This window comes from Arsenicibacter rosenii (assembly GCF_001870735.1).
Taxonomy (GTDB): domain Bacteria; phylum Bacteroidota; class Bacteroidia; order Cytophagales; family Spirosomataceae; genus Arsenicibacter; species Arsenicibacter rosenii.
Genome location: NZ_MORL01000009.1, coordinates 115,344 through 173,014 on the forward strand (window position 1 = coordinate 115,344; position 57,671 = coordinate 173,014).

A 57,671-nucleotide genomic window follows, 5' to 3' on the forward strand; every position below is an offset into this window, starting at 1 on the left:
AAATACTGCCCTACGTAATCTTCCGATACGTTAGCCACGTTGGCCAGCACTTTATTGGAAAGGTCTCCGCCCAGGTTATCCTTGATGTACGCAAAGATGTCGATCAGACGAGGATCTTTGAAATACGTACTGTTAGTCACCAGCTGCTCAACAAACAACCGGTGTTTCAGGATGTAGCGGATGACCTCAATAACGATCTCTTCCGTTTTGATTTTGATAATCCGTCCCTTACCGGCCGTATCCAGCATGTCTTCAGCCAGAATCTGGTTGATGGTACGGGCCAGCGACTCATCATGTTTGATGATAAACGGCGGAATATCCAGTGAGTTGAAAAAGTTAACCGAGTCAAACACTTTTGCCTCAAACGAAATGTAGGCAAATGAGTTTGGCAGGTTGCCAATCCGCTCAGGGTGCCGGTTCGCTTCGAAATAAAGCTCCCGATGAGTCATGAACTCCTCGTTCGTCACGGTTTTCACCGATGTGCCTTCGCCATAGGTTACCGTTAAGTGCTTCCCCCCCGGGATAAAGAGCATATCACCAACCTCAACCTTCTGTTTTTCTTCCCCAAACGATACCTCACCGTTGTACAGAATAGTCAGGGTATTTTCAACATCATAGTAGTTGACGATTGTAATCGGCTGCAAAATCCGGATGTTTCGCGATTTGATGTACTTTACACCCAGCGATTCAATTATTTTATTGTAGTCTTCCATAGCCCGAAAGTTTTGCCCCCTTAGTTTGGTGCTTCAAATTTGCACAAAACTAATAATTTGTACAAAACTAATACAAGTATAATTATTTCCGAATAATAAAAAAAAATAGCGCGTATTTAAGAAAAATACGCGCTTAGCATTAAAATAGTTTAATTTCCCGTAGAAAGCCTTTATCGAATAAGCTCCCGGGCAATCACTAATTTTTGTATTTCAGATGTACCCTCATAGATCTGCGTGATTTTTGCATCGCGCATGAGGCGCTCTACGTGGAACTCTTTTACGTATCCGTAACCGCCGTGGACCTGGACGGCCTCGGTCGTTACCCACATGGCTACCTCGGAGGCATACAGCTTGGCCATCGCCGCTGCCTGTACATAATCCTTGTGCTCATCCTTCAGCCGGGCCGCTTTGAAAACCAGCAGCCGGGCCGCCTCAATTTTCGTCGCCATTTCGGCCAGTTTGAACTGAATTGCCTGATGATCAAAAATTTGACGGCCAAAGGCTTTGCGTTCCTGTGCGTATTTCAGCGCCAGTTCGTAGGCTCCCGACGCAATGCCCAGCGCCTGCGCGGCAATACCGATCCGGCCGCCGTTGAGCGTTGACATCGCGAATTTGAAGCCGAAACCATCGTCACCGATGCGGTTTTCTTTCGGCACCTTCACATCAGAGAACATCAGGGAGTGCGTATCAGAGGACCGGATACCCATCTTATCTTCCTTTTTACCGACCGTAAAGCCCGGCGTTCCTTTCTCCACAATCAGGCAGTTGATGCCCCGGTGCTTCTTCGCAACATCGGTTTGCGCAATGACCAGACACGTGCCCGACGAGTTGCCGTTGGTGATCCAGTTCTTTGTACCGTTCAATAAATAATAATCTCCCTTGTCCTCAGCCGTGGTGTGTTGTGAGGTCGCATCCGAACCGGCTTCGGGCTCCGACAGGCAGAATGCGCCGATCCGTTCGCCGGTAGCCAGCGGAACCAGGTACTTCTGTTTCTGCTCTTCCGTACCGAACGCTTCGAGGCCCCAGCACACCAGCGAGTTGTTGACCGACATAATCACCGACGCCGACGCATCAACTTTGGAAATCTCTTCCATGGCCAGCACATACGAAACGGTATCCATGCCGCCCCCGCCGTATTCGGGCGAGACCATCATGCCCAGGAAGCCTAATTCTCCCATTTTCCGGACCTGCTCCGCCGGAAACTTCGCTTCGTTGTCCCGCTCGATCACACCCGGCAACAGTTCGGTCTGCGCAAAATCGCGGGCGGCCTCCTGCACCGCCAGATGCTCTTCGGTTAAGTTAAAGTTCAATCCCTGCAGTTCGAGTGTTCCCGATGCCATAAGCACGTCTTTTGGTTTTTAATTGATATGAAGTGTCGTAAAAATAAGAAAAAACCGTATGCATGCATACGGTTTTAATTAAAATTAACTGGCTTGTCCGCCGTTGACCCCCAGCACCTGTCCGTTGACAAACGACGCCTCGTCGGAGGCCAGAAAAAGATAGGCCCAGGCAATGTCGTTCGGCTCGCCCATGCGCTTCACCGGAATGGTCTGGATTACCCCCTGCCGCGCCTCTTCGGGCATGGCATCGGTCATGTCGGTCCGGATAAAGCCGGGTGCAACGGCATTGGCCGTGATGCCTTTCGGGCCCAATTCCTTCGCCCATGTACGGCACATTGCCACAACACCGGCCTTGGTCGCCGAATAGTTGGTTTGCCCGAAATTGCCGTGAATCCCGACCACCGAAGAGGTGCAGATAATCCGGCCATAGCCGCGCTCGACCATGTACGGCACAATGGCCTTTGTACAGTTGAAAACGCCGGTCAGGTTCACATCAATAACCTGCTGCCACTCCAGATGCGACATTTTCAGCAGCGTCCGGTCACGCGTAATACCCGCATTGTTGATCAGGATATCAATCCGGCCATACTGCTCCACCACGTCGCGGGCGGCGGCTTCCAGGGCAGGCACATCCGTAACGCTGATTTTCACAAACTCCGCCTGAAAACCAGCTTCCCGAAGCGTTGCGGCCGTTTGTTCGCCCTCGTCGAGCATATCCCAGATAATGACCGTTGCCCCTTCGCGGGTAAATACTTCGGCAGCGGCCTTGCCGATTCCACGGGCCCCGCCCGTAATAATCGCTACTTTATTTTCAAGACGCATGTTATAATTTTCGTATTAGTTATTTCCTCGTAAACCACGGAGTCCGGCACGGAGTGGCACGATAGAATAACTCCGTGTTCTCTGTGCTATTCCTCTGTGTCCTCTGTGGTAAATCATTACTCAAAAAGCAACGTAATCCACTCGGCAACGCAGGCCGGTTTATCAACCCCTTCGAGCTGAAAGGCAATGTCGGTGATCACCCGAAGCCCGGTACTGCCGGCTCCGGCGGGTTGCGGCTCTACCTGCTGCAGCACCGCCGACAAGCGTAACCGGCTGCCAACAGGCACCGCCCCGGTAAATCGCACTTTGTTGGTCCCGTAATTAATACCCATTTTTACGGAGTCAACACGGTAGATGGTTTCCATGAGTTTTGGGGCGAGCGAAAGCGTCAGAAAGCCATGGGCAATGGTGGTCCGGTAAGGCGATTCGCGGGCCGCACGCGCCGTGTCGGTGTGAATCCACTGGTGATCGCCGGTTGCATCGGCAAACTGATTGACCATCTCCTGGGTAACGGTCAGGTAATCGGACTCGCCGAGCGGTTTGCCAACATGGGCCGCGAATTCCGTTAAAGTTGAAAAAGTTAGCATAGGCATTGGGGTTTAGTATGACCGACGTACACACATTCACCGATCAGGGCAGCCGGCTCACCTACCAGCGGTTGGGTACGGGGCCACGGGCATTGCTGGCGTTCCACGGCATGGGACAGCGCAGCACCTGCTTTGCCCCGCTCGACCGTGTGCTGCATGATGAGTTTACGATCTACAGCTTCGATTTATTTTATCACGGTGATAGTTCGTGTTTGTCTGGCGACGAATATACGGAGGGAGAAGTCCTGACCAAAGCGCGCTGGCAAGAACTGATCATGACGTTTATCAACCAGCAGGGCATCGACCGGTTTTCGGTAGCGGGGTTCAGCCTGGGCGGCCGTTTCGCGCTGACGACCGCCGAACTGTTTGCCGGCCGCATCGACGAGCTGTGGCTGTTTTCGCCCGACGGCATCACCATTTCGCCCTGGTACTGGATTGCCATTCATTCGCGGGCGGGGCGGTGGCTGTTCCGGTATTTTCTGGCCCACCTGACCACGCTGCACCGCGCCGGGCTGCTGCTGACCCGGCTTGGCCTGCTCGACCGCAGCCTCCTGCGCTTCGCCGAAAGCACCTTGGCAACACCCATCCAGCGGCAGCGCGTCTACCGGTCGTGGCTGGGCTTCCGCGAGATGCAGGTGCGGCTGAAGCCGCTGGCGGAGCGCCTCAACAAAGCCAACATACGGGTCCGGTTTTTCATGGGCCACTTCGACCGCGTGTTGCCGCCGTCGGCCATGCGCCCGCTTACCCGCTATCTACAGGCCTACGATGTCCGCGTCATCAAGGCAGGGCATAACAGGTTAGTGGAGCGGATTGCGGAGAGCTGGGGAAGGTGATAATCTGAAACACACAGTTTATTATGTATGTACAAAAAGTCTCACTGGAAATTAAGTCGGATGCAGCTATAGACGAGGTGGTTGATGCATTTATCGTATTGCTGAATTTTTATCGTGGCAGCGGCCAAAAGCAAGGTAAAATTGAATCACAATACGTTTCAGGCAACACAGTGACCGCCTATCCGTTTACGCTGGAGTGCGACTCACTTGATAAGAGCCACAATAACTTCTACGTTAACAGGCAAATCGAAAAACTGGAAACTATCTGTCAGTCAGATGTACAGATCACAACAATTGGTAAGTCACATGATGACTATACCGGTCCGTGTACATGTCATAAACCAGAGTTCTATATTCTGAAAACGGATTACATTAGTATCGATTCGCCTGTCACATGCGGTAGCTGTAATCATCGGGTTCCCTTATACCGGCTTCCTGTTTATGAGGATCATGGTTATATGCCAATTTTGAGCTGGGAAACTAATTACGTTTCCTGCGATAGTCTCCAGATGAACTGCGAAGTTGGAGAACAATGGGCTACCAGGCAAATGCAGGATGTTCGCTCTCAGCTTTCGAAGCAAGGCATTACCATCTGCCATACAATTGAACAATTGACAGCTATCCCAACATATTACTACCTCTACAATTACAGAAGGCGTCCCAATAAAGTCACTCAGAATCATTGCCCTAATTGTAAGCAGCCCTGGAGCCTCAAAAAAAGACTACACCGGTTTTACGATTTCAAATGTGATTTTTGTCGGCTCATCTCAACGGTTTCGCTTAACACATAAGTATTTGGGTCTTGAGATCCATCAGAGAACAATAACAGATTTCTTAAAAGACATTACAACATGAGAGTAGAAAAATTAGACAGCCTGACCGCCTACCAGAATGCCTCACTGTACACAAACCTCTTTAGCAAAGCAGTGAAGCGGGCCAAGGAAATTAATCGTAAAAATGGATTACCGAACGACTTTGTGAGACAAGGTAAACGTTACTATGAGCTTCCCAATGGCGAAATCGTTACCCAAAATCCGTTGACAGACGGCGAGACGAAGTAAACCTTCCTACTCCCGCATCACCTTTACATTCCCGATATATACCCCGACCGCCTTACTGTCGTTGGTGACGTTGTTCCAGAGGAGGTTGCTGAACGACTGCGCCGGATCGACGCCGCATAGCTTGCAGGCCCCTCCGTAGGTCATCTTAAAATCCGAGGGCTTGATTACTACATTGTTGTTCACCAGCACCGACACCGCTCCGTCTTTCACCTGAACGCTGATGTGAACGCTGGTTTTCCGGTTAGTGAACGCCTTGAGCGGGTATTCGGCCGTGATACCCTTCACAAAATTCTCCTCGTTTACTTCCGGCGTGTTGCTGATCTTGACCCGCAGCAAACCGCGATAGTTGCTGGCATCATCGGCCTCGTTACCCGCCTCAACCCGCACGGTGATCGATGCATCTTTCAGCAGATTACTTTTCGTTTCCGAATTGTTGGCCGACAGCGGGCGGCTGGTGATCATCAGCTCTACGGCTCCCCCCGTCCGGCCCGAAAACCCGTTATCGGTCGCCACGTCATATTCCAGCGTAAAGTTCTTCGGCAACGGCGCTTTCAGGTACATCGGTTTGATGCTGCGGCCAACGCCCATTTTCAACCAGTTGCCGCTGGTGCCGGGCAGGTTGGTCACCGCAAACGGGGTGCTACCTGTCCGGTAATAATACCAGTCGGCGGGTTCGCTGCCCACGGCGTCCTTGCTAAATGTTTCCTGAAAATGTACGTTGGCCGGCAAATTCGCCGGGGTGGGCGGGGCGCTGCCGGTGTAGGCATTCCGCTTGCCGTAGGCCTCCAGTCGTGCCTTGAGTTCAGCTTCGTTGGCGGGGGAATAGGACTTGCCTTTTACCTGGTCGGGTGCAAAAAAGTAGTTATAGATGTACTCGTAATTGATGTTACGGGTCATGGCAGCATACATCTCGTAATTTTTGTTGCCGTCGTTTTTGGTATGGTAGGGAAAAATGGCGGCAATCCAGACCGGTTCCGCACCCCGCATCTTTGTGATCGTCTCTGCCCCAATCTTATACACCGGATAATACGATGAATTCGGCGCATTCGTAAACACATCCCAGCTACCGGTCGTAATCTGCCGCCAGTCAAACTGCGCATTGGTTACCCTGGCCGGTTCGTTCAGGCGGCTGCGGTATTTGTCTTGCAGGCTCCGGATATTGGCCCGGATCTTATCGACTTCTTCCGTTTTCAGCTTCATCACCGAAGGCACGTTTTCGGGCCGGTCGCGCCAGCGTTCGGTTTCGTCTTTCCGTATTTTTTCCAGCACCCCATCCATCGACGCCAGCGCCCGGTCCAGAAACTCGCCTTTCGTCACCGGAATCAGGGGCAGTTTATTGCCGGGCGTCAGGTAAACGGCGCAGGTATTTTCGTTGTACCACGTCAGGTAGCGGGACACGTTCGGATCAATATCCGGGTTCCGGTCCTTCATGGCATCCTGCCTGCCAAACGGGGCAAACCCTTTGGACTCCATCGTAAAATACCACGCTTCCGGCGACGACATAAACGCGATATCCGAGGTGCCGGCCAGCAGATTCGCCCCGACATTAAACCGCGGAAAGCCCGTTTCACCGATTGGCTTAAAATTCTTCTGCGCATTCAGGTAGTTGTAATCGACATCCCAGACGCTGAACAGCACATGGTAGTTGTATTCCCTGACATAGCGCTGGTATTCGCCCAGACCCGCCACGGGGGTGTAGCTTTTTTTCACCCACTCGGCGAATTTATTCACATACCCTTCCCGCTGTTTATCAACCGGCGACGTTTTGGGTTTGTAATTACGGTCGTAGTAGTTAGCCGGATCCCAGCCGATAACGGTTGTTTCCAGCCGTTGTTCACGGGTAAGCTGCGCGCGGGTGAGGACCGGAAGCAGAAAGGCTGTAGCAAGAAATACGAGTTTTTTCATGAGGGATATGTGCACGAAACCGGTCTTAAAAATAACGTCAGCCTTTCCGGCTCAGCCGGATGATTTAGAATACGGTATTAATTTCTACTACCACTCCCCTCCTCCCGAAACTTTTGCATCTTTGGCAGCAGATGGATACGACAAAGCAGCCAGTAAAATCACTACGCCCGTTTGTGGGCGCGAAAGACTATGCCGTCTCGCGGGCTTTCTACCACGACCTGGGGTTTGACGAGCATATGATCTCGGAAAAAATGTCGCTCTTTACACGCAACGACGTTAGCTTCTACCTGCAGGACTATTACGTTAAAGAATGGGTGGAAAACACCATGATTCTCCTTGAAGTTGACAACGCGGAGACCTACTGGAGCTATCTGCAACAGCTTGACCTTGAAAAGAAATACGAAAACATCCACCTCGTCCCGACCCAATACAACAACTGGGGGAATGAATGCCTCCTGATTGACCCCGCCGGTGTACTCTGGCACTTCGCCCAGTTTTTCCGGTAACATTTTCCGCTGTACGCTGTTTTAGAAAAAACACATACATTTGTATCGTGTACGACATAATCGCAAAAGATAAAAACATGCAGACAAACCAAACCACTACAATACAGAACATCTTCCGGGTTATTCTCGGATTACTGATGCTGATGGCCGGTATCGGTCATTTAACGTTTCAACGGGCAGAGTTTCAGGCACAGGTACCGAACTGGGTGCCGCTCAGTAAAGATGTGGTTGTCATTTTGTCGGGTGTCGCGGAGATAGTGCTGGGGGCCAGTGTGGCCTTTTGGGCTAAACAACGGATAAACGCCGGTTTAGCACTGGCGGCTTTTTATGTCCTGATTTTTCCGGGCAACATTGCCCAGTACCTCAACCACACCGACGCATTCGGCCTTGATACCGACCAGAAACGCCTGATCCGGTTATTTTTTCAGCCAGTACTGGTTCTGTGGGCGCTCTGGTCGACGGGCGCGTTGCGGCACCTCATGGCGATGTTTAGCGGCAGAGTAACCGTGGCAAAGCATTTTTACGATTTACAGGCAGAAGACATCAAAGGCCGTACTACGTCGATGGACACCTATCGCGGTAATGTGGTGATGGTGGTCAACACCGCCAGCAAATGCGGCCTGACGCCTCAGTTCGAAGGGCTGGAAGCGTTGTATAAGCAATACCGCAGCGAAGGGCTGGTGATTCTGGGCTTTCCGTGCAACCAGTTTGCCGGTCAGGAGCCAGGCTCAGCAGAGGATATTCAGGAATTTTGTCAGTTGAATTACGGGGTCAGTTTTCCGATGTTTGCCAAAGTCGATGTCAACGGGGCGAATACGCATCCGGTCTTTGCCTACCTGAAGGCGAAACTGGGCGGAGCTTTGGGCAGTACCATCAAATGGAATTTTACGAAATTTGTCCTCGACCAAAACGGCAATCCGGTAAAACGCTTCGGCCCGACTACCAAACCGGAAGACATGGAAGCTACCATCAAATCGCTTTTACAGCATGACAACCGCTGAAAAACTACATCTGGAAAACCAGCTTTGTTTTCCGCTTTATGTAGCGTCGAGGCTGACGACCCGTATGTATGGCCCGCTGCTGGAGGAGCTGGACGTTACTTATCCGCAGTATCTGGTCCTGCTGGCTCTGTGGCAAACCGATAGTCAGACAGTAGGTGAACTGACAAAGCGTTTATATCTGGAAACTAATACGCTGACCCCGTTGCTGAAGCGGCTGGAACAAAAGCAATACATCAGCCGGAAGCGGTCGGTAACAGATGAACGGAGCGTGCAGATAAGCCTGACCGAAAGCGGCCAGGCACTGAAAGAGCAGGCATTATGTATTCCGGAGAAAATTGCGGAACTCGTCCGGGATTCGACCATTGATATGCAGGAACTTACCAGCTTCTACCAGACGCTGCAAAAAATAATCCAGAACGCCGGCTGATCTCAGGCATGAGGCACTTCTTCGGGTTTGTAGCGGCCCAGAACCAGCCAGAACCCGATAATCGACGCCACGAACAGGCCAATGGTAGCCAGTTGCATGCCACTGGCCTGATTCGGGTGTTCCAGCAGCTGACGCAGCTCCTGCGCCTGTAACCCGGCCCCCACTGCCAGGATGGTTCGCGGAATCATCCCCATAAAGCCGCCCAGCAGAATGTTCCGCAAACGGGCCCCGGATAAAGCAAAAACCAGATTCGTCAGCGCAAACGGCAGTACCGGCGACAGCTTGGCGAAGAAAATAAACCAAAGCTCCCGCTGATGAATGCGGGCCAGCACCTGACGGGCCTTTTTATTGTTTTCGAGGTAGGTCAGCAGTTTGGGCTGGTTCAGGAAGCGCACCAGCAGATTGACCAGTGCGATGGCCGCCATGTTGAGAAAAAACACCGGCAGCAGGGCCGGCCACCCTAAAAAGTAACCGAATACCAAAGCCAGAAAGGTGGGTGGCGTCAGGGCAAAGGTGGAGGTCACACAGCACACCAGCGTTGCGATCAGCCATTCGGGGCCGGTCCATGCCGCAAACATCGCTTCGCGGGTGATTACTTCATACGTGATCAACGAACTGGTCAGCACGGGCATTACCGTGAGCAGCACGCCCACCACGGCCGGTATTACCGGCTTTTTTGTTGGGGTCATTCAGCCAATAATTTGTCGATCAGCCGGTTGTATTCTCCGATGTACTGATCGTAATATTTACCCGTTCCCGGACCGGAAAAGCCCGTATGGATATGCCGCACCTTGCCTTTCTTATCGATGAAAATCGTTGTCGGAAAAGCCACCACCCGATTCAGGGCAGGTAACGCTTTGGATGCCTGGGCCTTGTCGCTTGTACCAGCCAGCAACACCGGATACTCAACGCCGAAGCGCTCTTTCATCCGCTGTATTTTCGGGCCTGACTCGGCCAGATCGGCTGTTTTTTCAAACGCCAGCCCAACAATTTCGACGCCGCGTTTCTGGTTACGTTTGTACCAGGGGGCCAGAAAACGGGTTTCATCCATACAGTTCGGGCACCATGTACCCAAAATCTGCACAACCGTCACTTTACCGTTAAAACGTTCATCATTTAGTGATAATTGCTTCCCGTCGGGTTGCGGAAACGAAAAAGCGAAGGATTGTCCCTCTTTGATATATGTCAGTTTAGCCGGATCGGGCAAGGCCGCTTTCGGGTCGGGCTTTGCGGTCCAGATTTCATGGCCGGCCACGCCCGCCCAGAAATCGCCTTTCAGCGTCCGGTCAGCGTTTTGTTTTGCTTTGAACGTGAAGAGGTGGGAGCCGTCGAAACAAGACAGCAGCAGGCTGTCGCCGTACACGTTACCGGCCAGGTAGCGGTAATCACCGGTTTCGGTCAGGAACGTGCCGGTCACCTGATTGCCGGTTTGTTTGAAAATGCCCACGGCCGGATAGGCACCGCTGCCATCCGGTTCGCTGAACGTGACGGCCCATGTGCCTCCGAAACTGGCTTTCGCCTGATCGGTTGTGGTTGGCTTAAACCGTGCTGCCGTGCCATACTGTGCCTCAAACGGCAGCGTCTGGTATTGCTGTGCTACCCGGCGGCGCTTCCAGTAGCCTTTCATGGTATTTCCGGAAACATGCGCCACAATTTCTGAATCAAACAACGCCATCGGAATCCGGAGCGTATCGCCCTGCATGCTGGCTGCATCCATCGGCAGGCGTTCGGCGCCGTTCACGGCATAGACGGTATATGTGTGTACACCCTTAGCCGGATCGGCCGTCGGCTGAACATCGAGGCCAAACGGCAGCTCTCCGCCCGCGTTTTTGATTACGGCGCGCCAGGCACCGGATTTAACCGAAGCCGTCGATTGTGCGGATACCAGAACCGGCATTCCCGCAAACGCCAGCAGACAGATGGTCAGGATTTTCTTCATACCACAAAAAAATAACGCCGGTCAGGATTGCCGTATACTACCGCACAATCGGGCGCGATTTGCTAAGTTTGTAACTGACAAAAGTTTCGGATTGGTTCCTTACCGGCCCGGGCTTTGTCTGAAAACAACGACCCATACATGTCTTTATGACTGAAAATAGCACTTACCATACCCCGGTCATGCTTCAGGAATGCCTTGACGGCCTGAATCTGACCCCGGGCGGCATTTACGTTGATGTTACCTTCGGCGGAGGCGGGCACAGCCGGGCCATCCTCCAGCGGCTGGAAGGTGGCCGGCTGGTTGCGTTTGACCAGGACCCCGATGCCCGGCTTCAGGCGCAGCACATAGGCGACCCGCGACTGACGTTCATTGCCGCTAACTTCCGGTACCTGCAACGGTATCTCCGGCTGTACGGCATCCGGAAAGTCGACGGTATTCTGGCAGACCTCGGCATTTCGTCGCATCAGATCGACACCCCGGAACGGGGCTTTTCCACGCGCTACGACGCGCCGCTCGACATGCGTATGAACCAGCAGGGCGAGCAGACTGCCGCCGATGTAGTGAACAATTACCCCGAAGACCAGCTGCATCGTATTCTGGGCATGTACGGCGAAATCACCAATGCCCGCACAGCAGCCGGTGCGATTGCTGCCAGCCGGCTGAACAGCCCGATCAAAACCGTTAACGACCTGAAAGCCGCCCTGCAACGGTATGCGCCGCGGGGTAAGGAAAATAAGTATTTCGCGCAGGTTTTTCAGGCTCTCCGCATTGAAGTGAACGAAGAGTTAAAGGTGCTCGAAGAATTTTTGCTGCAAGTGCCCGACGTACTCAATCCCGAGGGCCGGCTGGTCGTTATGTCGTATCATTCGCTGGAAGACCGGCTGGTGAAAAACTTCATCAACAAAGGCAAATTTCACGGCGAGGTAGAAAAAGACCTGTTTGGCAATGACCTCAAACCCCTTCAGTCGGTAACCCGAAAACCGGTAGAAGCCAGCGACGAAGAAATCAGCCGTAATCCCCGCGCCCGCAGCGCCAAGTTACGCATCGCCGAAAAATAACGTAGGGGCGACCCCACGTGGTCGCCCAAAACCATCCATGTGGGCGAACAAAAACCGTACGGGCGACCCCACGTGGTCGCCCAAAACCATCCATGTGGGCGAACAAAAACCGTACGGTCGACCCCACGTGGCCGCCCAAAACCATCCACGTGGGCGAACATGCATCAATCGCATATTCGCCCAAAAATCATCCACGGGGCGACCACACGGGGTCGCCCGTACGACATGCAACGTATGGCAAAGAATACATACCGTACCCCCAAAGTCAAAGCCGAAATCCGTCAGAAGCGGAAAAGCCGGCTGCGTATGTTCATTGACAATGTCATTGGCTTCGATCACTTGTTTGGCGAGGGCGATAACGCATGGCCTATCCGCAACATCGAACGTATTTTGTGGATTACTGTTCTGATGACGGTTTACGTCGGGCTCAATCACAACGCCGAGCGGCTCGTCCGGCAGATTCAGCAAACGAAGACCAGTGTCGATGAGCTTCGGGCGAAGTACACCACACTGGAAGCTGATTTCATGAAAAGCGGCAAACAATCTGAACTGAGTAAACGGGTGGCCCCGCTGGGTTTAACTGACGGACAGACCCCACCCCGCAAAATAATTGTCAAATCCGATGAGTGAGAAGCCATCCAACATTAAGCAGGAATTTCTATTGCGGGCAACGCTGGCCTTCATTGCCATCGCCCTGTTTGCGGTGGCGGTGGTGGTCAGGCTCGTCTATGTACAGTTTTTTGAGGTGTACGAAGGCAAACGCTGGATTGAACGGCTTGAGGGCGTTAAAATCCGGCGGGATACCCTCCGGGCCATGCGGGGTAATATTTATGCGGCCGACGGGCGCAGCCTGCTGGCCACCTCGCTGCCTTCCTACGATGTCGGCCTTGACCCAACCGTCGCCGATTCCTTGTTTTTTGCCCGAAAGAAAGATTCGCTGGGCACGGTGCTGCACAATGTTTTCCGCGACCGGACCAAAGAAGAATATATCCGGCTGGCGGAGGATGCGCGGGAAGAAGGCCTGCAATATGTCTCGCTTCCGCGGCGGGTCAGTTTTTCGGAGCGGGAGTACATGCGCAAATGGCCGTTTTTCCGGAAGCGCGACCGTATCGTTACCCATCCCGATAAGAAGAACCTTAAACGTACCAAAATTTACCGGGGTGGCGGCGGTGTGTTCCGGGCGTATTATGAACGGTATCATCCGTTCGGGACCATGGCCGAACGCACGCTGGGTATGCTGAACCCCGAAAACGGCAAAGGCCTCCGCGGACTCGAAGAAAGCTACCAGTCAGAACTGGCCGGTAAAAACGCGGTTGGGCTCATTGAGGTATTGTCGGGCGGTGTAAAAAAACCGGTCGAAGACGGCCCCGACATGCGCCCCGAACCCGGCATGGACCTCTATACGACGATTGATGTTAATTATCAGGACATTGCCGAGTCATCGCTGCGCAAATACATGGAGAAGTTTCAGGCCGACAAAGGCTGTGTACTGATCATGGAGGTTGCTACCGGCGAAATTAAAGCCATTGCGAACCTGACTCGTTCGGGTGACCGGTATTTCGAAAATTTCAACCACGCCCTGGCTGGCCGCACCGATCCGGGCTCCACATTTAAGCTGGCGACCATGATCGCCTTGCTGGAAGAAAAGGCCATCACCCCGAAAACGCTTGTGCCAACCGGTAATGGCCGGACTACTTACCGGGGCGTTGAGATTAAAGACTCAGGGCATAAAGGATATGGTACGATCACGGCTCAGCAGGTGTTCGAAAAATCGTCAAACGTGGGTATCCACCTGATGATGAAAAACTATTTCTACAGCCGGCCGGACCTGTATTGCCAATACCTGCGGAAATTTAAGCTGACACAGCCCACCGGCATTCACATGAAGGGCGAGGCCAAACCTTTTATCCGGAACCCCGACATGAAAGGCTGGAGCAGAACCTCGCTGACGTTTATGTCGTATGGTTATGAAATGCTCATTACGCCGCTTCAGATGGCCACGTTCTACAATGCCGTTGCCAACGACGGCAAATGGGTTCGCCCTATGCTTGTGAAGCAGGTACGGCTGGCCGACGAAGTAATCATCGATAACAAACCATATGTTGCTCCTGAACCAATCTGCTCGGAGCGCACCGTGAAACTGGTGAAAAACATGCTGGAAGGCGTGGTCCTGCACGGTACCGCCAGTAAAATCGGGACAAAATTCTACCGGATCGCGGGCAAAACCGGAACGGCTCAGAAAAAAATGGGGCAGTCGGGCAGCTACTACTCGTCATTTATCGGTTACTTCCCCGCCAACCGACCCAAATACACCGTATTGGCGGCGATTGACAATCCGCGCTTCAGCAACAACGACTCACTCTATGGCGGGAAGGTAGCGGCGCCGGTTTTCAAGGAGGTGGCCGACCGTATTCATGCCTTTGATATTCACATGCATCCCCCACTCGTTAAGCGGGCGACCAAACATTTACCGGACCTGAAAGCCGGTCTGGCCGAAGACCTGCATACCATCGGCACTGAACTGGCCCTGGCAGGTGAGCCGGATACCGACGGGTGGGTACAGAAAACAAAAAGCGGCGGCTGGAAAAGCCAGTCATCCAATCAGAAACGCGTTCCTGACGTACGGGGGCTGACCCTCCGCGATGCGCTGTATCTCCTTGAAAACAGAGGCATCCGTGTCAGCATAACCGGACAGGGACGGGTAAAAGAACAATCCATTGAACCCGGCACGGCGATAAAAGGCCCGCAGGCCATTGCGCTGGTACTGGAGTAACTGAATAACGTATATGCAACTCAAAGACATTGCCTATAAGGTGTCGCTGCTCGCTACGTCGGGAAGCATGGATACCGACATCACCAGCATGACCATGGACTCGCGCAAGGCGGGTACCGGCAGCCTGTTTATCGCGGTACGGGGAACGGTCACTGACGGACACCATTTTATCGATAAAGCCATTGAGCAGGGTGCGTCGGCCATCCTGTGCGAGGCGTTGCCGCAGAATCTTCGGCCGGAGGTAGCCTATGTCCAGGTGCAGGACTCCGCCAAAGCCATGGGCCTTATGGCCGCCAATTTTTATAACCACCCGGCAAAAAAGCTGAAGCTGGTGGGTGTCACAGGCACGAACGGCAAAACCTCAACGGCTACCCTGCTCTTCCGCCTGTTCCGGGCCCTGGGTTATCGCTGTGGATTGCTGTCGACGGTCCAGAACCAGATCGACGATGAGGTAATCCCGTCGACACACACCACACCCGATTCGATTACGATCAATGTGCTGCTGAGCGATATGCTGCGTCACGGCTGTACGCACGTATTTATGGAAGTCAGCTCACACGCCGTTGTGCAGGAGCGGATCGCGGGCCTGACCTTTGCCGGTGGTATTTTTACCAACATTACACACGATCACCTCGATTTCCACAAAACGTTTGATAACTACATTAAGGCCAAAAAAGGCTTTTTCGACCAGTTGCCCGCCTCAGCCTTTGCGCTGGTAAACGTGGATGACAAACGCGGTATGGTGATGTTGCAGAACACAGCCGCCCGCAAGGAAAGCTATTCGCTCCAGACCCTGGGCACGTTCAAAGGCCGGATCATTGCCGACGGACTGTTCGGGCTGGAAATGGACATTGAAGGCCGCCACGTCTGGTTCAAACTGATCGGTAAGTTCAACGCCTATAACCTGCTGGCTGTGTATGGCGCAGCCGTGCTGCTGGGCGAAGACCGCGATGAGGTCCTGACCCAGTTATCGGGTCTGATGCCCCCGCCAGGCCGCTTTGAACAGGTAATTTCCGGCAACCAGATCGTGGGTATTGTCGACTATGCCCATACGCCGGATGCCTTGCAGAACGTACTGGAAACGATTGCCAGCCTGCGCAACGAAAATGAACAGGTTATTACGGTTGTCGGTTGCGGCGGAAACCGGGATGCCGCCAAACGGCCGATCATGGCCGAAATCGCCTGTAAATTCAGCAATAAGGTGATTCTGACCTCCGACAACCCGCGCAACGAAGACCCGATGGCCATCCTGGAGCAGATGCAGGCCGGGGTGCCGCCCATCGATTTTAAGAAAACCATCACCATCGAAGACCGGAAAGAAGCCATTCTGAAAGCCGTGTCGATGGCCCAACCCCGCGATATTATTCTGGTAGCCGGCAAAGGGCACGAAACCTATCAGGAAATCAAGGGTGTAAAATACGATTTCGACGATCGGCAGGTACTTCGCGACGCCTTTGCCGCTAAAAATTAATCGGAGTTTTCTTACCTTTGATGGCTAATAGAAGAGCGAAAAGCCGAAAAAGCGAAAGAGTGAAGGCATTCTTTCGCTTTTTCGCTCATTCATAAATTACCTCCATGCTCTATTACCTGTTTACGTACCTCGACCGGCACTTTGACTTTCCGGGAGCTGGTGTATTCCAGTATATCTCGTTCCGGGCACTCGGCACCGTTATTACGTCATTACTGATTGCCGCCGTTTTCGGCCGGAAAATCATCGACACGCTTCGTAACCTCCAGATCGGCGAATCGATCCGTGATCTGGGTCTGGAAGGCCAGATGCAGAAACGCGGTACGCCAACCATGGGCGGGTTCATTATTCTGGCCTCACTCCTGATTCCGGTCCTGCTGTTTGCCAAACTCTCCAATGTCTACATTGTCCTGCTCATCATCTCGGCCATCTGGACGGGGCTGATCGGCTGGCTTGACGACTATATCAAGGTTTTCAAAAAAAATAAGGAAGGCTTACACGGCCGGTTTAAGGTAGTAGGCCAGATCGGTCTGGGGCTGATCGTGGGATTGACGCTGTCGTTCAACGACTACGTAAAAATCCGCGTGTATGACAAACCGGTGGTCAGCACTGATCTGGGACGCCAGCTCCAGCATTACACCGACGTTAAATCAACGCTGACGACGGTTCCGTTTCTGAAAAATAACGAGTTTGACTACAGTTCGCTGCTTTTTGGCTTCCTGCCCGATGAGTATACCTGGATTGTTTATACCCTCGTTTGCATTTTCATTATCACCGCCGTATCGAACGGGGCCAATATCACCGACGGTATCGATGGTCTGGCCGCCGGCACATCGGTGATCATCGGACTCACCCTCGGCGTACTGGCATACCTGTCTGGTAACGCGCGCTTTTCGGAATACCTGAATATCATGTATTTACCAAACTCCGGAGAGCTCGTAATTTTCTGTGCGGCCTTTGTCGGGGCCTGCGTCGGCTTTCTCTGGTACAACTCCTATCCGGCGCAGGTATTCATGGGCGATACGGGCAGTCTGATGCTGGGTGGCGTGATTGCGGTACTGTCGCTGTCGATCCGGAAAGAAATGCTGATACCGGTGATGTGCGGGATTTTTCTGGCCGAAAACCTTTCGGTGATCATTCAGGTCAGCTATTTCCGGTATACCAGGCGGAAATACGGTGAAGGCCGAAGGGTATTCCTGATGTCGCCGCTGCATCACCACTTCCAGAAGAAAGGCTATCACGAGGCCAAAATTGTGACCCGCTTCTGGATTGTGGGTATTATTCTGGCCGTTCTGACGCTGGTGACGCTCAAACTGCGCTAATCGTTGTATTACCTTACCATCTTAATATCATCAACTCAATGAATCGTAACTGGATTCTTTACGGGCTGCTGGCGGCACCACTCGCCCTGCAGGCTCAAACCCAGGACCCGACGCCGTATGCGAAGACCATTACGGCAGCCGATCTGGAAAAACACCTCCGCGTCTTAGCGTCTGACGAAATGGAAGGCCGTGAAACCGGAACCCGTGGCCAGAAAAAAGCGGCTGATTACATCGCGAAATACTTCAAAAGCGAAAAGCTGACGCCCATCGTTAAAGACGACAAAGGCAAGGACTCGTTCCTGCAATCATTTAACCTGTACCGCAAAACATGGGGTGATTTCTACGTGAAAGCGGGTGGCCAGACGTTTACTTACCAAAAAGATTTTACGAGCAATGGCTTGCTGAACCTGCCTTCGGAAACGTCATACGAAACCGTTTTTATCGGCTACGGCATCAGCGACAGCGCCTACGACGATTATGCCGGTGTTGACGTAAAAGGCAAGGCTGTTGTCTTCCTCGACGGTGAACCGAAAAAAGCTGACGGCACATCCGTAATCAGCGGTACGAAAGACGCCTCAAAATGGGGGTCGGCCGATAGCTGGCGCAACAAAACTACGCTGGCCAAAGAAAAAGGAGCAGCTCAGATTTTCATCGTTTCGGCCGAAACCGGCGAAGGCTTCAAACGCGTACTGGCACAACGGGGTGCCCTGGCCGGCCGCTTTAACCGGTTAATGCTGAAAAGCACAACCGAGAACGTCGGTTCAGTAGGCTCATTCCTGATTTCAGCTCCTATGGCGGCGGCCCTGTTAGGTACTCAGGCCGATCAGCTGGCAAAAGCCGGTGAGCAGATCGGTCAGGCAGGCAAGCCAACCGCTTCGTCGATGAAGGGACAGGTAGCCGTCAAGGCCGAACGTAAAGAAGAAACCGTAAGTACCGAAAACGTACTGGGCTTCCTGGAAGGTACTGACAAGAAAGATGAAGTCCTGGTTATTTCGTCGCACTACGACCACATCGGTATCAGCCCGGATGGTCAGATCAACAACGGTGCGAACGACGACGGATCAGGTACGATGTCGGTACTGGAAATTGCGCAGGCATTCGCTAAAGCCAAAGCCGACGGCAAAGGCCCTCGCCGGTCAATCCTGTTCCTGACCGTAACGGGTGAAGAAAAAGGGCTGTTAGGTTCTGAGTATTACGCCGATTTCAGCCCGGCTATTCCGCTCGAAAAAACGGTTGCTGACCTCAATATCGACATGGTGGGCCGCGTCGACGACCTGCACCTGGGTAAGTCAGACAATTATATTTACGTGATTGGTTCAGACAAGCTTTCGTCGGAACTGCACACAATCAGCGAAGCGACCAACGCGAAGTACATCAACATGGAGCTGGACTATAAATACAATGATCCGAAAGATCCGCAACGTATTTATTACCGCTCTGACCACTACAACTTCGCGAAGAAGAAAATACCTATCATTTTCTATTTCAACGGCTTACACCCTGATTACCACCGCCCAACCGACGACGTTGACAAAATCGACTTCAAACTGGCCGAAAAATCAGCCCGTCTGGTGTTCTACACAGCCTGGGAAATCGTTAACCGCGACGGCCGTCTGGTGGTAGACAGCAACAAGCCTTAATTAAAGAGTGAAAGAGCGGGCAGCATAGCCGCCAAAGAGTGAAAGAGCGATTGACGTTAACTGTCAATCGCTCTTTTGTTATCTTTTATAGTGGTGGCACGACTTGAAGTCGTGCCACCACTGCTATCACCCCGCTCTTTCACCCTTTATCTCTTTCGCTCTTTATCTCTTCACGCCCGGCTGGGTGATCTCGAAGTTTTCTTTCTTTTTAGCGTCGGATACGATGCGGCGGACATCAGCCAGCAGTTGTCTGGCGTCGTATACAATGCCGTCCTTTACCGTATATTTCACACCACCGACCCGTTCTACCTCATTTTTTTCGTTTAAATGGATAGCACCGGTGCCGTACAACGTCTTCAGGTTCGCCAACGGATTGACGTCTGTAATCACAAAATCAGCCAGCTTGCCCACTTCAACCGATCCGATCTGATCGGCCATACCCAGCGCCTCGGCCCCCTTGATCGTTGCTGCCCGGATTACCTCCAGCGGGTGAAAGCCAGCCTCCCGCAGCAGTTCCAGCTCCCGGATGTAGGCAAATCCATACAACTGATAAATAAAGCCCGAATCAGACCCCGTTGTTACGCGGCCGCCACGGTTTTTGTATTCGTTGATAAACTGCATCCAGAGCTGGTAATTCCGCTTCCAGGCGACCTCCTGCTCCGTTCCCCAGTTATGCCAGTATGAGCCGTGCGAGATACGGCTTGGCCCGTAAAACCGCCACAGGCTCGGCAAGGGATACTCATCGTGCCATTCGGCCCGCCGCGCCAGCATGAGTTCACGGTTGGCTTCATAGATGTTAAACGTCGGGTCGATGGTGAAGTCCATGGCAATAAGCTCATCCATGACCTTGTTCCACTTTTCGGTGCCGGGTTTAGCTGCCTGCAACCATAGCTTACCGGCTTCTTCAAACCGGTTTTGTTCGTTATTGTAATTGTAATCGGCCGGATAGTTCTGTACGGTTTTGTCTTCAAACAGTGCTTCGGGCAACCCATACCAGTGCTCCATAGACGTCAGACCTGCCTTTGCCGTTGCCAGCACATTCATACGCGCCACTTCCAGCTGGGCATGGTGGCAGGCCGACCGCAGCCCCAGTTTCTTGTTTTCATCGAGCGCAGCGCGGAACACATCCGGTTCGGCACCGAAAAACTTGATGCCGTCAGCGCCTTTTTTGGCATTCTCCCGTACCCATGCCCGTGCCTGCTCCGGCGTCGTCACCGGCTCCTTAGCCCCCTGCCCGAACGAGGTGTATGCCTTGATGCGCGGGGCCACAATCTCATTTTTCTCGCTGCGGGCCCGCTGATCAAGCACCCAGTCAAGGCCGTTGCCCGCCGACGGGTCACGAACCGTAGTAATGCCGTGGCCGAGCCATAGTTTAAACACATACTCGGCACTGGTGCCCTGCGCTTTACCGCCGATATGACCGTGCATGTCGATAAACCCCGGCATCAGGTACATGCCCTCGCAGTTAAGCTCCTTATCACCCGGACCGGCCTGCGGCCGGCTTTTGGCATCAACCGGAACGCCCGGATACCCTACCTGCCGGATCTGGGCAATGCGGTTTTTCTCGACCACAATATCAACCGGACCGACCGGCGGCGCGCCCGTGCTGTTAATCAGTGTTACCCCGCGGATGATAAGCCGGTTGTGCGGTCCATCGCCTTCGGCAGTCTTCCGGGCGGGGGCCTTTTCGATTTGTGCCGACGCATGATAGCCGGTTAGCAGGAGTGCGCCCAGGGTCAGGGCATAGGTAAACAGTTTTTTCATGAGGAGTACAGAACTTGAATGCCGATGAATACCTTGAAAAATACGCAGTTTCGGTAATTTTGGCAAAAACTCAGCCGGATTCTTCTCCGATACCGGCGTTGTCGCTCCCGATGAAAAAAGATACGGTAACTAAATACTTCTTACTGGGCATTGTGCTACTGTCCGTAGTCTTCGCCATTGCCATGAAAGCCACCATCTTCCAGAAGGAGCCGACTCCGCCGCCCGCCCCCGCGCCGGCCGAAAGTCAGGCGTTCCGCGACTATTGGTTTGGCGGTAAGGCCGAAATCAATAGTTACCAGCTGGAGCAGGCGCAATATGGCAGCCTGATGCCCGGTAAAGCCGTGCTGATTTTTGTGACAGAAGATTTCCGCACCGATACCCAGGTTAAGTCTGAAAGCGAAGCTACCCGCGATCAGTCGACGCCAACTCTCAAGACCAACTTCATCCGCAAGTTTGTGACCGGTATCTACGATTATTCGCTGTTTACGTCTGTCTTTACTCCCATTAATAATCCGGTTTTTCCGCGTACGCTGAAAGTAAGTACATCAGGACAGGAATGGTGCGGGCATAGCTATATCCAGCTTAACCTGCGCAGCACTGGCTATGCGGTTTCCGGCCGGTCCTATTTTGAGAAAGAAGCAGCCGAAGACTATACGGTGGCCAAGGTGATGCTCGAAGACGAGCTCTGGAACCGCATCCGGCTGGCGCCTGAAAAACTCCCGACCGGCTCAGTACAGCTTATTCCCGGTACCCAGGCGGCCCGTCTGCGGCACCAGCGACTCGACCCGCAGACCGCCGACATCTCGCTGTCGGCCTACGCAGGCACGACCTTCAAAGGGGATTCGCTTCAGGCTTATACTATTGATTATAAATCAGATAAGCGGAATTTATTGATCGTTTTTGAAAACAAGTTCCCTTTCCGCATCGTTGGATGGGAAGAGACCTACGCAACCAAAAACAAGGTGTTAACCTCACGGGCGGTCTTACAGAAAACCATTCAGTCTGATTACTGGAACCGGAACCAACCCGTAGATTCTACCCTTCGCCGGTCACTGGCAATTCCGTAAAGGTCTCTCTCGTTAACCATAGGATTAACCGAATCAGCCCCCGGGCCACGGATTCTCCTGTAAATGCATATTCCGATGAAGCAACTACTAATGACCGGTCTGATTGGACTGGCACTTTTGGGGTGTTCTTCTGAAAAAGAAAAACCCGTACAGACCGACGAACCCACGTATACGCTCATTTTTATCGATAAATCGGTCAGCGTAAATGTCAATCAGGCGTTTGTCAACCAGAAATACACGCAGGAGATCAGCAATCTGATTGAGGCCAATCTGCATACAAAGGGAGATAAGGTAGAGGTTTATTTCATTCATGATAACACCTCAAAAGCGCGGGCCCTGTCGCAGAGCGTCCGCTCGGAGATGGATGATGTATCGAACGCCAGCCCAACCGACCGCGAGGCGGCTCAGGCAGCCTTTGATCTGTCGCTGCAACGGGAGAAAACCATGATCCGTCAGCGTGTTCTCCAGCAACTGACCCGTCAAAACAGTTCGCTTTCCAATCAGCGTACTGATATCTGGGCCAGTCTGCCGGTGATTGCCAAAGCGAACGAAAGCGGCATGCTGGTGAAGGTATATTATCTGAGTGATATGCTCGAAAGCATGCAAGGAACCGGCCGGCGCGATTTACACGAGAATCCGCCCCGCGACGATGCCCAGGCCGAAGAATGGGCCAAAGCCGATGCCGGCAAACTAAAGCAATATACCATTGGCAGTCCGGAAGTTACGATGGTTCTGCCATTTGAGCCCAACGCTTCCGCTAAAGTTAACAACCCGACAGTCACGCATTACTGGCAGACGCTTTTTAGTGAGCTAGGGGTTAGCAGCGTTGAGGAGCAATGAATTTAAAGAGTGAAAGAGCGGGAGAGTGAAAGAGTAGGTGCATGCCAACACACTTCTCAATCGCTCTTTCGCTCTTTACCACTTTCTCTCTTTAAAAACAAAAAAGTGGTGGCACAACATAAACCGTGCCACCACTAAAACGTCTAGTTCAACAAAGACAATTAACGGACGGCGAACGCGCCGGAACCGATTTTAAAGCCTTCTGAGTAGAGCTCAATAGTGTATTTCCCTGGTTTGTAAGGGATACCACGGGTATAGAGCAATTCTACTTTTTGTGTATTGTTGGTGTAATTTACCGTCTGTTTAGTAGTATACACCGTTTCATTGCCATCTACCTGGAATGTACCCGAACCGTTAGCCATATCGGACACAATCGCGCCATCCGGATCAAGTACCCGCACAAACACCTCTTTAGGTTCTTCACGAGTCAGCGGGTTATCCAGCAGTGTATATTCCAGCTTAATTTTGTCCAGACGTTTTGCCTTGTAGGCATCATCTTCTTTCACTTTTCCTTTGTTCGAGACAGCGTAGACCTTCACGTTCTGGGCTTTCAACGCCGCCGCCCGTGTTACCTTAGCCGTCAGATCCTCGTTCTGCGCAACAAATGTCCGGACCGAATCACGGGCTACCTGCCGTTCAGTACGCAGGCTTGTGTTCTCGGTATTCAGCGTTTCATTGGTTGTTTTCAGCACACCGTTTTCACGCTGCATTTGGGCGATAAGGGTATCTTTTTCCATCAGGAAGCCTTCGTATTCCTTGATTTTGGCATCGTATTTCGCCATCAGCGCACGGGTGTTGGCCGCGTTGCCTTTACGCAGAGCGGCTTTATCGTTTTCCAGCTGCGCCTTTACCTTCAGAAGTTCATCTACGTTACCACCCAGCTTCTTCACCTCGGCGATTTTAGCATCCAGAGCCGTTGAGATCGAGTCCAGTTTAACCCGTGTATTAGACAGTTCTTCTACACGCTCGGCAATAGTTACTTCCTGATTTTCAGAGACTTGTTTCTGATTAAAATAGAGGTAGCTTGATACACCGGCTAACCCTGTCATGATAATAAGGGCAGCGAGCAAGGCCCCACTTGTACGTGGCCGTTGTTGCGGATTATTTTCCATAGCTAGTTAGAAATTAGTTGGTTAAAAAGTAGTTGAGTAATCGACAACTAATGTTTCCAGTCCAATAAGATTGATCAGGAATGTAGAGTTTTGCTATGGAGTCTTTCTGTTTAGTGTTTGGAGCGTTTATACAAATCTAAAAACGTATTCCGGCAAAAAATGTTTCATTAACAACTAAAATTATTAATAAAGTATGCCTGAATTACCCGAAGTAGAAACAAGACGGCAATATCTTGAGGCCTCTTCACTTTATCAACCCATCGAACATATTCTGGTCGAAGACCACAAATTACTGACTGTTGACTACGAAACGCTGCTCGGAAAACTGGTTGGCTGTTCCTTTACGGGTACCCGTCGCGTTGGTAAAAATTTATTTGTCCTGACCAACAAACCGGACGTGATTCTGCACCTTCATTTCGGTATGACCGGCGATCTGGAGTACTATCACTCATCGGTCGGCCGGCCCAAATATGCCCGTATTGTCTTTGCGTTTGAGAACGGCTTTAACCTCGGTTTTATCTGCCCGCGCAAATTTGAGCGTGTCGGCCTGGTCGATGATATAGATACGTACCTCACCCGTAAAAAGATTGCTCCCGATGGCCTCGCCATTTCGCTTCCAGAGCTAACGGCACGTGTCCGCCGGCGAAAATCACCGGTAAAACCGGTCTTGCTCGACCAGTCTGTTGTGGCGGGTCTGGGTAACTGGATTGTCGACGATGTACTGTTTCAGGCCGGCATTCACCCGTTAACGCTGGCAAGCAGCCTGTCAGATGAGGCCATGCACCGTCTGCACGAGGCCATCCGGCATGTTTTAACCGTTGCGATTGAACACGAAGCCGTTTACCGGAATTTTCCGGCGTCCTTCCTGATTCATGCGCGGGAGTGGGATCACAGTCCATACGAGGCCCCCGACGCACACCGGTACTGTCCGGTTTGTCAGACTCCTATCCAGCGCACGGTTGTCGGAGGCAGAACGACGCTTTACTGTCCGGTTTGTCAGCCGGAGTAAGCACATTTTAGCCTACGGTCGATTTACCTCAATTTTTTATCATTCGTATCCCCCGATGGGTGCTTAATCCTTTGCTGTTTCCGGCGAAATCGCGTATTTGCCATCTAAAATTCTGACACAAAGCCACTATGTTCTCTCAACAAGACCAGGAACAAATTCAGGCCCAAGGTGCCACCCTCGACCTCATTAACGAGCAGATTCAGCATTTCGTTGATGGATTTCCTTTTCTGAAAGCGATTAAGGCCGCCACCATCGGCGACGGCATTGTGCGGGTACCCGACGAGCAGATTCTTGCCTATCTGCAACAGTACGACGAACTGTCTGGTGACTACACCCTCATGAAATTTGTACCAGCCTCAGGCGCAGCAACGCGGATGTTTAAATCACTGTTTGCCGCCCTCGACGGAAAATCAGATAAAGCGACGGATGAGTTCTTTGCCCGCCTGACCGATTTTGCTTTTTACGATGATCTGAAAGCGGTCATGGCCGAAAAAGGTGAAGACATCACGACGGCCGATCGCCAGACCACACTCCGGTATTTACTGACAGCAGACGGCCTTGATTACGGTAGCCTGCCTAAAGGGCTGCTGAAATTCCACAACTATGCCGATGGCCCGCGCACACCGGTCGAAGAACATTTGATTGAAGGGGCAGCCTACGCCAATGCCAATGGCCTGGTTCGTCTTCACTTTACGGTATCGCCGGAACACCACAGCCGTTTCGAGCAATTGATCATCGAAGCCAAACCCGACTATGAGGCGTGGTTGGGCGTTGCGTTTGACGTTACCTTCTCCGAGCAAAAAAAAGCGACAGACACGATTTCGGTCAACCTCGACAACACGCCGTTCCGCAACAACGACGGCTCACTGCTGTTCCGCCCCGCCGGTCATGGTGCGCTGATCGAGAACCTGAACGACATCGACTCTGAAATTGTGTTCATCAAAAACATCGACAACGTTGTACCGGATGAGCTAAAGGAAACCACGATTACGTACAAAAAGGTATTAGCCGCCCTGCTGATCAATACCCAGAAGCAGATCTTCCGGCTGCTGGAGTTACTCGAAAGCGATGAAGTAAGCGACGGCTACATGGCAGAAGCCGACGAGTTTTTGCGTACGACGCTCTATACGCTGCCTCCGGTTGGCTATGAAAACTTCAGCCGTGACGAGAAAATCGCTTACCTACGCCAGAAACTCGACCGCCCTGTACGGGCCTGTGGTATGGTGCAGAACGTTGGCGAGCCGGGCGGTGGTCCGTTCTGGGCGCAGAACCCGGATGGGTCCGTGTCTTTGCAGGTTGTAGAATCTGCTCAGTTCGACATGGACGATGCAGAGCAGAAAGCCATTTTCGAGACAGCGACGCACTTTAATCCGGTAGACCTGATCTGCGCGCTGAAAGACCGGCATGGCAAGCAATATAACCTGCCTGATTTCCGCGACCCGCAGACCGGCTTTATCACCCAGAAATCGAAAGACGGCAAAGACCTGAAAGCACAGGAGTTGCCGGGCTTATGGAACGGTGCTATGGCCAACTGGAGCACCCTGTTTGTGGAAGTGCCGCTGATTACCTTTAACCCTGTCAAAACGGTTAACGACCTGCTGCGCAAAGAACATCAGCCAGCTACGGAATAGCAACAAAAAAGGAGGGCAATGCCCTCCTTTACTTTTATAGCCAGTCAATCTTGTCTCAGCTAAGCCGACAACAGGCCGGATGTATCCGTACCTTCTGCCTGCGGCTCACCGATTGCGATTTCTTTTGTCTCTAATAAGCCTGTGTTCTGGAAGGTCAGCAGACTTGTGTTTTCGTAAACACCCAGATTGGCATCCCGGACACGCTCCATAATCGGGCGCAGCGCACAAGTTACTTCGTCTTCACAGTCATCACATTTCACATAGAAATTGATGGATACACAAGGGGTTGGCGCAATAGGGCCATCAATAACGCGGAGCACCTGGGCAAGATTTACACGACCCGGATCGACGCGCAGCAGATACCCGCCGCCTTTACCTTTCTGGCTCTGCAAAATGCCATGATTGCGTAACTCAAGCAGAATAGCCTCCAGAAATTTCTTCGGAATATTCTCTTTAGCAGAAATGTACGAAATCAGCACCGGACCCTTGCCGTATTCTTCAGTAAGAACTTTGAGCGCCTTTATGGCATACTTTGCTTTTTTTGAGATCATCTCGTTACGGTTTACGGTGCTTAGGAATGGTTGTTGAACATGATTAAAAATATCTACACTCACAGACCGTTACAGTTCAGCAAGTTAATGATAGCTTTATTCTCCGACAACTTTTTCTGGAATTTAGCTCCAAAAACTGATAAGAATCACTTCCCATCTGCACAATAAACCACACTCTTATTACGTTGACGGTGCTCTCCCCGAAAGACTTCTCTTTTCCTTCGTCACGAAGTTACCTATAGGATAGGTCAAATATATGGAAAATTATCGAATCCTATAATAGCGTTACTACTAGAAAGCAAATATTTACGAACAATATCTACCTTTTAAATAGTCTATATCCTAAAAATAAAACCCCTGACGGGGTTTTATCAAGTAAGTATCAGTTTCTCTGGCTTGCCCTGAAAAGTTTTTGTTTCTCTTCTTTTGTCAGGCTTTCGTAGCCGGAACGCGAAATTTTATCCAGTATCGAATCAATTTCGTCCTGATCCGGCATAGACACCGACGACGAACCGCCCGCCATTGAAGAGTAAGCGGTTGCGTGTGTACTGGCGCTGCTGCGTTGCCGGTACGATACCTTTACCGGTGGCTTGGGCCGGAACAGGTTCTGCCACCCTTCCATTACCCAATAAATTGGCCGTCCTAAATCCGTACCGTTCTGCAACAGCTTAATAAAGAAAAAGCCCATTACCGCACCGCCAAGGTGTGCCAGCTCGCCTCCTGCATTCGGGCCTGTTGACTGCGCCATTGACAACACGATGAAAAAGAAAACAATGTATTTAATCCGGACCGGACCGAAAAACAGCAGATGAAACGTATAATTCGGCAGTAATGTTGCGGCACCTACTGCCACCGAATACGCCGCCGCCGAAGCACCCAGCATCGTTGACGAACTAACTTCTGCCTGGAATAACGGCACCAGGTTATAAATCAAAATATAAGAGACACCACCTGCAATGGCCCCCAGGATATAAAGCCCTACCAGGCGGCGGTTGCCTAAATATTCATCGATCAAGCGGCCGAACCAGTACAGGAACAGCATATTGAACAGAATATGGAATGGTTTTTCGTGTGTAAAGGAATACGTTATGAGCGTCCATGGCTTATGCAGGAAAGCGTCAATCGATGCCGGAATAGCCAGCTGTTCGGTAACCAGCGAATAATAGCCCGTTCGGTTGGCCATCCATAGTGTCAGGTTTAACACCAGTAAGGCCAGAAATACCATTGTATTTACCAATATCAGCTGTACCAACGTATTGTTGGGCTTATTAAATTCTGACCTGAAATCATCAAACAACCCGCTCATGCCTCAGTAAAATTTTTTTCGTTGAGAACCCCAGTATTTAACTAATATGAATGCGAACAGCATACCGCCTATGTGCGCAAAGTGAGCAACATTGTCGGCCTGTGCCCGGTATACCCCGGAATAAATTTCGTATGCTCCATAAAAAAGAACCATGTATTTGGCTTTCACCGGTATAGGTGGAAACAGTAAAATCAGTTCAGTGTTTGGAAACAATAAGCCAAACGCCATAATTACACCAAAAATCGCTCCTGAAGCCCCAACCATGGGTTCGTTTACCTGCGCCAGCCAGTATGTATTCACAAAACCGAGACTTTCCTGAATAAAACGCGGGTCACGCGGATTTGCCTCAAAGCTATTCAGAAAAGGCTCAATCCGATCATAGGACGAACCAGCATGATCTGTGATAAAGCTCATAAAGTTTTCCGGCGTCGGTGCACTGCGGTAAGCATCTACTGCTTCCAGCAGATGGCTCATCTCATAATAATTTACCCCCAGGTATAAGGCAGCTGCGCCAAGCCCGGTAAACAGATAAAAAAAGACGAAACGGCGTGACCCCCAAACGCCTTCCAGCATAGGCCCGAAGACCAGCAACCCGATCATATTACTGAAAATATGCCCGAGCCCCCCATGCAAAAACATGTGGGTTAATAACTGAACCGGTCTAAAGTCATCCGATAAAACTGAATGCAGGCCAAACTGATTAATTACGGCTGAGCCTGTAACCAGAAACGCCAGAACATTTAAAATAAGTATAACTCGGACAACAGGGCTTAAACTGATCATTTTTACAATTTACGTAATATAAACTATTTACGGTTTGAAAAATCCTGCAATTTTATCTAACGTCAAGACACTTGTAATGGCCTCCCCCTTGGGCGTATAACCGGGGTTTGAGGACGCAAACAGCTGATCAACCAGTGCTTTACACTCCACCGGACTCAATCTGGTCTGATAGCGTGAAGCCGTACGCCTGGCCAGTGAACGGGCCAGGGCTTCGGGGCGTTCCAGCTTAAGTTTACCGGTATCTTCGCGGAACTGCGCCAGCAAATTACCAAACACATCTTCTTCGCTTTCTGTTGCGGCGCCCAGCGTCGGTGACAGTGCCGGAACACCGCGAATCACCAGCGAATTTGCCCCCAGTTCGTCAAACTGAAAACCCAGACTGGTTAGTTCCTCCCGTAACTCCAGTGCCAGCTGGTAATCTACCGGCATTAATTTAACCGTTTTCGGAAACAATAATTGCTGGGATGCACCGCTGTGCCGGGTAAGGGCACTCTGAAACTGATCGAACAGAATCCGCTCATACGCCCGTCGCTGGTCGATAACCAACAGTCCTGACTTTACCGTCGCTAATAAGTAACGGTTCTGGACCTGAATAATATTGTCGGGCTGTACATCATCACCTTCGCTGAGCTGATTTGCCTTGCTCCCCAGTGTCAGAGCCGGCTGTTCCGGCACCGGCGGTTCAGCCGTTGGCAACCAGTCACTTACCGGCGGGGTAGTTGTTGGCGGGGTAGCGGGTTCCGGTTTGGCAATGCCTTCAAATAATGCCTGCCAGTTACGGGCCGAACTCTTTTTCAATGCCTCGGTCTCCGCACGGTCTGATGATGCTTTGTCAAAATTATAGTTTGATGGCAGTGAACGGGGACGATCACGGGGCATATCCGGGTCACTTGCGGCAGGCCGCTCGCCTGTAATCCAGGACGGTACCACCGGCCGTGGCCCGGAGGCATCACTTCTCCCCCGGTCAGTGGCACTCCCCTGCCCTGAGAGGAAATTTACGTTTCCGTCAAAATCAAGGGAAGGCGCCAGGTTATACACCCCCATGGCTTTCCGGACCGCAGCCATCACAATTGCATACACCGACCGCTCATCATCAAATTTGATTTCGGTTTTAGTCGGGTGTATATTAATATCGATGTGTGAGGGATCAATGTCGATAAAAAGCACATAGAACGGATGACTCCCTTCAGGAAGCGTCCCTTCATAGGCGCCCGTAACGGCATGATGCAGATAGTTATGTTTGATGTACCGCAGGTTAACGAAAAAGAACTGTTCGTTCCGGGTCTTCTTGGCCGACTCCGGTTTACCAATATAGCCCCGTACCTTTACATACGGCGTTTCTTCTTCGCAGTAGGCGAGTTGTTCGCGGTAACTTTTCCCGAACATATCAATAATCCGGCGACTCAGTTTACCACCCGGCAGGTTGTATACTTCACGGTCGTCCTGAAACAGCGTAAAGCTAACTTCCGGATGAGCCAGAGAAACCCGCTGGAATTCATCCAGAATATGCCGCATCTCCACCGAATTTGATTTCAGGAAGTTCCGGCGGGCCGGCACGTTAAAGAAAAGATTTTTAACCAGCAGATTCGTTCCCGGCAGGCAGGAGATAGCCTCCTGTGCTTTCAACTCAGATCCTTCAATACGAATAAGCGTACCCAGTTCTTCAGATGCACGCCGGGTACGCATCTCTACCTGGGCAACGGCGGCAATCGATGCCAGTGCTTCGCCCCGGAAGCCCATCGTCCGGATACGGAACAAATCATCTGAGGTCCGGATCTTGGATGTGGCATGCCGTTCAAAACTCATCCTTGCGTCGGTCTCGGTCATGCCTGCTCCATCATCGATTACCTGAATCAACGTACGGCCCGCATCGCGCACGATCAGCTGAACTGATTTAGCGCCCGCATCGACGGAGTTTTCCAGCAATTCTTTTACTACCGAAGCCGGTCGCTGAACCACTTCTCCTGCCGCAATCTGATTGGCAATCGAGTCCGGTAATAGTTGAATGATATTCACGTACGTGTTGGTTTTACGGGTTGCTATTAAGCTACCAGGTCGCGACAATGATACAAAATCTGCCCTGTAAAGATAAATCGAAACCCGTAAAACGTTCACCCCGGCAGCTTTTATGGTTTAGCTTTCGGCGCAAATGAAAGCGGAACGACCACTTTTACACTTACATTCCGTCCCATATTGAAAACCCCCGCACGACCCGTTGCCGGATTAAGACCAAAATACTTTAACCGATTCTGATGACTCTGGTAAGCCCGGTCGAACACATTCTGCACCGTCAGATAAACAGAAAACAGTGTCCGGCCATCGGCGTTGGCGATATCACCGCCTCCCCCTATGTTACATAACGTAAAACCGGGCGTAGGCGTTTCCGTTCCGTACGCTAATAATGCCTGATTTTGGGCCTGATTGTGCTCTACTTCGATTTGGGCATATAAATTTTTCATACGGTCTCCCCATTGCGTCTTCGTCAGCTTAAGCTGGGCAATAAAACGCGGCGGTGGCAGAAACGGCAGATAGCGGGCCGAGTCATTCCGGGCCGACAAATTCCGGGAACGCACCAGCGAATACGAGCCCATCAGATTAAACCAGCGGGCATTAAGCGGATTCACGGTTGCCTGAAGCTCTGCACCATATAACACTGCATTGCCCTGCACATACCGGTAGGTCAGAATCGGACGGGCGGGGTCAACAATCGAGTCGCGGCCGAAGCGGTCGAGTACTTTCTCGGAAAACGTATAGTTACTGATCTGGTTACGGAATACGCTGGCGATCACATGAACGCCGGGTGTTTCCAGTTCTACGCCCAGATCGCCCTGCCACGAGGTTTCCGAGCGCAGGTTCGGGCTACCGATTTCATACCGGAACGTACCGGCGTGTTCGCCGTTGGCTGAGAGTTCCGGCACCGACGGCGCCCGGAATACGCGGGCCACGTTGGCTTTCACCGTAAACTGACGGGTCAGGTTGTAAGACGCACCAAAGCTGCCTGTCGGGTTTGAAAACGTTTTATTGAGCCCGGCAAAACGGGTCTGGTTCTGCGAAGAAGCGGTCTCGGTAAACGCCCCGTCGGGAGTGACATAGAGCGGGTTTACCGCCATCTGCCGGACATCGAAGCGAACCCCGCCGCTCATGGTCAGACGGTCGGTCTTTTTCTGGAAAAAGGCCAGTAAGCCATTGTCCCAGAACCGGTACCCCGGATAAAGCACATCAAGTCCCCGGTTCTGATTCCATTGGTTCATACCATTCCAGCCAAAGGTCACATCCCAGCCGTTTTTAGCGTTCAGATAATATTTCAGGTCATAGAATACATTCTGCAGCATGAAAAACAGGGCCGGTTCTCCGGGCGTCAGCGTGCTGGCGTATTCAAGCCGCCGGTTCTGGTTGTAGCTGATAACCGTTGAGAGGTTTCCCGAACCCAGTTTGGCAAAGGTATTCCATGAGAGCTTCATGTGATTCAGACTCTGGTAGTTTGCCGGATTAATGGCCCGGCCGCGCAGTTCATCGTCGGATACGGTCACCAGCCCTTCTGTCTCATTCGTCAGGCGTACCAGTTTCTGAAAACGCCCGAGGCGATCCCGTTCGCCGGTAACGATATTGATATCCTGATGAAAGTTTGATACATAAACCTGCGAATACCCCCAGCTACGGTTTACCCCTACTGTTGCGTTCAGATCCAGTTCGCGGTAGGCCGAGCCGTATACCCGCCCATCGTACTGGTTCCGGTAGTTACCGGCATTTTTATAGCTCGTTCGGAAACGGCCAAAAACGCCGTTCTTTGCAGAGCCTTCGACCATGCCCGATACACCGAACATCTGGTTATTGCTCTGGTAGTTGGTCAGTACCTGGCCGCGCATCACGCCTGGCTCAGGAGGCCGCGCCGAAATCAGGCTCATTACTCCGCCAAGCCCATCCGAACCATACAACAGACTACCTGCCCCCTTGATGATTTCGTAGCGGTCAATCGAATACTCATCTACCTGGAGGGCATGCTCTTCGCCCCACTGGTTATCTTCCTGCCGCACACCATCGTGTACGGTAATCACGCGGTTAAAGCCCAGGCCCCGGATCACCGGCTTCGACAGGCCCACTCCCGTCGTAATCTGCGACATTCCAGGCAATTTGACTACGGCATCGACCAGGTTGGTGGAACTACTCTGCAGCCACTGCAATTTCGAATAGGTCATAATCGGAATCGGGCTTTCCTTAACGGTAGCACCTGTTGTGAGGCCCGTAACGACAACCTCCTGTAATTGCCGGGAGTCGGTTTCCAGCGCAAAGTTGACGGTGCTGCTGTCGCTGCCGATTTTAACTTTCCGGTTAACCGTCTGGTAGCCGACCAGCCTTACTTCAACCGCCTGGTAACCGGCAGGCAGGTTGCTAAACCGGTAATGACCATTCACATCGGTAACGGCTCCTTTTTTTAGTTCACGCAGGTAAACCGTTGCACCGATCAGCGGCTCCCGGGTATTCTTATCCGTAATAATACCATTTAACTGTGCCAGTACCAGATTCGGTACCAAGCATAAAACAAGAAGAAGTTTATACATGGAGAGTATATTGTCTATGAGATGAAACGCCAAATCATGGCACAACGCACGCTGCTTCTGTACGCATACGACAAACTGCAGGGCCATATCTATAACCCACAGTTTAGCCTATACGAACAAAGCATAGTGCCAGGTACCAGCCATTAAATCACTACATAGACAGGGGGGCCACGATGCCGGAAAGCAGTATGCCGGCGGCCGGAGATGCGGGCGAGAAAACGAACAGCAGGCGGAACCGTAAAAGCGGCCATAAACACCGCCAGCCAGAAGAACGGCTCCGGATTGGTATACAGGACGTTGGTAACCGCATCCAGCCAGAGCAACTCCTGCTGCGTGTGGTTGTTGGGCTGGATCGGATCCTTACCAACGGGCTTGTAGGGGTGTGCGTGGGTGATAATCGTCCCGTCTGCCAGCCGGTGGGCATGCAGAAACAAGATTCCATTCACCAGCATCCCTACATAAAGCAGGAGCAGAAAGCGGGCAGTTTGGGATCGGTACCGGTTCGAATTCAACACGTTAAGCAACAATTTTATAGAGCAAATGTAGTTAATACATTAAAAAAGCGTCCCTAAACATTAAAAATTACCTCTTTTTCTTGCTGTTGGACCAATTTTTGAAGTAGAACAAACAAGACGGCTGCTTATGTAGTTAATAAAGTGAAACTTTTCTTTCGAATATTTCTATTTCCAGCTTGTTGTTTTGTTTAAAAAGATTTAACTTTGGTGTACTTATTAATCTCTACTGAGAAGGTAGTTTTTTAATAGCTAAACCCAGACTAACCTAATTGAAAATCCGTAACTATTACCTGAGATGAGAAGACTCCGTTTATACATGATCCTGCAATGGGTATTCTTTTTGCCCATTATCTTGCCTCTGTGTATAGCCTTTGGTGCGTTACAGGGAGCAATTCAGATGGTTGAGCGCGTTATGCATCAACTGCTGACCGATGTAGCACCATCAGATAATGCTACGTCTTTAGAATAAAACCTTGACCAAAAGACTTTCGCTGAAGGCAACCTGTATACTTAACAGGTTGCCTTCAGGTGTTTTTGGGCATAAACGACCAAATATTGTACCTTTGGTATCATGTTGTTAAGCCCAAGAATCACCGCCCTGCTGCTGGCGGTCCTGATTTCAGCCCTGACCACTGTCTTTCTTGCCTTTGTAGAAGGTGTCACCAACAGCATGCTCTTCGTGGCGGGCGTCTCGTCGTTTGGTGTTTCGTTTTTCCTGATCCTGTACGCCATTGAAATTCTGGTCTACCGGGAGGTCGATAAAATGTACAAGACCATCCATAAGCTTAAGCTCAAGGATTTTAATATTACCCGGAAAAGTATCTCCAAAAACAATAATCCGTTCAAAAAACTCAACGACGAAATCTTCGTCTACGTCGCCAAAAAGCAGAAAGAGATAGAAGAGCTCCGGCGCATCGAGCAGTTTCGGCGGGAGTTTCTGGCAGATGTCTCGCACGAGCTCAAGACGCCTATTTTTGCCGCTCAGGGGTTTATTCATACGCTCCTCGACGGTGCGATTGACGACGAAAAGGTCAGAGGCAAATTTCTGGCAAAAGCCGCGAAAAGCCTCGATGGCCTGGATGCCCTCGTAAAAGACCTCGTCGCCTTGTCGCAGTTGGAAACGGGCGAGGTAAAAATGCACTTCGAGCGCGTCGACCTGCACGAAGTCGTCGGTGAAATTTTTGATCAGCTGGAAAAAATTGCCCACAACAAAGGCGTTTCCCTGAAAGTCAGGACCGACAAGCCAAACGGAACCTGGGTGAAAGCCGACCCGCAACGCATTGTTCAGGTGATGACCAACCTCATTGAAAATGCCATTAAATACGGCAACGAACATGGTAAGGTGCTGGTCTCGCTCGAAGAAGACAAGAAAAATATTCTTGTTTCGGTAAAAGACGACGGGCCGGGGATCCCGCCGGAGCACCTGAGCCGTATTTTTGAGCGTTTCTACCGCGTCGATAAAAGCCGGTCAAAAGAGCGTGGGGGAACGGGTTTAGGCCTCGCCATTGTTAAGCATATTCTGAATGCCCATAAGTCAAAAATTACGGTGATGTCAAAAATGGAGAAAGGCACCACCTTCAGCTTTAAGCTGGAAAAAACAGACTAGGCAGCAGCACATTTAGACAAATTCATTTAGCCCGGCCTGCCACCTCGTTTTGTCCGTTACGGATATGAGCACCGGAACGGCCCGGGCCTGATACGATTTCCATGAAAATCAATTTCGAAGACCTGATCGTTTTTGAGAACGAAGACTATATTGTTATCAATAAACCGCCGTATGTAGCATCGCTCGATGAACGTACGTCTGACCGGTCGTCAAGCATTCTACGGCTGGCCAAAGCCTACCATGCCGATGCGCAGCTGGGTCACCGGCTGGACAAGGAAACCTCAGGTATTCTGGCCATTGCCAAACACCCGGAAGCATACCGGCATCTGGCCATGCAGTTTGAACACCGCGAGGTAACCAAACGCTACCATGCCGTTGTGAACGGTGTGCATGATTTCGATAGTATTTCGGTATTTCTGCCTATTGCGCCGATCAAAGACGGAACGGCCGTACGTATTGACCGCCAGAAAGGAAAGGTGGCGGAAACGATTTTCAACACAATGAAGGCTTACCGGCAGGCGACGCTCGTTGAATGTATCCCGATTACGGGACGGATGCACCAGATACGTGTGCACCTGATGTGCCTTAAAGCGCCGATTGTCAGCGATCCGACCTATGGCGGGGAGCCGGTTTTCCTGTCTCAGTTGAAACGCAACTTCAATCTGAAGAAAGACACTGAGGAGTATCCGCTTATCCAGCGGGTTGCCCTGCATGCCCATTCGCTCACTTTTAATTTGCTGAACGGCGACCGGATGAAGATTGAAGCGCCCTATCCAAAGGATTTTGATGTGCTGGTGAAGCAGCTGGAAAAATTTTCCTGACCAGCCTATAATCGGGGCTGATTGTTATGTTTGCATCGATAACCGGAAATGTATAACGGGAAATGCCCGATGATCAAGTAATATAGTACGTGTTCATCCGCAACCTTCCTCCATTATTCATTATCCATACTACATGGTTCATTCTCATACATAATTTCCTTAAACATGTTCGTACACACAGTATTTTTCTGGCTTAATCACCCTGATAACCAAGCCGATCAGGACGCACTGCGGGCCGGTCTGGAAACCCTGAAAAGCATTGATGCCATTCATGCTGCCTATATCGGTAAACCCGCCGGAACCCGCCGCGCCGTGATCGACTACAGCTATGATTTTTCGATCACATTCATTTTTACGGACCAGGCAGCTCAGGATATATACCAGGAGCATCCGACTCACCTGAAATTCGTAGCCGATTGTGCACACCTGTGGTCGCGTGTACAAGTATATGATGCGGTTGAATAAGCCGATAAACTGTTATCTTTGTCTGATTCCCACCTGTTTTGCGGGCGATCTGCAATAGAACGATTTACCCTGCCGTTTCTGGATAATAATCGTTATATACTGATATTGCTATCTTTTACAACTGCGATGAACACACGTTGCTTAACTAAATACGTACTCGGGTGTCTGGTCTTTACGCTGCCAGCCACAACGGTGCTGGCGCAAAAAAAAGCCGGTGAAAAGCCACTGAGCACGACAGCGCCGGCCGCTGCCCAATCGGATCCCGTCCGGGCGCGGCTCGAAGACGAATCGCAGTTCATGGAAGGCATGAAGTTTCTCATGACCGATGAGCCTTCCAAAGCAATCGCGCAGTTTGAAAAATTAGTTCAGAAATCGCCTGACAATGCGGGGGCTCAGTATGCCATGGCGTCGGCGCTGATGAAAACCGGCAAAACGGCAGAAGCCATTCCTTATGCCGCTAAAGCTCACAGCGTCGACAAATCCAATAAGTTTTACTCCCTCCTGCTGGCCGAACTGTATGTCAAACAAAAACGCTACAGCGATGCCGAGGAACTGTATGAAAGCCTGCTCAAACAAAGTACCGATAATATGGAGTACGGCGTTGAGCTGGCGGCCATCTACCTTTTCGACGATAAACCCGATAAGGCACTGGATGCCTATAACCGTGTAGAGCGGGCTCTGGGTATCAATGAAGAAATTACCCGCCAGAAACAGCGGATTTATCTCAAGCAGAACAAAATTGATAAGGCCGTCGAAGAAGCGGAAAAGCTCGTTGCGTCGGAACCCGGCGAACCGGAATACCTGGTCGAAGGAGCGGAACTGCTCATCGCCAACGACCGCAATGACCAGGCAATCGGCTGGCTTGATAAAGCGCTGAAGCTGGATCCGGATATGGCACAGGCCCATGTTATGCTGGCCGACATCTACCGGAAGAAAGGCGATATGGCCCGCTGCAAACAGGAACTGGATCATGTCTTCAACAACCCGAATCTGGAACCCAACCTGAAGGCCCGGATTCTGGCAAGTTATGCCGCCCTGAACGGCGACGATAAGGCGGGGCAGCAGGATGCGCTGAAAATGGCGCAGGATCTGGTAAAAACTCATCCGAACGATGCGAAATCGCTCATTATGATGGCAGATTTACTGGCTCAGCAAAACAAATTTGCCGAATCCCGCGATGCCTACGTAAAAGCCGCTAAACTGGACGAGTCATCGTATCAGGTATGGGAAGCCATTCTGCAGCTCGACGGACAGCTCAATCAGGTAGACAGCCTGCTGGTGCATTCCGAAAAAGCCCTGGAGATTTTCCCGACTCAGGGCCTGTTCTGGTATTCAAACGGATCAGCGAATCTGTATAAGCGCAAGTACCAGGCGGCTGTTGATGCGCTCGAAGAAAGCCGAAAGCTGATTTCGTCGACCCAGAATCCGGATCTGGTTAAAGCTATTAATGCCCAGCTGGGTGATGCCTACAACGGCGCCGGTGATAACGCCAAATCCGACGAGGCGTATGAACTGGTGCTGAAAACCGACCCGCTGAATGAGCACGTGCTCAACAACTATGCCTATTTCCTGTCGCTGCGGAAAGATAAACTGCCGCAGGCAGTGCAGATGTCGCAGAAACTTGTGGAACGCTTCCCGACCAACGCCACCTACCTGGATACGCATGCCTGGGTGTTGTATGTGATGAAAGATTACGCCAAAGCCCGTACCTACCTCGAGAAAGCCGTTACTAACGATCCGAACGTCAGCGGCACCATTCTGGAGCACTATGGTGATGTTTTATATCAGCTGGGCGAGCGCGACAAAGCCGTTGAACAGTGGAAAAAAGCCAAACAAAAAGGCGAAGCAAGTAGTAACATTGACAAAAAGATTGCCACTGGAAAGTTATATGAATAAAGCACAGATGTATGATTTGGGATGGTTTTCACTCCGTTTCAAGCACGTTTTCCGGAAAAGTACCAGATCATATATCCTCCCGGCCAATCTGTGGACCCTCCTGCTGGCAGTTGCCCTGCTAACGGGCAGTGAAGGCTGCCGCCGGCACCGTATGGACCGCTCCCGGCCTTCCGGCCAGTCAGCGGCCACCGCACCCGATACGTCTGTCAGACAACCGGCGATGCCGGCCGACTCTGGTGCTATGGTTACGTCAGCACCGGTCACAACACCATCAACAACCTCAGCAGCAGCCCCGAAATCACCTCGTCCGGGTATTGAAGAAGCACGGGCTAATGTTGCTGAAGTTGATTTTACGTTCCTGACCGCCAAAGCCAGGGTTTCGTTCAAAAGCAAAGACCAGGACATCGACAACGCTACCGTAAACATCCGCGTGAAGAAAGATAGCCTGATCTGGATTGCCATCTCAAAAATCGGCGTTGAAGCCGCCCGGGTGCTGGTCAACCGCGATTCGATTACGATTCTGGATAAAATCAACAACGAGTATACGCAATACGACTTTCCCGGCTTAAGCAAACGCTTCAACTTCGACATGAACTTTGAATTGCTTCAGGCCCTGATTGTCGGCAATCTGCCCCTGCCCAAACAACCCGCGCAGAAAATCAAAAACGAGCGTGACTACCTGCTGCTCCGCCAGACCGAAGGAAAGGTACTGGTAGAAAACTACATCGGCGAAGAAAACCGGAAGCTGAAAAAACTGATGGTGGTGGAACAGCCGACCAAAAATACGCTCCGGCTCGACTATGCCGATTTCACGGCGTTGAACAACTTTTTATTTCCCTATACCAGCCTGATTACCCTCGATTACAAGTCGGGAGCAGACGGGCAGTTTTATCAGACCTTGTTGCGGATTCGGCATAGCAAAGTCGAATTGGTAGACAAAAACCCCGGGTTCCCGTTCAGCATTCCGGCTCGCTATACGCGCCGGCCCTGACCGGAACCCTGATTTCAGCTTATGTGTACAGTAACGTGGCAAGCTCATTTCCGGTTTACATTTTTTCTCCTGACCGGTCTCTCGCTGGTGAGCGGGCTGGCCTATGCGCAACAACCCCGCAACCGGCAGGTACTGGAGAAGGAAAAAAAACAGAACCTTGAAAAAATTACCGAAATCCGGTCGATTCTGAAACAGACCTCAACCGAGAAGCAGGCCACCATGGGCAAGCTTAAAGCCCTCAATCAGCAAATCCGGTCGCAGTCTGAGCAGATCAACCTGATGACCGAAGACCTGAGACTGATGGATTCGGAAGTGGTTGAGCTCCGGAACGCCAGCAATAACCTTAACGAAGAGCTTGGTCAGCTTAAAAAGCAGTATGCCGAAATGGTGTACTCAGCCGACAAACGGCGCCAGCAGCTCAACCCCCTTGGCTTCCTGTTTTCGTCGGATAACTTCAACCAGCTAGTTGCCCGCTATCGCTATCTCAAGCAATATTCCGATGCCCGCCACAGTCAGGTAAAGCAAATGGAGCGGGTAAAGGGCATGTTGCAGGAAAAACGCGTGGCAACCGAACAGAAGCGCCAGCAGCAAAAAACAACCCTGACGGCCAAGGTATCGGAAGGCAAAAAGCTGGAAGGGCTGAAAGATGAGCAAAATAAGGTCGTCAAAGAACTCAGCCAGCGCGAAGTACAGCTTCGGGATGAACTGGCAGAAAGCCGCCGGGCGGTGACCAACCTCGAAAACATGATCACGCGCATCATTGCCCGGGAAGCCAAAGAACGGGCTGAGCGGGAAGCGCGCGAAAAAGCCGAACGGGAAGCACGCGAACGCGCCGAGCGCGAGCGATTAGCCCGCCTGGAAGCCGAACGGAAAGCCGAAGAGCGCCGGAAGGCCGAAGAACAACGCCGTGCCGAAGCCCTGGCCAATGCCAATAAACCGGCTGATAATCCGACGGAGCCTAAACCAGCCGAGCCGAAGCCAGCCGAACCGAAGCCGGTTGAGCCTAAACCGGAACCGAAAGCCGAAGCTCCCGTGGTGGCTTCGCGGCCTGCTGAAGCCCGTGAGAATAACCTGAATGAGGCTGAGTATGCCCTGGCCTCGTCATTTGCCGCCTCAAAGAACCGGCTGCCATGGCCGGTACAGCACGGATTTGTTTCGGATAAATTCGGGGTTAAGCCTCACCCCGTTCTGAAAGGCCTGATGGTTGAAAACATGGGGATCGACATTCAGACCAATGCCGGTGAGTCGGTTCATTCCGTTTACGACGGCGTTGTACAGGATGTAGCCTATATGCCGGGCATGAACAACGTAGTAGCGATTCAGCACGGAAACTATATGACCGTTTATGCCAAACTGAAAAGCGTTTCGGTCAAAATCGGTCAGCGGATTAAGGCACGCGACATGATCGGCAGTGTGGCTACCGGCAAAGACGGCATTACCGAAATCCAGTTCCAGATCTGGAAGAATCTCACCAAAATGAACCCGGAAGCGTGGCTGCGTCCACGATAAGCATACCCTATTAAACTGCAATACCATGTCTGTACACAATCCGGATATAAAGCGGGTAACGACGCACGTTATTCAGGAACTGAAAAATAGAGGAGAAAAAATTACCGCCCTGACCGCCTACGATTTTTCGATGGCCAAAGTAGTCGATGCGGCAGGTGTTGAACTAATCCTGGTCGGCGACTCGGCATCCAACGTGATGGCAGGTCATGAAACGACCTTACCGATCACCCTCGACCAGATGATTTACCACGCCAGTTCGGTGGTACGGGCCGTAAAACGGGCTCTGGTAGTCGTGGATCTGCCGTTTGGCTCCTATCAGGGCAACTCATCGGAGGCACTGCGGTCGGCCATCCGGATTATGAAGGAGTCGGGTGCGCATGCGGTTAAGCTCGAAGGCGGCGTCGAAATTAAGGAGTCGGTTACGCGGATTCTGAGTGCCGGAGTACCGGTGATGGGGCACCTTGGCCTTACCCCGCAGTCGATCTATAAATTCGGCACCTATACGGTCCGGGCCAAAGAAGAAGCGGAGGCACGGAAACTAATTGAGGATGCACAGATGTTACAGGAAATCGGATGTTTTAGTGTCGTCCTCGAAAAAATTCCGGCTGCCCTGACAAAACAAGTCTCTCAAAATCTGAGCATTCCGACGATTGGTATCGGTGCAGGTCCTGATGCCGACGGTCAGATTCTTGTGTTACACGACTTACTGGGCATTACCAAAGAGTTCAAACCCCGCTTCCTGCGCCGGTATGCCGACCTGAACGGAATCATGAACGAGGCCATCGCGCATTATGTCGACGATGTAAAAACACGCAGCTTCCCGAACGAAAGCGAAGCGTATTAATATGAAAAAAAGGAAACCTTTTCAGGTCGTCTACGAAGACAATCACCTGCTGGTTGTGAACAAAGAGCCGGGTATTCTGGTGCAGGGAGACCGCACCGGCGATATTACTCTTACCGACCTCCTGAAAGATTACATTAAAGAGAAATACAACAAACCCGGCGAGGTATTTCTGCACCCTGTTCACCGGCTCGACCGCCCCGTGAGCGGTCTGGTAGTGTTTGCGCGCACGTCGAAATCGCTGGAGCGCATGACCGAGCTTTTCCGGAAGCGGCAGATTCAGAAAACCTACTGGGCCGTTGTCCGGCAAAAGCCCCCGCAAAAGTCGGACAAACTGGTGAACTGGCTCGTAAAAGACGAAGCCAAAAACCAGGTAACGGTATACGACTACGAAGCACCGAACTCGCAGAAAGCCGAGCTGAAGTACCGGCTCATGGGCCTGATCAACGAACACTATCTGCTGGAGGTTGAACCGATTACAGGCCGTCCGCATCAGATCCGCTCGCAGTTGGCACACATGGGTTGCCCGATTCGCGGCGACATCAAATACGGATATGATCGTGTGGTAGCCGACAAGAAAATCTACCTGCATGCCCGCCGGTTGTATTTTATGCACCCAGTGAAGAAAGAGCCGCTGATCTGCAAAGCCGGTCTGCCGGCCGATCCGTTCTGGGAAGAATTCCTCGAACTCGATTCAGAAGACTACAAAGACAAAAACCTGGATTTCATTTATTAGCAATCCCGGCCATTCTGAAGCCGATGCACGTTGTGTATCGGCTTTTTTTGTCGCAAATTATATAAGCAGAAACTTTTTCAATCGTTTATAGGGGTCTTTTACGGCACGGTTGTCATAGCGCTATACAACCGGCATGGGGTCGTTTCTTTTTTCAGGCCAATCAACCAGTTAAACCTTTTGGCCTGTTAACCTATCCAACCGACATGGAACGTTGCTCCGCCAATGCGACAAAACAAACAACAACACGAACGAATACAGCAGTATGAAACGCGCTATTTTCCTTACTACCTGTCTGGCCATCCTGGCATCTTTTTCTGCCTGTACCTTCAACTACATCGACCGTGATCCGTACGAAGAGGTCATTCAAACCTATGCGCTGACTGGCTTTGACCAGCTCTCAATGGGCAGTGCTTTTAACATCACCGTCCGGCAGGGATCTGCTTACCGGATTGAGGTACGCGGTAGCCGCAACGACGTCAACGACCTGGATATATATACCCGCAACGGCAAGTTGTATGCCCGCTACCGGACAAACAGCAAGCAACGCTACACGACCTATTTCACCATTACCATGCCTACTATCAGCGGTGTTGATTTTTCGGGAGCCACCAAATCGAGCATCAGCGGTTTCGGCGGTTTGCGGAGTTTTGAAGCCATTCTGTCCGGCGCATCCCGTTCCGACATCGACCTTGACGCCAGCAGCGTCCGTGTTGATTTATCGGGCGCATCGGAAGCGACGTTGTTTGGTTCAGGCAGTGTACTCGAAGGCGATTTATCAGGTGCCTCAAGCCTGTATGCGTTTGATTATCCGGTCAATGAAGCCATTCTGGATGTCTCGGGCGCAAGCCGTGCGCGGGTAGATGTGGGGAAAAATCTCGATGTAAGTGCTTCCGGTGCCAGCAATGTGCGCTATCAGGGCAACCCGTCCGTTCGTCAGAACGTATCGGGTGGCAGTTCGGTGCAGCGGGATTGATCACATACTACTGTACAGATGGTATAACCGGTTTTATACCATCTGTACAGTATCAGGCGTGCGGTGATCCTTTTTTTGTCAGGTACTCCCCGACATTAAACATGATCCCGTTCATTACCTCAATATCTTTGTGCCAGTCTTTTACCTGCCAGTCGGCATCAGGGGTGGCAACCATTACTTTTTTGGCTTTAGTTGTAATCCAGATGACTTTTTCTACACCAAACCGCAACAGCTTTTCTGTCTTCTTAAAAACATAGGCATCATTGTCAATATCTTCCGGATCAGCAGCTATATCCACTTCAATCACAACCTTAGGCGGCACATTTGCATAGAACTCATCAATTGCCTCAACAGGTAATACCTTGTTATCAAATATCAGCACGTCACCTGCCAGGTTCGTTCTTTTATCAAGATGTAAGCCCGTTTCGCTTGATAAAACAGTATATAGCTCTTCATCTAACTCTCTGAACAAAATCCGTTGGAAATAAGCAACAATAAAAGACTGTAATGCGCTTGAACCCATAATTTCAGAAAATCGCTTTGCCCCTGATAATACATCCCGATAGCCTTTGTAATGAATAGGCTTACCGTCCAGAATCTCGTAGATCAGGTGTTCAGGTACTTTTTGTTTTGACTTCTTTACAGCTCCCCCTCTGTCCCGTTCGCGCGTCGCTATCATATGCGTCCATTATTTGTTAACCAAATATAGGCAGATTCCGGACGAGAGACAACATCGGTGCTTGTGCCCAAACATCCGTACCTTTGCGCCATGCCGCTTCGCAAAACCATTTCCGAATACGGGTGTATCCGCAATGCCGACGACTTCCCCGGCAACGCTGATTCGTTTTCGGAGGTTTTTCTGCCGGGGCCCACTTTCCGCCAACTGCGTGAGCTGGCCGGTCAGGACGATGCCGATACCATCCTCCAGCTGATCTGGCAAAAAGGCCGCGAAACACTCCGTGTCAAAAATTACGTCGGCCTGCTCGAAATCCCGCATGGTGTTCAGCTGGAAATCCTACCTAAAATAGCCCGACATCAGCCGGATGTAGCCCGCCGGTCGCTGCTCAGGATGCTGCGGCGGCTGGCCAACAGCCCGTTCAGAAGCATTTCAAACGCACATACCCGAAGCAGCCAGCTGCCACTGTGGGAGATTTTTATTACTGTGTTTCTGGATGAGGTAGAACGCCTCGTCAGTCAGGGCATTCAGCAGACATACCTGACCGTTGAGGGTAATGAACCGTTCTGGAAAGGCAAATTTCTGCCAGGCCAACACCTGCGCCAAAACCTGTCCCATGCCGAACGTATCGCCATCCGCTACGACAAACGGACGCCTGATACCCCGCCCAACCGGATCCTGAAAACGACCCTGAACCTGTTACGCCCACGCACCGGCACGCTCCGGAATCAGGCCCGCATCCGGCAACTGCTACAGGCATTCGACGAGGTGTCGCTGTCGGAAAGCCTGACAGCAGACTGGCAGCTTGTTCAGACCAGCAGCCGGCAGGAGAGCCGCTATGCCACGGCACTGCGCTGGGCAGAGGCCCTGCTGCAACAGGAAGCCTACGGCGTTCGGGCAGGCACCGCCCTGTCGCTCGCGCTGCTGTTTCCGATGGACCGGATTTTTGAGCAGTACGTCACTCACGGCTTCCGGCATTATTGGCCATCGGGCAGCGTCAGCGCGCAGGAAGGCTCAATGCACCTGGTCGACACCCACGTAGGTACACCCAAATTTAAGCTCCGGCCCGACCTTGTGATCCGGCAAGGATTGCAAACGGTTATCCTCGATACGAAATGGAAACAGGTGGATGGTGCCGACCGCAAAGGCAATTACGGCATCGACACCGGCGATCTCTATCAGTTGTATGCGTATGGCAAAAAATACAACGCCCGTGACCTGATCTTACTTTATCCCGCCAACACTACGTTTCAGGAACCGCTGGACGTGTTCGGTTATGACCCCGACACGCGCCTGCATGTGGTCCCGTTTGATGTCACCCAACCCCTCGCGCAGGAAGTAGAAAAGATACATGCCCTGACTTTGTCTTTCCAGACGAAGTGAGTAATATACAGCCTCCGAAGCAACCGGAACCGCTTCGGTCTTTTCCGACAACCCACGTTACACATGCCTCTTCTCTTAACCCTCCTTGGCATTTTAGCCTTAGTGGTCCTGATTGCCTTTGTGCGCCTGGACACCTTTATTTCATTCGTTCTGGTTTCCCTGGCCATTGGTTTAGCCTCCGGTATGGAAGTAACAGCCGTTGGTAAATCCATTCAGACCGGCATCGGCGGCACCCTCGGCGACCTGGTCCTGATTATTGGCTTTGGGGCCATGCTTGGCCGGCTCGTGGCCGAAAGCGGAGCTGCCCGACGCATCACCGACGTTCTGATTGGCTGGTTCGGCATTAAAAACATTCGCTGGGGACTGGCACTTGCCGGTTTCGTGATCGGTATTCCCTTGTTTTATAATGCCGGTTTTATCATCGTTGTCCCTTTGATTTTTACTATTGCCGCCTCTTCAAGACTGCCTTTACTGACGGTTGCGGTTCCGATGCTGTCGGCCTTATCGGTGGCACACGGGTACCTGCCGCCCCACCCCTCTCCGGCAGCCATTGCCGGGCAGCTGAATGCGGATATTGGGAAAACGCTGTTTTATGGGCTGATCGTTGCCATTCCGGCCATCGTTATTGCCGGACCCATTTTTGGCAAAACGCTCTCGAAATACAACCCGCATATTGATCGCAGCCTGTTCAATATCAAGGATGTGCCTACGACAGATTTGCCGGGCGCCGGTATCAGTTTCTTTGTAGCACTGTTACCCGTGGCCCTGCTGACGCTGCTCGGCCCGCTCAAAACCTATCTTAGTCATCAGGAACAATCGACCGGTATGGCCGCCCTGACCAGCCTCTTCAAGCTGCTGTCAGAGCCGTATGTCGGTATGCTGGTGTCAGTCCTGGTTGCCGTTTATTTTCTGGGCCTCCGCCGCGGACAGTCGATGAAAGCGGTCATGAAAGACCTTGAAGAAGCCATTAAGGCGGCGTCGCCGATTTTGCTGGTTATTGCCGGTGCGGGTGCCCTGAAGCAGGTCTTCATGGACAGCGGTACCAGCAAGTATATCGGCAGTCTGCTGACCGATGCTGCCATTCCGCCCCTGTTGCTGGGCTGGGGTATGGCGGCCGTTATCCGCGTGTGTGTCGGCTCCGCTACGGTAGCCGGTCTGACCACGGTGGGCATTATTCTGCCGCTGTTACAGGCGCAGACCATTCAGCCGGAGCTGATGGTATTGGCCATCGGATCGGGCAGCCTGATGTTTTCGCATATCAACGACGGCGGTTTCTGGCTGTTTAAAGAATACTTCAACCTGAGTATTAAAGAAACAATCAAAACCTGGTCAGTTATGGAAACTATCGTCTCCATTGTGGGTCTGATCGGCGTACTGATTCTGGATCTGTTTATATAAAATTGATTTACAGGCGCGTATAGATCAGTCATTTACTGGACTATGTAAACCAAACACGCTTCATCGGGTTACTTGTATACTACCAATCCGATGAAGTACCTTGAAACGGTCTGTTAAAATCCTGCTTGTTGTGGCAGGGCTGCTGGTTGTGGCCCGTCTGCTGCTACCTTATATTGTCTTACGGTATGTCAACAACCTCCTGGCCGACATGGGGAGTTATACCGGTCATATCGAAGATGTCGATATTTCGCTGATACAGGGGGCCTACCAGATTAAGGAACTCCGCATCCGGAAAATCAACGGTAAGCTTCAGGAGCCGTTTATCTACATCCCGAAAAGTGATCTGTCGATTGAGTGGCCATCGTTGCTTAAGGGCAAGCTCGTGAGCGAAATCGAATGCTACAGCCCGCGCCTGAACTTTTCGTTCAGTACCGACGAAGCAGAGCGGCAAACCGGGGCTGAAGTAGACTGGACACAGGTGGTGAAAGAACTGATGCCGATTCAGATCAACCGCGTTGCCGTAGCCGACGGGCAGGTAAAACTGCTCAAGCTCTTCAGCAAAGCCAACACGGATCTGTCGCTCGGTAATTTTCAGGGCGAAATCCGGAATATCCGCAACGTGGATGAAAAACCGGGGCGTTTGCCATCGCCGATATGGGCCACCGGCGATGTGCCGGGCTGGGGCGGCACCATGCGTTTCGATGCCAACATGTACCTGCTGAAGCAAACACCGGATTTTGACTACAACATGCGCTTCAACGATCTTCAGCTCACCGAACTGAATACCCTGGCGCGGGAATATGCGAAAATCGACTTTGAGCGGGGCACCATCAGTGTTTTCAGCGAAATGGCCATGAACGATGGAAAGCTGAAAGGGTATCTCAAGCCACTGACGAAGAACATGCAGGTATTTAAGCTGAAAGAGCACGATGACCGGACCATCGGCAGCTTTTTCCGCGAGCTACTGGCTGAAGGCGGCGCAGAAGTCCTCGAAAATCAACGCAAAGATCAGGTAGCGACTAAAATCCCGCTGCGGGGCGATGTCAGCGACGTCTCGGTTGACATCTGGACGACCATCTTCGGTGTCCTGCGCAATGCTTACATTGAAGCGTTTGAAAAGAAGTTCGACAACGACGTCACATTTCAGGACGCCGTTCAGACGATAAAAGACGACTTCAAGGCGAAGCGCGAAGCCCGTAAGGCCGAACGCAAAGAAAAACGGGAAGCCCGCAAAAAAGCGCGGCAGGAGAAACGAAAGGATTGAATAGTGTTCATAACTAAGCAGAAACCTGTATTTTTGTAAACGTATCAGGTTTTGTATCACTTAGCGCTATAGAACAATGTCTGCCATCCGTAACTTTTACACCAAATACAAGCCATATATATTCGTCGATGGCTGGTATTACATTTTTATTGTGATTTTCATCATCATTTTGTTTGTTTTTTTCGACTGATCCAGCACCTGGGAACCCCTTTATAGGTTACATTTGTCAGTATGAAACGGTTTCTCACCCTTTTTCTGGGTCTGTACCTCTCTACCGTCAGCATTGTGCCGACGGCGGTGTGGGAAGAGTGTGTGAAACTGCCGCAGCTTTGGGAACATTACGAACTCCATCGGGCAGCCGCGCCTGACTTGTCGCTCATCGATTTTCTGAGCCTTCATTACGGAGCAGGCAGTGCCCGGCATCAAAACCAGCACGATCACTCACAGATTCCGTTCAAAGCCTCTCATCATTGCCTCGGCCTGAACTGGCATATCGCCTTTGTACCGGTCAACCTGCTTCGCCCGTCGCTCATCGACCGGCTTGTGTTTATTCTGGCACAGCGTCCCAACTTTCACTACCACAGCCCGCTCCTGACCGAACGGACATTCTCGTTTTTCCATCCGCCTAAGCTGTTCGTCCGTTAGGATGTATGGCGAATGATGGCTGACTGACGCACTCAACCCCGTTGAGCGATTCAGTACATCTGTGTATTCCCGGCATACGTCCTCCGCATTCCGAATACATAGTTTACCATCATTTTTTTATTCTCCATGCTCAACAGCATCATCCGTTTTTCTATTCAGAATAAACTGATTATCGGGTTGCTTACGCTGGTATTGCTGGTTTGGGGCGGATGGTCAGCATCCCGTCTCCCGATTGATGCCGTACCCGACATTACCAATAATCAGGTGCAGGTCATTACGCCTAGCCCTTCGCTGGCAGCTCCCGAAATGGAGCGGCTCGTTACGTTCCCGATCGAAGTGGGTCTGGCCAATATCCCGGGCCTTATCGAGATCCGGTCATTTTCGCGCTTCGGGCTTTCGCTCGTCACGGTTGTGTTTGAAGACGATGTAGATGTATACTGGGCCCGTCAGCAAATCGCCGAACGCCTGCAAACCATCGTTACCCAGATTCCGCCTGGCATCGGCACACCGACTATGGCCCCCGTCACCACCGGCCTCGGCGAAATTTACCAGTACACCCTTGTTCCGAAAAAGGGCTACGAAAGCCGCTATTCACCCCGCGAACTCCGGACGGTTCAGGACTGGATTATCCGCCGGCAATTGCTGGGTACGCCGGGCGTAGCCGACATCAGTAGCTTCGGGGGAGAGCTCAAACAGTATGAAATTGCCGTTGACCCCGACCGGCTGCGGAGTTTCAACCTGAGTTTTACCGATCTGTTTACGGCGCTCGAACAGAACAACCAAAACACGGGAGGAGCCTATATCGATAAAAAACCAAATGCCTTCTTTATCCGCGCCGACGGACTGATTGGCAGCACCGCAGATATCGAAACTATTCTGGTCAGACAGGGTGTCAACGGCACACCGGTCCGGATCCGCGATGTGGCTACGGTACAGATCGGCTCGGCCGTACGCTACGGCGCCGTCACCCGCAACGGCGACGGTGAAGTGGTAGGCGCCATTGTGATGATGCTGAAGGGGGAAAACTCCTCGGCAGTCATTAAGCGTGTAAAAGCCAGAATCGCAGAAATCGAGAAAACTCTTCCCGAAGGCATTGAGCTGATCCCCTTCCTGGACCGGACCAAAATGGTTGACAGCGCCATCGGGACCGTAACCAAAAACCTGAGCGAAGGCGCCCTGATTGTTATTTTTGTGCTGGTTCTGCTGCTGGGCGAATGGCGGGCGGGGGTCGTCGTGGCATCGGTTATTCCGCTGGCGCTTCTGTTCGCGATCGGCATGATGAATGTCTTCGGCGTTTCCGGAAACCTCATGAGTCTGGGCGCTATCGACTTCGGTCTGATTGTCGACGGAGCCGTAATTATTGTCGAAGCCACCCTGCACCACCTGCTCCTGCGCAACCGCGATACCACCCTAACGCAGGAAGAGATGGACGACGAAGTATTTCTTTCGGCGGCCCGCATCCGGAATTCGGCGGCCTTCGGAGAAATCATCATCCTGATTGTATACCTGCCGATTCTGGCCCTGAGCGGCGTCGAAGGAAAAATGTTTACGCCAATGGCCCTGACGGTCGCCTTTGCCATTCTGGGGGCATTTATCCTGTCGCTGACATACGTACCGATGATGTCGGCCCTGCTTCTCAACAAACGGATTGAACACCGCGAGACGTTTTCCGACAAGCTGATCCGCGCAGTTCACCGCAAATATGAGCCGCTGCTGTTGTGGTCATTGCGCCACCGGCTTATCATAATCGGAACCTCCGTGTTATTGCTGGCCGCGAGCGTTTTTGCGTTCCTGCAAATGGGCGGCGAATTCCTGCCGACGCTGGATGAAGGTGATTTTGCCGTTGATACCCGCGTGCTGACCGGAAGCTCTCTCTCCGAAACCGTCGATGCTACGCTCAAAGCCGAAAAGCTTATTCTTCAGAACTTTCCCGAAGTAGAGCAGGTGGTCGGTAAAATCGGGGCAGGCGAAATTCCGACCGACCCGATGGCCATTGAAGCGAGTGACCTCATGGTAATTTTCAAACCAGTCAGCGAATGGACGTCGGCCGGCAACCGCGAGGAGATGGTCGAGAAGATGGCCGCTGTTGTCTCGCAGATTCCGGGCGTAACGTTTGGTTTTCAGCAGCCGGTTCAGATGCGGTTCAACGAACTCATGACCGGCTCACGTCAGGACGTAGGCATCAAAATTTACGGCGACGACCTGAGTGAGCTGACCCGTCAGGCCGACAAGGTCGCCAACATCATCAAAACCGTAGACGGCGCGCAGGACCTGTATGTCGAGCAGGTAGAAGGTCAGCCCCAGATTCAGATCAAGCTCGACCGAAACCGGCTGGCACAGTTTGGCTTAACGGTAAACGACGTAAACCGGACCATCAACACCGCCTTTGCCGGTCAGGCAGCGGGACTGGTGTTTGAGGGCGAGCGTCGGTTTGATCTCGTGGTGCGGCTGGCACCGGAGAAACGACAGAGTATCCAGGATGTAAGTAATTTATACGTTATGACCCCGAAAGGCAACCAAATCCCGCTCGCGCAGATCGCGGCTGTTCAGTTTGTACAAGCGCCAAACCAGATTCAGCGCGACAACACCCGCCGCCGCATCACGCTTGGCTTTAACGTACGTGGCCGCGATGTAGAAAGTATCATCAAAGAGCTTCAGCAGAAAGTTGACGCGAAAATCAAATTTCCGCCCGGCTATTCGATTGCCTATGGCGGTCAGTTCCAGAATCTGGTAGAGGCCAAACAACGCTTATCCATTGCGGTTCCGGCGGCACTGGCCCTGATTTTCATGCTGCTCTTCTTTACGTTTGGTTCCGTCAAACAATCCATCCTGATTTTTACGGCCATTCCGATGGCGGCCATCGGTGGCGTGGCGGCACTCCTTCTGCGCGGTATGCCGTTCAGTATTTCGGCGGGTGTGGGTTTCATTGCGTTATTCGGGGTATCGGTACTCAACGGCATCGTTCTCATCGCTGAATTCAACCGGCTGCGGCACGAAGACGGTCTCACCGACCTGACCGACATTATCCGCAAAGGTACCGATGTCCGGCTGCGTCCGGTAATCATGACCGCGCTGGTTGCCTCGCTGGGTTTTCTACCCATGGCGCTTTCGAACTCAGGGGGTGCCGAAGTGCAGAAACCTCTGGCAACCGTAGTGATCGGCGGCCTTATTACCGCAACCTTACTGACACTGATTGTTTTGCCGGTCCTGTATACGTTCTTCGAAGGCGGTTTCGGGAAACTGACGGGTAAACAGGTGAAGCCACTGGGTTTGCTGCTTGGCGGCCTTTTCCTCATCGGTCAGGCCCAGGCTCAGTCGCCGATCCGGACGGTTACGCTTGATCAGGCCCTGCAGGAAGCCAACACCCGTAACGGCCAGTTAACAATAGCCCGGTACGAGGTAAACGCCCAACAGGCCTTACGGCGGTCTGCGTATGATATCGGAAAACTGAATGTCAATGCGATGCTGGGGCAATACAACAGCCGCAAATTCGACAATAACATCACGGCGACCCAAACCCTTCCGAACCCACGGTTTATCCGCGAATCCGTGGCGCTGGCCGATGCAACAACGGCCCAACGCCAGCGACAGGTCAGTGTCACGCAACACGAACTGCGGTATCAGGTGAAGTCAGCCTATTACGAGGTCTGGTTCCAGCACGAGCGGGAGCGGTTGTTCCGCCAGCAGGATTCGCTCCTGACGGAGTTTGTGCAGGCAGCGGCGGTCCGGTTCCGTACGGGCGAGACCGGCTCCCTGGAAAAGGCCACGGCCGAAAGCCAGCTGGCCGAACAGCGCGTACGGCTTGCCCAGACGGAAGCCGCTCTGACAACCGCCCGGACATCGCTTCAGAACCTGCTTTTCAGCACCGAACCGGTTGATGTGCCCGCTCAGCGACTCACCCAGCGGACCCTCCCCCTGCCCGCCGACACGGCCGCCATCCGCAACCATCCGCTGCTGGCCTTACTGAAACAGCAGATTGAGGTAAACCAGCGCAACCGGCAGGTAGAGCAGGCACGGCTGCTGCCTGAATTCCAGCTGGGCATTTTTTCACAAACACTGATCGGTACGCAGAACTTCAACGGGAATGAGTACGTCTATAATGCCGGCCACCGGTTCTTTGGCGGACAGATCGGCGTTCTGTTCCCGCTGATCAGCCGTCCGCAAAAAGCCCGTGTGGAGTCAGCCCGTATCAGCGAGCAGATCGCGCAGACCGAACTGGACGTACAGCAACGTACGATTCAGAACCGGTATATACAGGCTGTGCAACAGTACAACCGCTACCGGACAACCGTGCAGTACTATGAGCAAAGCGGTTTGCCACAAGCACAGCTCATTGCCGATAACGCCCGTAAAGCCTTCCGCAGCGGCGATATCGGCTACGTCGAATTCTCGCTGGCGCTCCAGCAGGCGCTCACTATCCGCCAGAATTATCTGGATGTACTTAACCAATTAAATCAAGCTGTCCTGTACCTCGAATTCCTGTCAGGACTCGACTAATTGTTCTCATGAACCGAATAATCCCTGGTCTTATACTGACCATTTTCCTATATCAGGCCTGTAACAGCCCCAAAACTACCAGTGAAGAAACCCCGGCAAAAACCGATAGTACGGCGACTGCCGAAGCAGGTCAGGACGGTCCGGTTGAGGTCACGTTTACACAGGCTCAGTACAACATAGCGGGCATTCAGCTCGGACAGCCGGAACGCCGGAACATCAGCAGTACCCTCAAAGTCAACGGAACCATTGACGTACCACCCAATCAGCGGGTAACCATATCGGTCCCTTATGGTGGCTACGTCAGGAATCTGGATCACGACCTGTTACCGGGCCAGCGCGTCCGGAAAGGGCAGCTTCTGGCGGTGCTCGAAAATCCGGAGTTTATCCAGTTCCAGCAAGACTATCTGGAAACCAAAGCCCGTCTCGACTACACGGATCAGGAGTACCTGCGCCAGCAGGAACTGAGCCGTGAAAATGTAGGAGCCCTGAAGATATTCCAGCAGACAGCGGCCGAACGGCAACGCCTGCAGGCACAGCTGGCCGGTCAGGCACAGCGGCTGGCCATGCTGCGGATTAATCCGGCGACACTGCGTGCCGATAAGCTGACCCGTACCGTTCCGGTACTGTCGCCGGTAGATGGCTATCTGACCACCGTCAACATCAATCTGGGCAAATTTGTGAATCCGTCTGATGTGCTGGCCGAAATCACTGATATTCGTCACATTCACCTGGCTTTGTCTGTATTTGAACGTAATATTGACCAGATTCGCATTGGTCAGCGGCTTCGGTATGCGGTTGGTCAGGAAGGCAGGCCGGTACATCCGGCAACGATTATCCTGATCGGAAAAGAGATTTCACCGGAACGTACGATTGAGGTGCATGTCCACCCGCAATCGGCTACAGCATCGGTTATTCCAGGGGCTTATGTATCGGCGGAACTGGATATCACCAATCAGTCGGTATCGGCCCTGCCGGAAGCGGCCGTCGTTTCTTTCGGCGGAAAATCGTATGTTTATGTACTGGTCAGCAAAACGGGCGGGCAGTACCATTTCAGGCAGGTCACGGTCCGGCCGGGTATTGCCGAAAACGGATACATAGCCGTTTCGCTGCCTGCTGACGTTGATCCGCAAAAGACACCCGTCGTTACTAAGGGCGCCTACAGCCTGCTGTCCAAACTGAATAATCAGGAAGAAGAAGAATAAGTGATGAGCCACTCAGATACCCATTTACACCACCACGAAGAGCACCTGCAAAGCTCTGATTTTATCACCGACGTGGTCATCGGCATGTCCGATGGCCTGACGGTGCCGTTTGCGCTGGCGGCCGGCCTGAGCGGGGCGGTTTCATCGTCGGATCTGGTTGTGACGGCGGGCATCGCCGAGATTGTTGCCGGATCGATCGCCATGGGGTTAGGCGGGTATCTGGCTGGCCGCACGGAGGCCGACCATTACCAGTCGGAACTAAAGCGGGAATACGACGAAGTCGAGCGTGTTCCCGAACGTGAAAAGCAGGAAGTCAGGGATGTATTTGCCGAATATGGTCTGAGCCTGGATCTGCAAAACGCCATTGCCGACGAACTGGCAAAAGACAAGAAAAAGTGGGTTGATTTTATGATGCGCTTTGAGCTGGACCTGAGCGAACCCGATCCCAACCGGGCCACAAAAAGCGCACTCACCATCGGGCTGTCGTACGTGGCCGGCGGCTTTTTGCCACTCCTTCCTTACTTTTTTGTCGAAAGCCCCATTGATGGACTGATGTGGTCAAGCGTCGCGACGCTGATCTGCCTGTTTGTATTCGGTTATTTCAAGAGCAAAATTACCGGCCAGCCACCGGTTTCCGGCGCCTTTAAAGTAATGCTGATCGGGGCAGCGGCGGCGGCAGCAGCATTTAGTATTGCGAAATATACCGTTTAGTAAAAAGTTTATAATCAGTGGCTTGTATTTTTATTCCCGGTAACATAGCTTGGGCCAAAATAACCGCCCAAACCATGAACGCCAAACCAGGTACACCACCTCTGAGCGACCGGGAAAAGCACTTCCTGAGACTAGCCTGTAGCGAACTGACCTACTCTGAAATTGCTGACCACATGTGTGTCAGCCCCCGTACGGTAGATGGATACCGCGAAAGCTTATTTGGTAAGTTTGCTGTAAAGAGCCGGGTAACGATGGCCCTGACCGCCGTCAGGATGGGGTTTGTAACGCTGTAATCCTGCGGGGGTTTCTATACCTTTGCGCTCAGCGTTTCATCCATCTCTAAACCACTTTACCTGTGATTAATTACCGGCAGGAGCAGGACATCGCCATCGTGGCATGGCACATGACCTCCGCTCCTATGAACGTCTTAAACGACGAATCAATACCGCAATTTGAAGCTGCTCTTGAGCGGGCTATTGCCGACCCGGCCGTTAAAGGCATCATTGTCACATCGGATAAGCCCGAATTTGTCGTTGGGGCCGACCTGAAAATGATCCTGCGTGCGAATGGCAAAGACCCTGCTGAGATGCTCAAGGTCTCGACAGAACTAAACCGGGTTTTCCGCCGGATCGAAACATGTGGCAAAGCCGTCGTAGCTGCCATCAACGGTACCGCCTTGGGAGGAGGCTACGAAATCTGCCTGGCCTGCCACCACCGCATTGCTCTGAATCTTCCTAAAACACTGCTGGGACTCGTTGAGGTAACGATCGGTCTTCTGCCCGGAGCCGGCGGTACCCAACGATTACCCCGCATGATCGGCATGCAGGCGGCCCTCCAGCTGATGCTGGAAGGCAAAAAAACGGGCGTACAGGAAGCCCGTTCCCTGGGCCTGATCGACGACATTGCTGAGTCGCCGGACGAACTCCTCCGGAAAGCTAAAGCCTGGATCTACGCTAATCCCACGCCCGTTAAGCCCTGGGACACCCTTGACCGGAAAACGGGCAAAATCATCGGCAAAGACAATTTTACCGTTCCGGGCGGCAATGTCCAGAGTCCGGCCGGTGTGCAGGTCTTCAGCGCCGGAACGGCCATGATCATGGAAAAAACAAAGGGTAACTACCCCGCCCCACTGGCTATTCTCTCGTGTGTATATGAAGGCTTGCAAGTAAACATTGACCGTGCCTTACTGATCGAAGGCCGGTATTTTGTGCAGGTGGCAACCTCCGCCGTGGCCAAAAACCTCATTCAGACCATGTTTCTGGGGATGAATGAAGCCAATAAAGGCGCGGGCCGCCCGAAAGATATTCCCAAAACAGACGTTAAAAAACTCGGCATTTTGGGGGCCGGGCTCATGGGCGCAGGCATTGCCTACGTGTCGGCCCAGGCTGGTATTGAGGTAGTGCTGAAAGACGTATCGGTTGAACAGGCTGAAAAAGGCAAAACCTACTCCCGGACTCTGGTGCAGAAAAGCATCGAACGCGGTAAGCTGTCACCCGCCAAAGCGGAGGAAATGCTCCGGCTCATC

Annotated in this window: 50 protein-coding genes (2 of these 50 cut by a window edge); 34 read left to right on the top strand and 16 right to left on the bottom strand. The window is 52.0% G+C overall.

Annotated features, from left to right (window positions below):
* From BLX24_RS17405 to BLX24_RS17420, 4 genes are all read right to left on the bottom strand, one after another.
* Positions 1–713: the 5' portion of a helix-turn-helix domain-containing protein gene (locus BLX24_RS17405; protein ID WP_071504458.1), read on the bottom strand. The gene continues 214 nt to the left of window position 1, outside the view; 713 of the gene's 927 nt are visible here — the first part of the coding sequence; its start codon is at positions 711–713; the stop codon falls past the left edge of the window.
* Positions 714–883: 170 nt separating this feature from the next.
* Positions 884–2,023: an acyl-CoA dehydrogenase gene (locus BLX24_RS17410; protein ID WP_177225864.1), complete on the bottom strand. Its 1,140-nt coding sequence runs from the start codon at positions 2,021–2,023 to the stop codon at positions 884–886.
* 114 nt (positions 2,024–2,137) lie between these two features.
* Positions 2,138–2,875 carry a 3-oxoacyl-[acyl-carrier-protein] reductase gene (fabG, locus tag BLX24_RS17415; protein WP_071504460.1) on the bottom strand — a complete coding sequence of 246 codons (738 nt, stop codon included), beginning with the start codon at positions 2,873–2,875 and terminating at the stop codon, positions 2,138–2,140.
* Between the two features lie 116 nt (positions 2,876–2,991).
* Positions 2,992–3,462 (bottom strand): MaoC family dehydratase, encoded by a 471-nt coding sequence (locus tag BLX24_RS17420; protein WP_071504461.1) that lies wholly within the window; start codon positions 3,460–3,462, stop codon positions 2,992–2,994.
* Positions 3,463–3,479: 17 nt separating this feature from the next.
* Between BLX24_RS17420 and BLX24_RS17425 the strand changes: the two genes are divergently transcribed.
* The 3 genes from BLX24_RS17425 to BLX24_RS17435 are packed head-to-tail and all read left to right on the top strand — an operon-like array spanning position 3,480 to position 5,356.
* Entirely contained in the window at positions 3,480–4,295 is an 816-nt protein-coding gene (locus tag BLX24_RS17425) for an alpha/beta fold hydrolase (RefSeq protein ID WP_071504462.1), read from the top strand.
* Between the two features lie 23 nt (positions 4,296–4,318).
* Positions 4,319–5,086 (top strand): DUF2310 family Zn-ribbon-containing protein, encoded by a 768-nt coding sequence (locus BLX24_RS17430; protein WP_071504463.1) that lies wholly within the window; start codon positions 4,319–4,321, stop codon positions 5,084–5,086.
* A 60-nt stretch (positions 5,087–5,146) separates the two neighbouring features.
* Complete coding sequence (locus BLX24_RS17435) at positions 5,147–5,356, top strand: hypothetical protein (protein WP_071504464.1); 210 nt, start codon at positions 5,147–5,149, stop codon at positions 5,354–5,356.
* Positions 5,357–5,362: 6 nt separating this feature from the next.
* Here the strand turns inward: BLX24_RS17435 and BLX24_RS17440 are convergent, their stop codons facing one another.
* Positions 5,363–7,261 carry a CBS domain-containing protein gene (locus BLX24_RS17440; RefSeq protein ID WP_071504465.1) on the bottom strand — a complete coding sequence of 633 codons (1,899 nt, stop codon included), beginning with the start codon at positions 7,259–7,261 and terminating at the stop codon, positions 5,363–5,365.
* Positions 7,262–7,392: 131 nt separating this feature from the next.
* Between BLX24_RS17440 and BLX24_RS17445 the strand changes: the two genes are divergently transcribed.
* From BLX24_RS17445 to BLX24_RS17455, 3 genes are all read left to right on the top strand, one after another.
* The gene (locus BLX24_RS17445) at positions 7,393–7,767 is read left to right on the top strand and encodes a VOC family protein (RefSeq protein ID WP_071504466.1); all 375 of its coding nucleotides are present in this window, start codon (positions 7,393–7,395) and stop codon (positions 7,765–7,767) included.
* 77 nt (positions 7,768–7,844) lie between these two features.
* Entirely contained in the window at positions 7,845–8,768 is a 924-nt protein-coding gene (locus tag BLX24_RS34005; protein WP_310590789.1) for a DoxX-related protein, read from the top strand.
* On the top strand, positions 8,755–9,195 hold the full coding sequence (locus BLX24_RS17455) for a MarR family winged helix-turn-helix transcriptional regulator (protein WP_071504467.1): 441 nt from the start codon (positions 8,755–8,757) through the stop codon (positions 9,193–9,195). Before BLX24_RS34005 ends, BLX24_RS17455 begins: the two co-directional genes overlap by 14 nt.
* A 2-nt stretch (positions 9,196–9,197) precedes the next feature.
* On the opposite strand, the gene BLX24_RS17460 is transcribed toward BLX24_RS17455, so the two are convergent.
* Both BLX24_RS17460 and BLX24_RS17465 read right to left on the bottom strand, forming a co-directional pair.
* The gene (locus BLX24_RS17460) at positions 9,198–9,884 is read right to left on the bottom strand and encodes a TVP38/TMEM64 family protein (protein ID WP_071504468.1); all 687 of its coding nucleotides are present in this window, start codon (positions 9,882–9,884) and stop codon (positions 9,198–9,200) included.
* Positions 9,881–11,134, bottom strand: coding sequence for a TlpA disulfide reductase family protein (locus tag BLX24_RS17465; protein WP_071504469.1), 1,254 nt, complete (start codon positions 11,132–11,134; stop codon positions 9,881–9,883). Before BLX24_RS17465 ends, BLX24_RS17460 begins: the two co-directional genes overlap by 4 nt.
* A gap of 146 nt (positions 11,135–11,280) precedes the next feature.
* Here BLX24_RS17465 and rsmH point away from each other — a divergent pair, with 146 nt between their 5' ends.
* From rsmH to BLX24_RS17495, 6 genes are all read left to right on the top strand, one after another.
* A complete protein-coding gene (gene rsmH, locus BLX24_RS17470) occupies positions 11,281–12,192 on the top strand; it encodes a 16S rRNA (cytosine(1402)-N(4))-methyltransferase RsmH (protein WP_071504470.1) in 912 nt (303 codons plus the stop codon).
* Positions 12,193–12,426: 234 nt separating this feature from the next.
* Positions 12,427–12,822 (top strand): FtsL-like putative cell division protein, encoded by a 396-nt coding sequence (locus tag BLX24_RS17475; protein ID WP_071504471.1) that lies wholly within the window; start codon positions 12,427–12,429, stop codon positions 12,820–12,822.
* Positions 12,815–14,965 carry a PASTA domain-containing penicillin-binding protein gene (locus BLX24_RS17480; protein ID WP_083422036.1) on the top strand — a complete coding sequence of 717 codons (2,151 nt, stop codon included), beginning with the start codon at positions 12,815–12,817 and terminating at the stop codon, positions 14,963–14,965. Before BLX24_RS17475 ends, BLX24_RS17480 begins: the two co-directional genes overlap by 8 nt.
* 13 nt (positions 14,966–14,978) lie before the next feature.
* Positions 14,979–16,436, top strand: a complete 1,458-nt coding sequence (locus tag BLX24_RS17485) for a UDP-N-acetylmuramoyl-L-alanyl-D-glutamate--2,6-diaminopimelate ligase (RefSeq protein WP_071504473.1) — start codon at positions 14,979–14,981, stop codon at positions 16,434–16,436.
* A gap of 104 nt (positions 16,437–16,540) precedes the next feature.
* On the top strand, positions 16,541–17,755 hold the full coding sequence (gene mraY, locus BLX24_RS17490; RefSeq protein ID WP_071504474.1) for a phospho-N-acetylmuramoyl-pentapeptide-transferase: 1,215 nt from the start codon (positions 16,541–16,543) through the stop codon (positions 17,753–17,755).
* Positions 17,756–17,793: 38 nt separating this feature from the next.
* Entirely contained in the window at positions 17,794–19,395 is a 1,602-nt protein-coding gene (locus BLX24_RS17495; protein WP_071504475.1) for a M28 family peptidase, read from the top strand.
* A gap of 162 nt (positions 19,396–19,557) precedes the next feature.
* On the opposite strand, the gene BLX24_RS17500 is transcribed toward BLX24_RS17495, so the two are convergent.
* Positions 19,558–21,159, bottom strand: a complete 1,602-nt coding sequence (locus tag BLX24_RS17500; protein ID WP_071504476.1) for an amidohydrolase family protein — start codon at positions 21,157–21,159, stop codon at positions 19,558–19,560.
* A 110-nt stretch (positions 21,160–21,269) separates the two neighbouring features.
* Between BLX24_RS17500 and BLX24_RS17505 the strand changes: the two genes are divergently transcribed.
* On the top strand, positions 21,270–22,226 hold the full coding sequence (locus tag BLX24_RS17505) for a hypothetical protein (protein ID WP_071504579.1): 957 nt from the start codon (positions 21,270–21,272) through the stop codon (positions 22,224–22,226).
* Positions 22,227–22,301: 75 nt separating this feature from the next.
* A complete protein-coding gene (locus BLX24_RS17510) occupies positions 22,302–23,066 on the top strand; it encodes a hypothetical protein (protein ID WP_071504580.1) in 765 nt (254 codons plus the stop codon).
* A gap of 161 nt (positions 23,067–23,227) precedes the next feature.
* Here the strand turns inward: BLX24_RS17510 and BLX24_RS17515 are convergent, their stop codons facing one another.
* On the bottom strand, positions 23,228–24,178 hold the full coding sequence (locus BLX24_RS17515) for a DUF8428 domain-containing protein (protein ID WP_071504477.1): 951 nt from the start codon (positions 24,176–24,178) through the stop codon (positions 23,228–23,230).
* Positions 24,179–24,371: 193 nt separating this feature from the next.
* Between BLX24_RS17515 and BLX24_RS17520 the strand changes: the two genes are divergently transcribed.
* Together BLX24_RS17520 and BLX24_RS17525 are read left to right on the top strand one after the other, a co-directional pair.
* A complete protein-coding gene (locus BLX24_RS17520; protein ID WP_071504478.1) occupies positions 24,372–25,187 on the top strand; it encodes an Fpg/Nei family DNA glycosylase in 816 nt (271 codons plus the stop codon).
* 128 nt (positions 25,188–25,315) lie between these two features.
* A complete protein-coding gene (locus tag BLX24_RS17525; protein ID WP_071504479.1) occupies positions 25,316–26,818 on the top strand; it encodes a DUF4301 family protein in 1,503 nt (500 codons plus the stop codon).
* Positions 26,819–26,877: 59 nt separating this feature from the next.
* Here BLX24_RS17525 and BLX24_RS17530 read toward each other — a convergent pair whose 3' ends face one another.
* The 6 genes from BLX24_RS17530 to BLX24_RS17555 form a co-directional block, all read right to left on the bottom strand.
* Positions 26,878–27,369 (bottom strand): RrF2 family transcriptional regulator, encoded by a 492-nt coding sequence (locus tag BLX24_RS17530; RefSeq protein ID WP_071504480.1) that lies wholly within the window; start codon positions 27,367–27,369, stop codon positions 26,878–26,880.
* 382 nt (positions 27,370–27,751) lie between these two features.
* Positions 27,752–28,675 carry a rhomboid family intramembrane serine protease gene (locus BLX24_RS17535; protein ID WP_071504481.1) on the bottom strand — a complete coding sequence of 308 codons (924 nt, stop codon included), beginning with the start codon at positions 28,673–28,675 and terminating at the stop codon, positions 27,752–27,754.
* A 3-nt stretch (positions 28,676–28,678) separates the two neighbouring features.
* On the bottom strand, positions 28,679–29,458 hold the full coding sequence (locus BLX24_RS17540) for a rhomboid family intramembrane serine protease (protein WP_071504482.1): 780 nt from the start codon (positions 29,456–29,458) through the stop codon (positions 28,679–28,681).
* 27 nt (positions 29,459–29,485) lie between these two features.
* Positions 29,486–31,474, bottom strand: coding sequence for a DNA mismatch repair endonuclease MutL (gene mutL / locus BLX24_RS17545; RefSeq protein WP_071504483.1), 1,989 nt, complete (start codon positions 31,472–31,474; stop codon positions 29,486–29,488).
* Positions 31,475–31,584: 110 nt separating this feature from the next.
* The gene (locus BLX24_RS17550) at positions 31,585–34,017 is read right to left on the bottom strand and encodes a TonB-dependent receptor (protein ID WP_071504484.1); all 2,433 of its coding nucleotides are present in this window, start codon (positions 34,015–34,017) and stop codon (positions 31,585–31,587) included.
* Between the two features lie 143 nt (positions 34,018–34,160).
* On the bottom strand, positions 34,161–34,532 hold the full coding sequence (locus BLX24_RS17555; RefSeq protein WP_143092707.1) for a DUF8478 family putative metalloprotein: 372 nt from the start codon (positions 34,530–34,532) through the stop codon (positions 34,161–34,163).
* Positions 34,533–35,103: 571 nt separating this feature from the next.
* Between BLX24_RS17555 and BLX24_RS17560 the strand changes: the two genes are divergently transcribed.
* The 9 genes from BLX24_RS17560 to BLX24_RS17600 all read left to right on the top strand — a co-directional run bounded on the left by BLX24_RS17560 (position 35,104) and on the right by BLX24_RS17600 (position 44,370).
* Entirely contained in the window at positions 35,104–36,138 is a 1,035-nt protein-coding gene (locus tag BLX24_RS17560) for a sensor histidine kinase (RefSeq protein WP_071504486.1), read from the top strand.
* 101 nt (positions 36,139–36,239) lie between these two features.
* Positions 36,240–36,959, top strand: coding sequence for an RluA family pseudouridine synthase (locus tag BLX24_RS17565; RefSeq protein WP_071504487.1), 720 nt, complete (start codon positions 36,240–36,242; stop codon positions 36,957–36,959).
* A 165-nt stretch (positions 36,960–37,124) separates the two neighbouring features.
* Positions 37,125–37,424 carry a Dabb family protein gene (locus BLX24_RS17570; protein WP_071504488.1) on the top strand — a complete coding sequence of 100 codons (300 nt, stop codon included), beginning with the start codon at positions 37,125–37,127 and terminating at the stop codon, positions 37,422–37,424.
* Positions 37,425–37,550: 126 nt separating this feature from the next.
* Complete coding sequence (locus BLX24_RS17575) at positions 37,551–39,320, top strand: tetratricopeptide repeat protein (protein WP_071504489.1); 1,770 nt, start codon at positions 37,551–37,553, stop codon at positions 39,318–39,320.
* Positions 39,313–40,311, top strand: coding sequence for a lipoprotein insertase outer membrane protein LolB1 (gene lolB1 / locus BLX24_RS17580; RefSeq protein ID WP_229201837.1), 999 nt, complete (start codon positions 39,313–39,315; stop codon positions 40,309–40,311). The genes BLX24_RS17575 and lolB1 overlap by 8 nt, the downstream gene beginning before the upstream one ends.
* Positions 40,312–40,332: 21 nt before the next feature.
* On the top strand, positions 40,333–41,820 hold the full coding sequence (locus BLX24_RS17585; protein WP_143092708.1) for a murein hydrolase activator EnvC family protein: 1,488 nt from the start codon (positions 40,333–40,335) through the stop codon (positions 41,818–41,820).
* Positions 41,821–41,845: 25 nt separating this feature from the next.
* The gene (panB, locus tag BLX24_RS17590) at positions 41,846–42,664 is read left to right on the top strand and encodes a 3-methyl-2-oxobutanoate hydroxymethyltransferase (protein WP_071504490.1); all 819 of its coding nucleotides are present in this window, start codon (positions 41,846–41,848) and stop codon (positions 42,662–42,664) included.
* A gap of 1 nt (position 42,665) precedes the next feature.
* Positions 42,666–43,397: an RluA family pseudouridine synthase gene (locus tag BLX24_RS17595; protein WP_071504491.1), complete on the top strand. Its 732-nt coding sequence runs from the start codon at positions 42,666–42,668 to the stop codon at positions 43,395–43,397.
* 262 nt (positions 43,398–43,659) lie between these two features.
* Positions 43,660–44,370: a head GIN domain-containing protein gene (locus BLX24_RS17600; RefSeq protein ID WP_071504583.1), complete on the top strand. Its 711-nt coding sequence runs from the start codon at positions 43,660–43,662 to the stop codon at positions 44,368–44,370.
* 52 nt (positions 44,371–44,422) lie between these two features.
* Here the strand turns inward: BLX24_RS17600 and BLX24_RS17605 are convergent, their stop codons facing one another.
* Complete coding sequence (locus tag BLX24_RS17605) at positions 44,423–45,049, bottom strand: Uma2 family endonuclease (protein ID WP_071504492.1); 627 nt, start codon at positions 45,047–45,049, stop codon at positions 44,423–44,425.
* Between the two features lie 90 nt (positions 45,050–45,139).
* Between BLX24_RS17605 and BLX24_RS17610 the strand changes: the two genes are divergently transcribed.
* From BLX24_RS17610 to BLX24_RS17650, 9 genes are all read left to right on the top strand, one after another.
* Positions 45,140–46,429: an McrC family protein gene (locus BLX24_RS17610; protein ID WP_071504493.1), complete on the top strand. Its 1,290-nt coding sequence runs from the start codon at positions 45,140–45,142 to the stop codon at positions 46,427–46,429.
* Between the two features lie 63 nt (positions 46,430–46,492).
* Positions 46,493–47,827 carry a gluconate:H+ symporter gene (locus BLX24_RS17615; RefSeq protein WP_071504494.1) on the top strand — a complete coding sequence of 445 codons (1,335 nt, stop codon included), beginning with the start codon at positions 46,493–46,495 and terminating at the stop codon, positions 47,825–47,827.
* A gap of 100 nt (positions 47,828–47,927) precedes the next feature.
* Positions 47,928–49,091, top strand: a complete 1,164-nt coding sequence (locus tag BLX24_RS17620) for a DUF748 domain-containing protein (RefSeq protein ID WP_071504495.1) — start codon at positions 47,928–47,930, stop codon at positions 49,089–49,091.
* A gap of 231 nt (positions 49,092–49,322) precedes the next feature.
* Positions 49,323–49,736 (top strand): hypothetical protein, encoded by a 414-nt coding sequence (locus tag BLX24_RS17625; protein ID WP_071504496.1) that lies wholly within the window; start codon positions 49,323–49,325, stop codon positions 49,734–49,736.
* 126 nt (positions 49,737–49,862) lie between these two features.
* Positions 49,863–54,233, top strand: coding sequence for a CusA/CzcA family heavy metal efflux RND transporter (locus BLX24_RS17630; RefSeq protein WP_071504497.1), 4,371 nt, complete (start codon positions 49,863–49,865; stop codon positions 54,231–54,233).
* A gap of 8 nt (positions 54,234–54,241) precedes the next feature.
* Complete coding sequence (locus BLX24_RS17635; protein ID WP_071504498.1) at positions 54,242–55,435, top strand: efflux RND transporter periplasmic adaptor subunit; 1,194 nt, start codon at positions 54,242–54,244, stop codon at positions 55,433–55,435.
* A gap of 3 nt (positions 55,436–55,438) precedes the next feature.
* On the top strand, positions 55,439–56,146 hold the full coding sequence (locus tag BLX24_RS17640; RefSeq protein ID WP_071504499.1) for a VIT1/CCC1 transporter family protein: 708 nt from the start codon (positions 55,439–55,441) through the stop codon (positions 56,144–56,146).
* Positions 56,147–56,220: 74 nt separating this feature from the next.
* The gene (locus tag BLX24_RS17645) at positions 56,221–56,439 is read left to right on the top strand and encodes a response regulator transcription factor (protein ID WP_071504500.1); all 219 of its coding nucleotides are present in this window, start codon (positions 56,221–56,223) and stop codon (positions 56,437–56,439) included.
* A 62-nt stretch (positions 56,440–56,501) separates the two neighbouring features.
* On the top strand, positions 56,502–57,671 hold the 5' portion of the coding sequence (locus BLX24_RS17650; RefSeq protein ID WP_071504501.1) for a 3-hydroxyacyl-CoA dehydrogenase NAD-binding domain-containing protein. The gene runs 969 nt beyond the window's last position; only the first 1,170 of its 2,139 coding nucleotides appear in the window; the start codon lies at positions 56,502–56,504; the stop codon falls past the right edge of the window.

Excerpts from the sequence above, each read along its gene's own strand:
- BLX24_RS17570 (WP_071504488.1), top strand. The coding sequence starts at position 37,125 with ATGTTCGTACACACAGTATTTTTCTGGCTTAATCACCCTGATAACCAA.
- BLX24_RS17475 (WP_071504471.1), top strand. The coding sequence starts at position 12,427 with ATGGCAAAGAATACATACCGTACCCCCAAAGTCAAAGCCGAAATCCGT.
- BLX24_RS17435 (WP_071504464.1), top strand. The coding sequence starts at position 5,147 with ATGAGAGTAGAAAAATTAGACAGCCTGACCGCCTACCAGAATGCCTCA.
- BLX24_RS17615 (WP_071504494.1), top strand. The coding sequence starts at position 46,493 with ATGCCTCTTCTCTTAACCCTCCTTGGCATTTTAGCCTTAGTGGTCCTG.
- BLX24_RS17430 (WP_071504463.1), top strand. The coding sequence starts at position 4,319 with ATGTATGTACAAAAAGTCTCACTGGAAATTAAGTCGGATGCAGCTATA.
- BLX24_RS17515 (WP_071504477.1), bottom strand. The coding sequence starts at position 24,178 with ATGGAAAATAATCCGCAACAACGGCCACGTACAAGTGGGGCCTTGCTC.
- BLX24_RS17480 (WP_083422036.1), top strand. The coding sequence starts at position 12,815 with ATGAGTGAGAAGCCATCCAACATTAAGCAGGAATTTCTATTGCGGGCA.
- BLX24_RS17600 (WP_071504583.1), top strand. The coding sequence starts at position 43,660 with ATGAAACGCGCTATTTTCCTTACTACCTGTCTGGCCATCCTGGCATCT.
- BLX24_RS17630 (WP_071504497.1), top strand. The coding sequence starts at position 49,863 with ATGCTCAACAGCATCATCCGTTTTTCTATTCAGAATAAACTGATTATC.
- BLX24_RS17505 (WP_071504579.1), top strand. The coding sequence starts at position 21,270 with ATGAAAAAAGATACGGTAACTAAATACTTCTTACTGGGCATTGTGCTA.
- BLX24_RS17445 (WP_071504466.1), top strand. The coding sequence starts at position 7,393 with ATGGATACGACAAAGCAGCCAGTAAAATCACTACGCCCGTTTGTGGGC.
- BLX24_RS17605 (WP_071504492.1), bottom strand. The coding sequence starts at position 45,049 with ATGATAGCGACGCGCGAACGGGACAGAGGGGGAGCTGTAAAGAAGTCA.
- BLX24_RS17520 (WP_071504478.1), top strand. The coding sequence starts at position 24,372 with ATGCCTGAATTACCCGAAGTAGAAACAAGACGGCAATATCTTGAGGCC.
- BLX24_RS17625 (WP_071504496.1), top strand. The coding sequence starts at position 49,323 with ATGAAACGGTTTCTCACCCTTTTTCTGGGTCTGTACCTCTCTACCGTC.
- BLX24_RS17525 (WP_071504479.1), top strand. The coding sequence starts at position 25,316 with ATGTTCTCTCAACAAGACCAGGAACAAATTCAGGCCCAAGGTGCCACC.
- BLX24_RS17425 (WP_071504462.1), top strand. The coding sequence starts at position 3,480 with ATGACCGACGTACACACATTCACCGATCAGGGCAGCCGGCTCACCTAC.
- fabG (WP_071504460.1), bottom strand. The coding sequence starts at position 2,875 with ATGCGTCTTGAAAATAAAGTAGCGATTATTACGGGCGGGGCCCGTGGA.
- BLX24_RS17540 (WP_071504482.1), bottom strand. The coding sequence starts at position 29,458 with ATGATCAGTTTAAGCCCTGTTGTCCGAGTTATACTTATTTTAAATGTT.
- BLX24_RS17510 (WP_071504580.1), top strand. The coding sequence starts at position 22,302 with ATGAAGCAACTACTAATGACCGGTCTGATTGGACTGGCACTTTTGGGG.
- BLX24_RS17560 (WP_071504486.1), top strand. The coding sequence starts at position 35,104 with ATGTTGTTAAGCCCAAGAATCACCGCCCTGCTGCTGGCGGTCCTGATT.
- BLX24_RS17595 (WP_071504491.1), top strand. The coding sequence starts at position 42,666 with ATGAAAAAAAGGAAACCTTTTCAGGTCGTCTACGAAGACAATCACCTG.
- BLX24_RS17500 (WP_071504476.1), bottom strand. The coding sequence starts at position 21,159 with ATGAAAAAACTGTTTACCTATGCCCTGACCCTGGGCGCACTCCTGCTA.
- BLX24_RS17460 (WP_071504468.1), bottom strand. The coding sequence starts at position 9,884 with ATGACCCCAACAAAAAAGCCGGTAATACCGGCCGTGGTGGGCGTGCTG.
- BLX24_RS17640 (WP_071504499.1), top strand. The coding sequence starts at position 55,439 with ATGAGCCACTCAGATACCCATTTACACCACCACGAAGAGCACCTGCAA.
- BLX24_RS17550 (WP_071504484.1), bottom strand. The coding sequence starts at position 34,017 with ATGTATAAACTTCTTCTTGTTTTATGCTTGGTACCGAATCTGGTACTG.
- BLX24_RS17635 (WP_071504498.1), top strand. The coding sequence starts at position 54,242 with ATGAACCGAATAATCCCTGGTCTTATACTGACCATTTTCCTATATCAG.
- BLX24_RS17420 (WP_071504461.1), bottom strand. The coding sequence starts at position 3,462 with ATGCTAACTTTTTCAACTTTAACGGAATTCGCGGCCCATGTTGGCAAA.
- BLX24_RS17565 (WP_071504487.1), top strand. The coding sequence starts at position 36,240 with ATGAAAATCAATTTCGAAGACCTGATCGTTTTTGAGAACGAAGACTAT.
- mraY (WP_071504474.1), top strand. The coding sequence starts at position 16,541 with ATGCTCTATTACCTGTTTACGTACCTCGACCGGCACTTTGACTTTCCG.
- BLX24_RS17440 (WP_071504465.1), bottom strand. The coding sequence starts at position 7,261 with ATGAAAAAACTCGTATTTCTTGCTACAGCCTTTCTGCTTCCGGTCCTC.
- BLX24_RS17575 (WP_071504489.1), top strand. The coding sequence starts at position 37,551 with ATGAACACACGTTGCTTAACTAAATACGTACTCGGGTGTCTGGTCTTT.
- rsmH (WP_071504470.1), top strand. The coding sequence starts at position 11,281 with ATGACTGAAAATAGCACTTACCATACCCCGGTCATGCTTCAGGAATGC.
- BLX24_RS17645 (WP_071504500.1), top strand. The coding sequence starts at position 56,221 with ATGAACGCCAAACCAGGTACACCACCTCTGAGCGACCGGGAAAAGCAC.
- BLX24_RS34005 (WP_310590789.1), top strand. The coding sequence starts at position 7,845 with ATGCAGACAAACCAAACCACTACAATACAGAACATCTTCCGGGTTATT.
- panB (WP_071504490.1), top strand. The coding sequence starts at position 41,846 with ATGTCTGTACACAATCCGGATATAAAGCGGGTAACGACGCACGTTATT.
- BLX24_RS17485 (WP_071504473.1), top strand. The coding sequence starts at position 14,979 with ATGCAACTCAAAGACATTGCCTATAAGGTGTCGCTGCTCGCTACGTCG.
- BLX24_RS17535 (WP_071504481.1), bottom strand. The coding sequence starts at position 28,675 with ATGAGCGGGTTGTTTGATGATTTCAGGTCAGAATTTAATAAGCCCAAC.
- BLX24_RS17465 (WP_071504469.1), bottom strand. The coding sequence starts at position 11,134 with ATGAAGAAAATCCTGACCATCTGTCTGCTGGCGTTTGCGGGAATGCCG.
- BLX24_RS17495 (WP_071504475.1), top strand. The coding sequence starts at position 17,794 with ATGAATCGTAACTGGATTCTTTACGGGCTGCTGGCGGCACCACTCGCC.
- BLX24_RS17610 (WP_071504493.1), top strand. The coding sequence starts at position 45,140 with ATGCCGCTTCGCAAAACCATTTCCGAATACGGGTGTATCCGCAATGCC.
- BLX24_RS17455 (WP_071504467.1), top strand. The coding sequence starts at position 8,755 with ATGACAACCGCTGAAAAACTACATCTGGAAAACCAGCTTTGTTTTCCG.
- BLX24_RS17585 (WP_143092708.1), top strand. The coding sequence starts at position 40,333 with ATGTGTACAGTAACGTGGCAAGCTCATTTCCGGTTTACATTTTTTCTC.
- lolB1 (WP_229201837.1), top strand. The coding sequence starts at position 39,313 with ATGAATAAAGCACAGATGTATGATTTGGGATGGTTTTCACTCCGTTTC.
- BLX24_RS17530 (WP_071504480.1), bottom strand. The coding sequence starts at position 27,369 with ATGATCTCAAAAAAAGCAAAGTATGCCATAAAGGCGCTCAAAGTTCTT.